A 54,995-nucleotide genomic window follows, 5' to 3' on the forward strand; every position below is an offset into this window, starting at 1 on the left:
CTTTAACACGCGATGTACATTTTACAAGGGTGCGCCATTTCGCCGCAGGTACATTGAGCAGGAGCAGAAGGGGTTTCATCCAAACACCACGCATGTCCAGACTGGTAAGCTCGCCCATCAATTCGATGGATGAATGGCTATGTCGCTACGCGCACTTCGAACACTGCTCGCTATTTCCCAGCACGGCTCTTTCGTCAGAGCAGCGGATGCCGTGCACCTCACCCAGTCAGCAGTCAGCCTTCATGTTCGGGCGTTGGAGGAGGATTTCAACGCACTTCTGTTTGATCGTTCAAGGCGGCTGGCGGTGCTCACGGATGCAGGTCATATCGCAGTAGAGCGCGCACGAGAAATCCTATCCCTATACGACGGCATCTCATCCGAGATTGGTGGCGACAGTGAGCTGCGCGGCAGGCTTAGAATCGGCGCCATTCAGACAGCGCTGGCCGGCGTCCTGCCCCATGCGCTATCAGCACTGCGTACCGATCATCCCCACCTGCGAATCACGGTTGGTTCGGGCATGTCCGCAGAGCTGGCTACGCGCGTTGAAGCGGGCGAGCTTGACGTTGCGATCACAACGGAGCCGGTCAAACCGCACCCATATGGTCTGACGAGCACGGCGCTTTACGAGGAGGGATTCTGGATTATCGCGCCGGTGTCACTTGCTCTTCAAGACCTGCAGTTGCTGCTCAAAAGCCAGCCGTTCATTAGGTTCGACCGCCGCGCCTGGGCAGGTCGAACCATTGAGCGCGAGCTACGCGCTATGAAGCTGCGCGTGCAGACTAGCATGGAGCTAGATAGTCAAGATGCAATAATAAAGATGGTTTCGAATGGACTTGGCATCTCCATTATTCCGCTTGCTCAGCATCAAGTCGAAAGCCTAACGACACTGACCATCGCGCAGTTCGGCACGCCGCAAAAAACCAGGCGCGTCGTGTTGCTGGAGCGTGAAGACCGTCCACTTGGACGGTTGGCTTCAGCACTGGCGAACGCCGTGAAGGCGCATCTGCCAAAAACTGACCTATGAGAAAAACTTGTTGATTTCTGAATTTTAAGTCGTTTTTATTTTAGAGTCGAACTTCTTATCGTGGTGCCTATCTTGATGATTCGCTGAGGGGCACCATGATCATTTCATCTACCGACACCACTTCGTTGCGGTCTCCTATCTTAATCATGGCTGAGCGCGCCGCGCTGATACGCGCTCAGGGCAGGGATGTCATCGACCTGACATTGGGAGAGCCGGATTTCAACGCGCCGCCCCACGTGCTTGAGGCTGCGCACGCCGCGCTTGAAGGTCGCCTTACTTACTCACCTTCGAACGGTATCGAACCGCTTCGTTACGCGATCCGTATGCGCATGAAAGCCATTCGAAACCTGGATTACTCAGACGATCAGGTGGCAGTCGGCTGTGGCGCGAAGCAGATCATTTACAACGCTTTCCAAGCGACATTAAAACAGGGGGATGAGGTCATCGTTCCTGCGCCCTATTGGGCAAGCTATCCCACCATGATCAAAATGTGTGGCGCGCGACCTTTGATGGTGCCTACTACCCTGGAAGCCGGTTATTGCCTCACCGCAGAGGCTTTGGATGCAGCGCTTCGTGTGGCAAGGTCGCCCAAATGGGTCATCTTGAACGCGCCCGGTAATCCTTCAGGATCGCTCTACTCAAGCCAGCAACTGTCAGACATCGCTGAAGTCCTGCGCCGATACCCAGGAGTGATGGTGCTTTCAGATGACATCTATTCAGAAATTCGTTACACGGATGATGTATATCAGACCTTGGCGGCGGTGGCACCTGATTTGACTCACCGTATTTTGATCGTAGATGGCGTGTCCAAAGTCTACGCAATGACCGGCTGGCGGGTAGGATGGGGATGTGGGCCAACGCCATTGATCACGGCCATCAATTCGGTTCAGTCACAGAACTGTACTCAGACCAGCACTCTGAGCCAAGTGGCGGCGGTGGCTGCGTTGACTGGGCCTCAGACACTGGTGAAAGAGCGAAATGCTATTTATCGCCAGCGGCGTGATGCCGCTCTGAATGTCTTCGAGGCCTGCGAAGCGATTGATGTCGCGTGTCCGGAGGGTGCGTTTTACCTGCTACCTCGGATCAGAACGATCAAAGATGATCAGGCTTTCGCACTAACCCTACTCGAAGTAGGCGTAGCTACCGTTCCAGGTAGCGCATTCGGTATGCCGGGGCATCTCAGGCTTTCATTCGCCCTTGATGAGTCAGTTCTGATTGAGGGCTGTGAACGGCTGGTTCAGAAAATCAAGGCAAGCGCATGACGCTCTCTTTGCTGACAGCTTTGTTGCCTATCGCATTATTGATCGTGTTAGGCGCATGGCTCAAACGTAGTCAATTCTTGGCAGATAACTTTTGGGCGCAGGCAGAGCGCTTGGCATATTACGTACTGCTTCCCTCTCTTTTTTTTCACGGGCTGGCTACAGCTAAGCTTGATGGGGTGCCCTTTCAAGGCATGGTCTCTGTGCTCATCGTATCGACTGTTGTGGTATCGCTGATGTTAGTAAGCGCGCGAGCGCTCATCACCACAAACGATGCGGCATTCACCTCCATATTCCAGGGTGGTATACGTTTCAACAATTACGTGGGCGTGTCGATAGCGGCGGGATTATTCGGTGTTCAGGGCATTGCCCTGGCAGCCGTTGCGAACGCGGCGATAGTGCCCACAGTGAATATCCTGTGCGTGTTGGTCTTTGCGAAGTACGGGGCGGGTGGCAGGATGCCATTGAGCAAAGTCCTTAAGCAATTGACTCTGAATCCGCTGTTGCTGTCGTGCTTGGCTGGTGGGTTGATCCAAGTGACAGGTTTGGGACTGCCCATCGGTGTTGAGCCAGTGCTCAAAGCGTTGGGCCAAGCGTCACTCCCTCTAGGTTTACTCTGCGTGGGCGCCGCGCTGGAGTTCGGGAGCATGAGGCAGTGGCTGCGCCCAGTTGGCTATTCGTCACTGGTGAAGTTTTTAGTCATGCCACTGGTCACGCTTGGAGCTTGCCATTTGTTCGGGCTGGAAGGAAAAGCTGCCATCGCAGCACTGCTGTTTCAGGCGCTCCCCACTGCTTCATCGTCCTACATCATGGCGCGGCAGCTAGGTGGAGATGCACCGCTTATGGCCGGAATCATTGCTTGTCAGACCCTGCTGGCGGGAGTGGCCCTTCCCATCGTTATCCTTGCGGTGACCCAGTGGGTTTGAGCCTCATATCCACGTGGTATCGTCCAAAGCACATTCATTCCCATTTGAGTTTCATTGCGAAATCTTTTACAAACGGAGGGCGCAGGTTGCTAGGCCGAATGTGGGAGTATGGACGCCCGAAGGGCCAAGCCAATGGCTTTCCCCTTGGCTTGGTTTACGACAGCCGTCCCCGCGAGGGGTCTGCACAAACACTCAAGTCGTCATCTTTAAGGACGGCATGGCCACAAGACTTGCCTACCTGCAATTACCTGCCTTTCTAAATCCGGCAGCTTCCGCTTCTGACTCTGACCCGAAAGTGATCTGATTCTTCGTTGCTACTTTGTCATAGCTCGGGCACCCACTCGGTAGGTGATACACATGGCTATTCCTGTTGCCAATAATCACTCCTGTCGAAGCGGTACTGATGACCTCAGGGGCGGACGCTGACTTCGCTACCCTCTGCGGTATCGGATTCACGATCCCATCACCAGCCGGTTTGTACCCCGGCGTCCAGGAGCGCTGCCCGGTCACGAATGGATTTTCATGCCCCATGATGGCTGCAATCCGTTTGTTTCGCTCGGCCTCCCAGGGTGTCACTGGAAACTGTTTGTCCCATGCCATAAGCAGCTGTTGTTGCTGACGCGACATACTGAGCTGGTACCGGTCGAACATGTAGAAGGTCGTTCGAGCGACAAGACCTTTCACTTCATCACGGGGCTCTGCAGCACGCTGATCGAAGTCAACCTTGGTCTTGCACTGACCGTATTGAGGTGCCACACCCGAAGCCATTCCGTAGTTAAAATTGCTCCGGTCTCCGTTGACCTCCCCAACTGACGGATACAGGTTGAACAGATCAGCTTCCATCGCCCGGAAGACGGGATCGTCATCCACACAATGCTCCCTTCCACCGCTCTGCCAGCATTGCCGTTGATGACCAAACGTCCAGGCCGGAACAATGTGCTCCCACTCAGTGCGCTCTGCGCGAGCCTCCTGTTTTCTCGTCTTGAGTCCACAGGATTCCGCGTCAATGCGACCTCCCGACTTACCGACCCACGTCCACTTGCAGCCACAGTAAAGCTCGCCCATAGCGCTGTCGGCCTGGTCGAGGTAGACCTTTTGTTTCGCAACGATCTTGGCTTCGGTGAAGGTGGCGGGAGGGGTAGCAAAGGCTTGAATGTTGAACGAAAGGAGGATGGCTAGAACGGTAAATAGGTTTTTCATGGGAACGGCAATGATTGGATGAGCGCACATTGTACTGACGTCCGTCAGGGATGCCGAACGCTTGTTGCTATGGTCATGTACAAGCTCGGTTGTGGCTACGCAGCTGACTAGGACGGGATATTTTAGGAGGCATGGTACGGTAGCTACTCAACCGCAGGGCTGCACCGTTGGCATCAGTTGTGTATCGCCCAATGGCGCGTCCAACATATTCGCCGATTGTACCAATCTGATTGGCAAGAGCTCCTCACACGGTCGTGATTTGGCTGACCATGAGGCGATAGCGCTGGCATTGCTCAAGGAGGTGAACGTCGTCGCCGGTGTTCAAGGCAGAGACGTTTGGTCTAGGTGAGCTAACCTTGTAAGGCTAGACCGCTCCGCAGAACCTAGTAGCCTGTCACCTGACCGCAACGATCGCCTCGACCTCCTTCAATCTTCGTACTACAGCAAAAAAAATTTGACAACGGGTTAAGAAAATAAGACCATTTATGCGAACGATAAGCGTTCTCAAAAAAAGGAATTTTTAATATGAAGCAACTTCTTGGTGTAGCAGCAGCCGTCCTTTTGGCATCTCCCGTCGTACAAGCCTCCGTCTCACACGCTGAGCCAGCTTCTAGGCTGACTACTACAGATGTCAAAACAACTCCCCATCAACTTACCGTGGCTGCCTTCAATTACAGTCAGTGTAACGGCAATCTCGCCAAACTTTTGCCACGCTGCAATAACTAACTATCAAGTAAACTAGGAGGGTAACCTCCTAGCTTTAATTAGGGAAAAATTGACATGGAAGACTTGGTTTACTACAGGGAAGGTTTGCCTGCTGGTATCATAGCCCCTTCAACTATTTTCGCTCGTGATGCTGGCGATACACTCATCAACGGCCCTGCTGGGATTACCTGCGCTACGGTCTCAACCGATGAGGATTTCCACAATGTATTGGCCAAAGCGGGAGCTCTCATTCCAGGTTCAGCGGAAGAAGTCGAGACAGTCGTGCAGATGCTCAAGGAACCTACAACGAGCCGGACTGTAAGTTATATGCTCTGTTCGGCTAAAAGCTGCGACGCCATTATCAAAGATTTGAAGCAGTTGCAGGAGTTGACGGTAATGATCGTGGGTTGTGGTGGTATTGGTAGCTCGATATGCATGCTACTGGCTGGCGCAGGAGTGAGAAATTTTTACTTAGTCGATTCAGACATTATTGAAAAAAGCAATTTGAATAGGCAATTCTTTTGGGTGCTGAAAGATGTTGGAGAGAAGAAAATCCATACTCTCAAAAAGGCACTCGAGGCTCGCTTTGAAAATTTGAATGTCAGATGTTTCGACCAAACTATGGGGATAGCAAGTTTGTGCGAAATTGCTGCTGACGGCGTAAACGCTGTTGCCTTGACTGCAGACAACCCTTCTAGTTTGGCGAGAGATGCGTGGGAAATCGCTGAACACTGCGAAGTCCCAGTAGTTTCAGGCGGATATATGCATCATCTTTGCTCATTATTTCGGTTTATACCGGGCGATTGCGAAGCTGTAAGGGCAGCGTCAGAGTTGATCGGCAAAGAGAGATGGTCATCTCTACCGAGCGCAATAATGCCAAGCTACGGCCCAATGAATCTATCCTTGGCGGCAGAGCTTAGTACAAGTTTAATTTCATCAGTCGCGATTCATACTTTCGGAAACCCTAAAACGCTTGTCAAGCGATGGGACTCGAGAGTCGTGCAATGTGGGTAGTTAAAGGAGAGCAGTCTTGAGCAACGAAGGATGTATTTTTTGCAAGATCGTTGAAGGTGATTCACCTTCTCATGTGATCTGGGAAGACATCAACCACATCGCATTCCTATCTATTTTTCCAAATACGCTTGGCGCAACAGTTGTCATTCCCAAACTACACCGAACAAGTTATATATTCGATCAGAGTGAAGATGTCTTAACTAGCTTGGTGGTTGCTGCAAAAAAAGTTGCGTGCCTTCTCGACTTAGCGCTAGAGGGAGTGGGTAGGACGGCAATGATCTTTGAGGGTTATGGTGTTGATCATTTGCATGCAAAGCTGTTTCCTATGCACGGTACGGGGAGTCATAGCGATTTTAAAAAAATATCGTCTAATGTGAACAAGTTTTTTGATAGTTATGAAGGGTACGTCTCTTCTCATGATTATAAAAGGGCAGATGACGATCAGCTTTCACGATTGGCCGAAGAGATTCGTGCTTGCGCCACTCGGGATTTGCGCAAAAGTTAGTTCTGTATGTGCTAAAATTACGTAACCGCCTACAACCTTGATGCTATCTAGCTGCTGCCTAATAGGCTATTATCAGTGAGGAGAATTGAAATATTCATTAAGTCATTGTCAGCAGTATTTCTTGCATGCCTATTAATAGCCAGCGCAGATGCAACCAGCCGTTGCGGAACAAGATTGGTAAACACTGGCGATACACTTGATTACGTTCTTCAGTCTTGCGGTAAACCGCTTGCTCAAGCCAGCAACGGCCCAGTGATACGCAACAACGGTGTGCCACGTAAGGGCTCGCAAAAAACTGACGTAATCGTCTATGGGCCGAATGGCGGTGCTTATCAATACATGCTATTCATCAACGATGAATTGATCAGAGTAGATGTGCGTCGAGAAGCGCCCAATGGGAACGTTCTCAAGTGGTAGGCCGCAACCGGTTGGACGCCCTCAACTAAATGGTACGTATCAATTAGCCGGTAAAAATGCCGGCTTTGTCTGCCTGTGTCTAGAAACTTTGCCACAGTCGCTCGAACAGCTTTTAGAATCTTTGCGTGCGATTCGCAGCCGACCCAGTGGTACATCCATAACCAGACCTTAAGTACGCCTCACTGTAGATAGCGTAATATTGGGTCGTTGCGCCTATGCTGTAGCAATAGCGACAGGACATTCTGCCCGCTGCCCATGGGCCTCTATTGGGTACACAATCGTGTCGAGCCTGCATCATTGCGGCGGCGTAATCAACGCTATGATCCATACCAGATTATCAGCGAGGAGAGCCTTATGGATACGCTAGAAACACTTGGAAGCACTGAGTTCGCGATGACCCGCGCCTTAATCCGAATAGACTCGATCAGCTCAGCAGGAACGGTTGCTGACGTAATCTTTCGTTTCGCCTCTGCAGTCGGCTACGTCAACGCATGCGCGGACATCAAAGCTATCAACGAGAGCGCTTGGGCAAGGCTGCTTGATCTTGCTGACAAAGCCTACGATGCTCATCCCCTAGCCACTGGCCGGTCTGATGACTTCCAGGTATGAGCACGGACGGCCCCAGGGAATGACGATGAAGCTGTTCTTGGATTGCGAATTCACTCAGCTTAACCAAAGCACAACGCTGATCTCATTGGCACTGGTACCCAACTGATGACGTTCGTTTGATGACAAAGGCCGCTGTTGAAGCGGTAGGCCATGTGTTCCGGGAGGGCTTCAAGTACAGCAAAGCGGAGGTGCTGCTGCTTGGCCTGTGCCAGCAAGGCGAGTACACCGATAACCTGTTTGCCGCTTCGCAGCCGTTGGCAACTGAGCGGGTCATGGGCGTACTTGATGCTCTTAATGGCGGCTGGGGGCGAGGGACGGTGAGGTTGGCCAGCGTGCCGGTGGATCCGGACTGGGGGATGCGTCGGGAGATGATGAGCCATAGCGTTACCACTCGAGTAGATCAGCTTTGGACGGTGTGCTGTCATTGAATTTCAAGGGCGTTCTGCGATCAGTGACCCCCCGGTGCGGCGCCTTTTTCATAGACCTTGATCTGCGAACGACCGGCTCGCTTCGCCCGGTACAAAGCTTCATCAGCGTGGCGTCAAAGGGAATGAACGTCCTTCTCGCGTCTGGATAGAATGCGATGCCGAGGTATGAAGACGTATGGATTATTCGCCCATTTGACTCCAGAACTGGCTCAGTGACTCGCACAGCCTTACAGCAATCGCTATCGCTCGCTCGCGATTCGTATCCACCAGAAACGCCACGAACTCGCCCCCATCGATACGCCTGAATAGATCGTGGCATCTAAGGTGAACAAGCCCTCGTAAGACAGGACACCGTTCTCCCCTTAAGATGAGGGATCGGCAAACGGCAAGCTATCTGATAAGGAAGTCCTGTTGTAGTGGCCTAATGAAACCGGACACCCATTTAGGCGAGAATGCTCGCCACACAGAGGTGTTCGATGAGCAGAAAACGACGTACCTTCACCCTCGAATTCAAGCGCGAAGCTGCCAGCTTGGTGCTTGACCAGGGCTACAGCCACGCTGATGCAGCCCAGTCGCTTGGGTTGGTAGAGTCGGCCTTGCGCCGATGGGTCAACCAGCTCCAGCAGGAACGAGGCGGTGCCACACCGACTAGCAAAGCGCTGACACCCGAGCAGCAGAAAATCCAGGAACTGGAAGCCCGAATCAACCGCCTGGAACGAGAGAAATCGATTTTAAAAAAGGCCACCGCGCTCTTGATGGCCGAGGAACACGAGCGTTCGCGTTAATCGATCAATTGCGGGCTCAAGAGCCGATTGATCTGTTGTGCTCGGTATTTGAAGTAACCCGATCTTGCTACTACGCGTACTGCCGGAAACGTCGGTATCCGAATGCCGAACGGGTGGTTTTGCGCAGCCGTGTGAACGAGCTGTTTACGCAAAGCCGAAGCGCTGCGGGCAGCCGGAGCATCATGCTGATGATGAAAGAGGACGGCATGCAGATCGGGCGATTCAAGGTACGCAAGTTGATGCGCGAGATGAACCTGATCAGCAAACAGCCCGGTTCGCATGCCTATAAAAAGGCGACCGTGGAGCGACCTGATATTCCGAACGTGCTTGATCGAGGATTCACCGTCGCATCCCCAAACAAGGTCTGGTGCGGTGACATCACATACGTCTGGGCTGGAGGCCGATGGCACTATCTGGCGGCTGTCATCGACCTTTGTGCCCGCCGTGTTGTGGGTTGGGCGTGCTCACCCAAGCCCGACGCCGACCTGGTCATCAAGGCACTGGACATGGCTTACGAGCAGCGTGGCAGGCCGCAAAACGTATTGTTTCACAGCGATCAGGGCAGCCAATATGGCAGCCGAAGTTTCCGCCAAAGACTATGGCGATACCGCTTCACACAGAGCATGAGTCGGCGCGGTAACTGCCATGACAATGCGCCCATGGAACGGCTCTTTCGCAGCCTAAAGACTGAATGGATACCGACGGTGGGCTACATGAGCGCTGCATTAGCGCAACAGGATATCGGCCGGTTCCTGATGGAGCGATACAACTGGCGGCGACCGCATCAGTTCAACGAAGGGCTAGCGCCTGCGGTCGCTGAAGAAAAACTCAATTCAGTGTCCGGGATCAGTTGACCACTACATGTGTCCCTACCAAAGCTTGCCGGTAGGTGTGAAGTGGGCCCAAATTTGCTACCAATGACGCTTGGATTCTGGTGATTCTTAATGGGTTGCCTAGGCAAGCACTGGCGCTGTAGTTTAGCGACTCGGGTGAGCAGTGGGGAAATACGATGAAATTGCAGTCTGCACTGAATCTGAAACCTAATTTTTTACTGAGATCTTTGCATCAGCATGCATAAGAATGCTTATAAGAACCGCTGCAGCGATAGGTTAATACTATGAAATCTGATACGCTAGAAAACACAACTATCACATTGGCTATGACCGTAACGTCTCGGCGAATACTATATTTATCATTGATTGCTTGAGTGCGGAGGATCTGCAAACCGCTAGGCGAAGGCATGAAGGGATATGTGACGAGTTGATGTCTTTGCCTCAAATCGGATTCCAAGCCGATACTTCACGAGTCATTCATTTACGTTGCCAGACTCGCGGAGACTGGGATAAAGGACTAAACCAAATTCGAGACGTTTGCAAAAACGGTCTTTCTCCACTCCTGTTCATAGATGGTCATGGGGACAAGCGAAGAGGGCTTCTCATGCCCTCAGGTGAGTCTGTCTCTTGGGAAATCTATCTGCGGGATCTCAAGGCTATAACCTACGCTGCGCGCGGAGAATTGACGGTGATCGCGGCTTTTTGCTACTCACTAGCGGTCAAGCCGATGCTCAAAGGTAAGAAGGAAAAACTCCCTTTCGCGTTCTATTTTGGTTATGCAAACGAGATCAGCGCAGGCATTGTAGAAGAAGAGACCAAAATTCTATATGAGTCCTTGCTCCGTAATGGAGGCGAGACACTTCAAGAAAAGGTTTTGGAGCTTTCCTGCTTTTATGAGTATGAGCATGCCATCGATGCCATTGCGCACGTGATCATGATGGAAACGGCGCCGAGAACGCTAGTCGCCATCGATCCAAGGTTTTCCCGAGCAAAGCTAAGAGCTAAAGTCGGTAGAGACTTAGCTGCCGATGGTGTGAAAATGGCGGGCTACGGGAAAGCGATCAATAAGGCTATACGCAACCCAAAAGCGCTAGCTATGAGATTGATTGAGGATGTGATGCACGATACAGATCGGCGGAGGAATTTCATTCGGAGGCTTCAAAAGGAGATGAGAGGCAGAACTGCCTAATCAATAAATGGCGTGGCAGGCTGAGGGATTCCGAGGTCATCACATCATCGCCTTCGAGACACGATTTTTATACCCAGGCCCGTATGGCTATTCCGGCCGAACCCTGCGGTTACGGCAGGGCACAGCAGGAGGTGCTGCGAACAGCCTACGTCGTCATCACTCGGGCCTTCACCCACTGCTACTGGTGTGTTTTCTGGGACGAAAAGGTACCTGCGTTGGAGAAGGCAAGCCGTTATATCAGTGTGGATCAGGCCTATTCGAATATTGTGACCCCTCGTCTCGCACCACCTTCAGATGGGATGACAACCGCGCCAACTAATTCAACGAGAACAATGACGCGCACTGGCAATCACGTGTTTAAGACGAGCGCCTAGAAGACTGGGCAAATCGTGCTGATGAGGAGAATTGACGTGGCCAACACACCTCAACAACCTCCGACTCGTCGTACCCACCTGCACGAAAGCTGGGAGCTCTCTTCTTCACCTCAGACCTATACTCTAAAACACTCTCATCCAATTGCCCGATTACCATATCTACGATGTAGGGTCAAAGGGTCAAACGGCCAGATGCAAGGTATGCGGTGATCAAAACCTCGTAATCTTGGCTGACAGCCTTCGCGATACGAAGGAGGTCAAAGTCCGAGTAGCGCTTTACGTGCAAGTCGACCGCAACAGTGTTGATCTCGGCCATGGCTACACAACCTCCGCCGCTGAACCCATATCAGAGGTCGCAGCACTGCGCCGGTAGAACTTCTTCACGTCAGTCAGGGAATTAACATCGAGGTCACGCTGATGAGTATTCACGTACACCTGACCGCCCTCGACCTCGAGCACGCAGATCGGCACCTCAACCTGATTGAAGCCCATCGAGAGCGAAGTCAGCTTTTCCATCCTCCAGCCCGAACCTTTGTTCATCCAGCCAGGTGTTACGACTTGGACATCCAGGACAACCAAGCTCTCATCCTGAGCAATGAGTAGCTCTACAAGGCGGGGCTCATCGCTGACCATCTCCTCAAAGGCCACGAATCGCCCTTCATGCCGGCGCTTGAGACTGACGTGATACCAATGCGTCGCGAGAGATCGTGAGACCGCGTGAAAATGAGCCAAACCGTCACCGAACATCCCTACTGGGCCGGCTTGGTCTTGCATGCTAATCCTGAACATCGTCTTTCTCGAGTGATGCAGGCCCGCCTAGCGCGCCTGCGATTAACATAAGCCAAATATTGTCTTTAGCGAGGCCTTCATCTCGCGCCCTTCGCCTACCAGCACGTAAACGGTGTTCCGCGTCTCAAACAGGCAAACACCGTCGAAAGATTTGCACAGAGTTGAGCGCACCCATCCTCCTGGGGGAAATCGGCCTTGTTGGTCATGGATCACGCAATGTGCGTACATGAACATCGGTTGCAGGCCTGTGGCTCGTACCTTCGCGAGCGACTCGGGAGACTCGTCGACGTGAAAAATGAGCCAATCCTCGACGAGGCAATACGGCTTGCGACCGAAGCGATCCTCCACCAACGCTTCGATTTCGGCCGTGGGTAGCTGAGTTCCGAAAGAGGAAATCTCCCCCTCCCGAAGCAGTCCAGGATCTGAAGAATTACCCATAAATTGCAGCTCCTAAAAACAGCGGAGAGAAATGGAGCTTCCACCGGGCGCTAATCAGCCAGCGATTACGGCTAAAAGACCATCGCCATGACTATATACATTTGTTTGGCCTCAATCAAACCCGGCATACCGTCCTCTTTTTGGGAGGGAATTGTCTGATGTCATTGCGCAAGGCTTACGCGGCGACGTTGCAGTGGCTGAGGGTGAGGCGTGGTTTATCGCAGGCTGATTTTCAGGATAAAGCTGATCAAGGTCACATCAGTCGGCTGGAAGCCTCGTCGGTCTCAGCCAGCGTCGATCTCAGTGCAGATCTAGCTCAGGCTCTTGATCTTCGGCCTTTGTCGTTTCTGACGCTTGTGGCTGCGGCGGATGAAGGTAAAACAGCGCGCTCCGCCCTGGAAGAAGTCCTGGCCGAATTGCACCAGCTCGGTGTATTGGACGAGTTTCTGCCACGTGAGCCTCAAACGCTTACCCCTCCTCAAACAGCGGCGGTGGAAGGAAAACTGAGACAGGTACAGGAACTGAAGCGCGCAGGGCTTTCGCAAACTGAAATCAGCGTGCAGCTAGGAATGCCCAGAACCACCGTTCGGCGACTGTGGCATGCTCAAAATTGATTGCTGCGAACTGATCGCATAGCTCCTATGGGGTCACTACTCCGACCATTACATTTGTCATGATCCCAGCACGGTATCAACGCCGCTGATTCTGTGGTGAGCTAATGATTTAGCCACGAGGCAGGCGGTAACTGCCGATTACCAGCCCCGCGTCGCGAGGCGGTGAGTTCCATCGAGTGACCTACATCGCCCGAAGGAACAGGTGGTCTCACAATAGTGAGTACCTGCTAGCGAAACCTCAGACCCCCGCGTTTCGCGGTGTAGTACGGCAGAGAATCTTCTCTCCGCGATTGCGATCCCGCCCCACGCAAAACTGATATTGGCTTCAGGCGCACCTGTCAAAACAGGGCGCGCGAATCAGCAAGACGTTTGACAGCTACCCCCCCCTGCACATTTTTTTCAAAACTTTCAGAAGTTCCTACTCCGCCCGGAGGAGACTGGAAATCTAGACGGACGCATTGATACCCTACCAACTGAATGGTAGCCTATCAGCAGGCGGCCTATACTGACGGTCAAAGCCTTTTACGCCTCGGACGCATTAGTCATGCGGCGGTTCAGCCTGAGAGCGGAGGCCTACGTGCTAAGGAAGACTCCCTATGAAAAAGCAAAAGATCACGTTCCAAAACCCCCAAGGCATCAGTCTATCTGGCCTGCTTGAAGCCCCCGATGCGCCTAGCGCATACGCTTTGTTCGCCCATTGCTTTACGTGCGGAAAGGATATCAAAGCCGCAGCGAGGATTTCGAAAGCTCTGGTCGACAATAACGTGGCAGTGCTTCGCTTCGACTTTACTGGCCTAGGTGGTAGTGATGGTGACTTTTCGAATAGTAACTTTTCATCCAATGTAGCCGACCTAGTCGCGGCGGCTGATTTCTTGCGTACGACGTACCAGGCTCCCTCCATATTGATTGGTCATAGTCTGGGCGGTGCGGCGGTCATCTCTGCGGCTAAGCACATCCTGGAAGCAAAGGGAGTTGTCACCATTGGGGCACCCGCAGAAGCTGCCCATGTAATGAAACAATTCAGGAGAGACGTTGACGCGATTAGGGATATTGGTGAATTCAAAGTTACGCTCGCAGGACGAGAGTTCACGATAAAGAAGCAGTTCCTTGACGACATCGAATCGCAGCAGCAGGATCAAAACATCGCCAACCTGCAGCGCGCATTGCTTATTTTCCACTCACCAGTAGACAACGTTGTATCGATAGAACAAGCGCAGAAGATCTATCTCAAAGCTAAGCATCCAAAAAGTTTCATCTCATTGGACTCAGCAGACCACCTGCTTACCAACAGCAAAGACGCAAGCTATGTAGCGTCATGCATTACAGCGTGGAGTTCGAGATACTTGTAGGACGCATTTTATTACCTTAAATCCTATAGAGGTTAATTCTATGCGGTATTGCTCAATACTGGCTCTGAAAGCAGCTAGAGAAAGAGAGAAAAAACAACCGTTTTGTTGTGACAGTGAGTTCGCGCACCGCCAACAGGGCAGTGATGACAGCAACCTTTGGCCGAATATTTTTCTGTCGATTGTAGTCGTCTCGCTTACTGCAGCGTTAATAGCCGATCTATGGAAGCAGTAGCGCGGTTTTAAAATTAATTTAGTTGACCTTTAAATCAGCCAGCACCACTTGTCATACAGACTGTGAAATGGTGCCAACCCATTCGGAGATTATCTATGTCTTACGACTTTGATCTATATGTAATCGGCGCAGGTTCTGGTGGCGTGCGTGCTGCTCGCTTTTCTGCCGGATTTGGCGCGAGGGTGGCAGTGGCCGAAAGTCGTTACTTAGGCGGTACGTGTGTGAACGTTGGTTGCGTGCCGAAAAAGCTACTGGTTTACGGCGCACATTTCGCCGAAGACTTCGAGCAGTCGCAGGGCTTTGGCTGGACTCCTGGTGACGCGAAATTTGATTGGGCGACACTGATCGCCAACAAAGATCGTGAGATCAATCGTCTGAACAATATCTATCGCGATCTGCTGGTCAGCAGCGGCGTCACCCTCCATGAGGGACACGCGAAAATCGTTGATCCGCATACCGTCGAGGTCAATGGCGAGCGCTTCACGGCTAACAACATCCTGATTACTACCGGTGGCTGGCCAAAGATCCCCGAAATCCCCGGTCACGAGTACGCGATCAGCTCCAATCAAGCATTCTTTCTCAAAGGTCTGCCCAAGCGCGTTCTTGTAGTCGGTGGCGGCTACATTGCCGTTGAGTTTGCCGGGATCTTCCATGGCTTAGGTGCCAGCACCACGCTGATGTATCGCGGTGATCTGTTCCTGCGCGGCTTCGACGGTACGGTACGCAAGCATTTGCAGGAAGAGTTGACCAAGCGTGGGATGGATCTGCAATTCAATTCCGACATTGTGCGTATCGACAAGCAACCTGACGGCAGCCTGAAAGTAACCCTAAAGGATGGTCGGCAGCTTGAGACAGATTGTGTCCTCTTCGCTACGGGTAGACGCCCGATGCTCGACAACCTGGGCTTGGAAAATACGGGTGTAAAACTAGACGAAAGAGGTTTTGTTGAGGTCGATGAGCTATATCAAACTGCTGAGCCGTCAATCCTAGCTTTGGGAGACGTGATAGGGAGAGTCCAGCTTACGCCTGTCGCACTGGCCGAGGGTATGTCAGTGGCACGTCGCTTATTCAAGCCTGAGCAATACCGTCCGGTTGACTACCAGATGATCCCGACGGCAGTCTTCAGCCAGCCTAATATCGGAACTGTCGGGTTGACCGAAGAGGAGGCACGTGAGGCAGGGCACGAGGTAGTAATCTTTGAAACCCGCTTCCGCCCTATGAAACTGTCGTTGACCGAGTGCCAGGAGCGCACGTTGATGAAGCTCGTGGTGGATGCCAAGTCCGATAAGGTTTTGGGCTGTCATATGGTAGGCCCTGATGCCGGAGAGCTTGTGCAGGGGTTAGCGATTGCGCTGAAGTCGGGGGCGACCAAACGCATTTTCAACGAGACCATCGCTGTGCATCCGACATCCGCTGAAGAATTTGTCACCATGCGCACCCCGGTTGGAGGCTGATCGGTTTCAGGCAGTTTTTATGCACTCAGCTCTGTCGCAATGGCAGCAGCTGGGTGTAAACGTTTGCCGCGCCGTCTCGCCGTGGACGACACGCACCTGAGCATGGTTGTCCCCAGCTCCGTACAAAGACTCTCAACCTTGATACGGCAAGCTTTATCCCCCAAGCATTCGGCACATGCATCCATTCGAGCAGGCGCGCTGCTTTTTCCAACCAAATAAGATTCTCATCCTTAGAAAGGCTACCTATAGGTAGGCAGTTTTATTTGGAAGAATCTTCCAACCAATCCTAGAAAATCCCGTACCAAAATTGTCACCAAGATCTTGTCGAGTGACATGATTTTCTAATGATCCGTTGCAAGCCTACCAACTAGATGGTAGCGTATATGCAGATTCAGAAATCACCCACGAACCTGCAGGGCGTTGAACGCCCACGTGAGAGCCCCCATGCAAGATTGGAAGCAAACCCGCAAAGACATCAACACTCGTCTGGTAGAGCTGAACGGCCTTTCCCCTGAAACCATGAAGGGCATGGCTGCTCTCGGTGCTGCCGGCAGCAAGACAAATCACCTGGATGCGAAAACTCGCGAACTGATCTCCCTCGCAGTAGCTGTGACAACCCGGTGCGATGGCTGTATTGCATTCCACGCAGCGGAAGCCAAAAAGCTCGGTGTTACCAGCGAAGAAGTGGCCGAAGCACTGGGCGTAGCCATCAACATGAACGCCGGTGCCGCTCTTGTCTACAGCACCCATGTACTCGACGCTTTCGATAAGTCCTAAGCATTACGCAGACTTTCCTCTTAGACGATTTCGAGAGCAATCATGAATGAGCTGTTCACCCCTTACGATTTGGCCGGTATCCCGCTAAAAAACCGCGTTGTCATGGCGCCCATGACCCGCACCCGAACGTTGAACAACATTCCAAATGAATCGAACGCGCTGTACTACGCGCAACGTGCTTCTGCTGGCTTGCTGATCACCGAAGGCCTGCCCATCTCCGATGAGGCTCGTGGCTATCTGTACACCCCTGGTATCTACGAGGATGTGCATCTGCCGGGTTGGCGGAACGTGACTGACGCGGTGCACGCCAAAGGCGGGAAGATTTTTGCACAGCTCTGGCACGTTGGCCGCATGTCCCACGTGTCTGTACATGGCATGGCGCCCGTGTCTTCGGGCACGGTGTCTGCGGTGGATACCACGGTGTATGCCTGGATCGAGCCCGGCAAATCTGGCCCTGTACAGCCTAGTGCGCCACGCGCCCTAGAAACCGAAGAAGTAAAACGCGTCATCGCGGACTTTGTTAAGTCTGCGCGTATGGCGATGGATGCCGGTTTTGACGGTATCGAAATCATGGCAGCCAACGGCTTCCTGTTCGACCAATTCCTGAGCAGCGCCTTGAACACTCGTACTGATCAGTACGGTGGCTCCATTGCGAACCGTCAGCGCTTCCTCCTGGAAACGATTGACGCGATTGCAGCTGAAATCGGTGGATCGAAAATTGGCGTGCGTTTCTCTCCGTTCGGTCGACTGTACGACTTCGGTGTGTACGAAGGCGAAGAAGAAACCTGGATGAGGATGGCGGCTGCCCTCAACGAACGAGAGCTGGCATTTGTTCACCTGAACTACCAGCCGACCATCATGGCCGCGCAAACACCACCAGGTTTCGGCGCTGCGTTCCGTGAAGCTTACAAAGGCACCTTGATGGCTGCTGGCGGCTTCACCAAAGAGATCGCAGAGTCTGAGCTGGCCAAAGGCGAACTCGACCTGATCGCTTTCGGCACCGCCTACATCGCCAACCCGGATCTGGTAGAGCGCATGCAGAACGATTGGCCGCTGGCCGAGGGTGATCGCGAGACCTACTACGGGGTTAGCGATTCGATTGATAAGGGTTACACCGACTACCCGGAATACTCAGCTGCGAAAGCCTAATACTCCCGTTCAAGACCTTAGGAGAACACCATGCCACTCGTTACTATCAAAGGCATCGAAGGCGTTTTTACCGACGAGCAAAAAGCAGAGGTCATTCGCAAGGTAACCGACGCTATGGTGTCGGTGGAGGGCGAAAACATGCGTGCCCTGACCTGGGTCATTTTCGAAGAGGTTAAGAGCGGAGACTGGGGCATCGCTGGCAACCCCGTGACTGCACAGGATGTTTTGAAGCTGCAAGCAGGTCAATAAGGCTTCATCGCTTAACTACTAGCTCCCTGATTGCTGAGTGCATCTACGCTCAACGGTCAGGGGGCTTTTTCCGTTCTAAAAGAATGCCCAGCTTGTGGGGGATCACGCCGTGATTCTGATCATTTACGCCCATCCTTACCCTGAGAAATCCAACGTAAACGAGCTGATGCTCAGGTTCACAGCAACTAATCCTAATGTTGTAATCCGCTCCCTGTACGACCTTTACCCCGATTTCAATATCGACGTTGAAGCCGAGCAAAAGGCCGTGGAGCAAGCAGACCTGTTGGTTCTCCAACACCCTCTATATTGGTATAGCTACCCGCCACTTTTGAAGCTGTGGATCGATAAGGTCTTCACGCAGGGCTGGGCCTACGGTGCGGGCGCTACTGCTTTGAAAAACAAGAGTCTGCTGTGGGCCGTAACCACGGGCGGAGAGCACGATCATTTTGAAGGCGGCGACCACCCAGGCTTCGCGGTGTTGTCCCAACCCCTTCAGGCGACCGCGAACTACTGCGCGATGAACTGGTTGAGTCCTGTAGCAATTCATGGCGCATACAGAGCAGATCAAACTGCACTACTCAAGCAAATTCGTCGTTACGGCGAGCGCCTGGCCTCATGGAAGGAAGACTGAATGGAAACCCACAGCCTGATTGAAATGCTCATCTACCTAGGCTCGGCTGCTTTGATAGTCCCGATTGCCGTCCGGTTGGGATTGGGGCCTGTTCTGGGCTACCTGATAGCCGGCTGCGTGATCGGCCCCTGGGGCTTGAAGCTCGTGACTGACGTCGAGTCCATCCTGCACTTCGCCGAAATTGGCGTGGTCTTGATGCTGTTCATCATTGGTCTGGAACTCGACCCCAAGCGTCTTTGGGCAATGCGCCGTATGGTCTTCGGGGGCGGCGCGTTACAGATGCTGGCGTGCGGTATTGCCATCGCAATATTTTGCGCAGCCCTAGGCTTGAACTGGACGGCTGCATCGCTGGTCGGCCTGACGCTGAGCCTGTCGTCGACTGCTATCGCCATGCAGGCCATGAGCGAGCGAAACATGAACTCCACCGCTGTGGGTCGTAGCAGCTTTGCGGTGTTGTTATTCCAGGACATCGCAGCGATTCCCTTGGTGGCAATGATTCCACTGCTGGCCGCAGATGGTGGTACGCCCTCAGGGGCAGCGCTGGCCCTGTCTATCGCCAAAATCGTCGGTGCAATTGTCGCAGTGGTTCTCTTGGGTCAGTACGTCTCTCGGCCCGTCCTTCGCTTCGTAGCGCGCTCTGGCCTGAGAGAAATCTTTAGCGCCGTCGCACTGTTCCTGGTGTTCGGGTTTGGCCTCTTGTTGGAAGAGGCGGGCTTATCCATGGCCATGGGCGCTTTCCTAGCCGGCGTCCTGTTGGCCAGCTCGGAGTATCGTCATGCACTGGAGAGCGATATCGAACCTTTCAAAGGGCTGTTGCTGGGTTTGTTCTTCATCGGCGTGGGTATGTCGATTGACTTCGGAACGCTGATCGACGCCCCTCTGAAAGTCATCACCCTGACGTTGGGCTTCATCCTGATCAAGCTACTCGTGATCAAGCTTTTGGGTCGATTCCTGAATGTCCCAAATGACCAGCGTTCATGGCAGGCGGTATTTCTCGGTCAAGGCAGTGAGTTTGCCTTTGTCGTATTTAGTGCCGCCACGGTCGCCGGAATCCTAGTCGACCCTTGGGGTAAAAGCTTGACGCTGGCGGTGGCGCTATCCATGGGTGTAACGCCTTTATTGATCCTCTTGCTCAATCACCTGGAGTCAGCGAACAAACAGGGCAGCAAGGAAGTGGACAGCATTGACCAAAGTAATCCTCGAGTGATCATCGCCGGCTTCGGAAGATTTGGTCAGATCGCGGGACGTCTGCTGATGTCCTGTGGTTTCGAGGTAGTGGTCTTGGATCACGACCCAGACCACATCGAGACACTTCGCAAGTTTGGGGTGAAGGTATTCTACGGGGATGCCACTCGTCTCGATTTACTGCACGCTGCGGGTGCCGCACAGGCCGTGGTGCTTATCAATGCCATCGACGATCAGGGAGATAACCTGGCACTGACCAAGCTGGCCCAAGAGCATTTTCCATCCTTGAAGCTGGTCGTGCGCGCTCGTGATATGGGACACATCATCACGCTGCGTCAGATGGGTATTGAAGACGTAGAGCGAGAGACCTTTGAAAGCGCACTTTCTCTCGGGCGCAGAGCTTTGGAGCAACTAGGGATAGGACGCTACGAGGCCCGTGAGCGTGCGGATCGGTTCCGCCGTCTGAACCTGGAAATGCTGGAGGAGATGGCCGCTCAACCCGATGAGGATACCGACTTCAGATACGACGCTTACAAGCGAGCGAACGCTTTACTAACTGAGATCTTCAATGAGGATCGCGCTCATCCAATTGACGCTGGCCCAGGTAAAAACGAGTCTTCGACATCACCAGGTGCATAGGCGACCAGACTGATGAGCATGGAGGACGCCCGATTAGCTGGCGTCTTCCAGCTCAGCGATGATCGCTTTCTTCAAGGCTGAGACCGATTTAGACCCTGCGAAGACTTTCAACAACCGGCCTTCGTTAAACACGGCCAAGGACGGCACAGAGCGGATGCCGTACATCTGCGCAATCGTCGGAGACACAGCGATATCAATCTTCCCAAAAGATGCTATCGAATGGAGTTTTGCTTCGAGCTCAAGAAAGACCGGCCTCATTTCTTTACAGGGTTTGCACCAAGAGGCGGAGAACATAACGACACTGCTGCCTTTGGCTACGAAGCGAGCAAATTGGGGAGCACTCAACTCAACGATACGGCTCATCTGGGTCTCTCGTTCTGTGTCAGGGAAAAGCGGCACCTTGAGAGTGCCGCCATCCAATGCCAGTCAAATTTCGCAGCCATCGATCCCGCAGACCTGGCCCATTGATGCGCTATCCAGGGATTTCGCCTCAGCTGCCATCTGATTCAACGCCTGAAGGAAGGAGGCGTCTGTCTGTGCGCCTGATACCGAGACCGCATTATTGAAGACGAACAGCGGTACGCCGGAACCCAATTGGGCGGCAAACTGTTCATCCGCTTTCATCTCAGCGCGCAGCTCTGCAGATGACCAAGCCAGTTGGATGGACTCATCCGACACACCTGCGCCTTTAGCAATCGCCGCCAAGCTGGCGCGATCAAAAAGGGACTTACCGTGGCTGGTACTCTGCTCGTACAGCGCTTCCACAAGACGCTTTTTTACCTCCGAGTCTTCAACAGCTTTTACCAGCACATGAGCATCCGCAGTATCGCCAAACATCATGGTGTCAAAGCGGTAATCCAGCCCGTCGGCCTCGCCATATTTACTGACGGTACTCATCATCGATAAAGCGGAGTTTGCGTTACCGAGCTTACGCTTCAAGGCCGGAATCATCGGCTCCGGAGCATGGTTGGCAGCCAGCCGATAGGCCCGAACGTTGACCTGTACCTCGTCCTTCTCTGGGAAGCATTCAAGTGCTTTCTCAAAGCGGCGCTTGGCAATCCAGCACCAAGGACACACATAATCAGACCAGATATCGACAACGTATTTTTTCGAAGGAGTTTTCATGATTTATCCTGCACGAAGAAATGAAGACTGAATTGCCACCATTTCAAGCAAATGGTTAAAACCAGCCAAAGGGTCGGTTGATCGACCGAGTGTCCAATCAATGAGGCTGGCTCCCTCCAACATGCTCAGCAGCATGAAGGCGAAGTTTTCAGCGGTTGTTCCCAGTGACCAGTTGTGCTGCCGGACGGCGTCCTCGAGGGTGCTTTGAAGCCAGGCGAGCTGCGAATTGAAGAAATCCCTGGTAAGCCCTTGGAGCGATAAAGGCAACGCAGCCATTTCCGCTGCCAAGGCGCCGCATAACGGCAGCAGCCCCTCATTCGCGCTGATCACGAAAAGTCGGGAAAAAGCCTGTAAGCGCTGCAGTGGCTCGGAATGCATGCTCTCGATTGAGAGCAACGTCTCATTGAATCGAGCGATGTAGTCGTTGATCAGCTCCGCGCCCAGGCACTCCTTGGTAGGAAAGTGATGGTGAATGCTGGCTTTTTTGATACCGATCTTCGCGGCGAGATCAGCGTAACTAAATGCTGAATAACCCTTGGAACGCATCTGGGTTTCCGCATAACTCATAAGCGCAGCTTTTGTCGTGATAGACATTCAGAACTCCTACAGCCAGCACCCTTTCCACCGAAGCAGTGCATTGGAAAAGCGCCTAGCTGGAAGGCGCTACACGCAGTGCTTGCTACGGTATTAGGCGCGTACCGCCATCACCCCTGCGTCCACATCCCAGATAGCGCCGGTCACCCAGGACGTTTTATCGGAGAGCAAAAAGAGGATGGTGTTGGCGACGTCTTCGGGAACACCCACTCGACCCAACGGGTGGAAATCATTCAGCGACTTCATCGCATCCGGGATTGCATCCTTGTCCATGAAGCCTTCATAGATCGAGGTGTGAACAATGCCAGGTGAAACGGCATTGACCCGGATACCTGAGTGAGCCAATTCAACTGCGAGGTTTCGGGTAACTGCATGCAGACCCGCCTTGGCCATCGAATAAGCAGTCGCAGGAGAGCCTGCCAGGGCGGCTTGGGCACCAATCGAACCAACGTTGACAATGGAACCTTCGCGTTTGGCGGCAAGCATGTTCTTGACCACAGCCTGAGTGATGAAGAATGTGGCGCGGTTCAGATCCAGGTACATGTCGTAGTCAGCCTCATCGTGCTCGATGAAAGGCTTGGGAATGAATATGCCTGCAGAGTTCACCATGAAACCAATGTCGCTATGGTTGGCATTGATCTCGTTGCGTACATGATTCATCCCTTCCTCCGTCATGAGGTTGGCAACGATCACGGATACGTTCCCCAGCGGACTCAGCTCGGCACGCACAGTCTCGGCTTTATCCTGTTTGCTGCCGGTGATAACCACGCTCCCGCCCGACTTCAAGAACTGGCGAGCTGTTTCCAAGCCCATGCCACTCGTGCCGCCGACGACCAACAGTTTTTTGCCTTTAAAAAAATCGTTCATTGCAGACTCCGTTTATCCAGATTTCATTGAGGGTGGCACCGGCAAGCAAACTGCCGGTGCACGCCTGGCTCGGATGTGACAAGGCTTGGGATCAGCCCTCACGCACTTCGAGGGTTGGCACCATGCGAATGGCTCTGGAGAAGTTTGCGTAGTTGACCGATGTCTTGAGCACCAAGTTGTGCAGCTCTTCCACACGCTCACGCGAGGCGTCGGTGTGCAGGCGAATGACAACACTGACTTCGTCGTAGCCTGAATTAACGCTTTCGTCGATGCCCAGGAAGCCGCGCAGGTCGAGGGTGCCGTCAGTCTCGATCTCCAGGCTGTGAATTTTGATGCCCATCATCGCGGCATTGGCGGCATAGCCGACCGACATGCAGGCGTTGAGAGCAGCCATCAGCAGCTCCTGAGGGTTCGGCGCAGTGTTTTCACCCAGCAATTCATTTGGCTCGTCGGCAACGATTTCGAAATCACGCGAGTAGGTTTCACCGGCGAGGCTGTAGCGGCTTACTTTGGCCACGGAGCGGGTCTGGCCTTTCCACGCGGTCTTAACGTTGAAGCTGGCGTGGCGCTTGTTCGCATTCTCAGCAACACCTTGAGCAAACTGTTGCAGGGCAGCTACGTCAATACCGTTCAGGTTGTTAGTCATTTGGTAAATCCTCTAGGTTACGTAAGGTCGCTTGAATGAATCGCTGACCAAACAACCCTACCAACTAGATGGTTTGCTTGCAAGGAGTTTAGCCAAAATTCTTAAGCAGGTAGCTGTAGAGACCAGCATATTGGAGTGCGCATCGAGGCCTCTCCCCGCGAGTAAATCCAGGATAATCAATGGGATAGGGCGATGACTGGTCAAGAATCAGAGAGATAGCGCGGGAGGAAATCAGCGGCTTCCACATCCGCTGAGCGGCTGTTTGAAAGGGAAATAACGATTAGAAAATGCTGACAGGGATGTGCTCTGTTCTTGCCCGAGCCGTGCAGTGCCAAGCCATACGCTGTCTTGGCACTGCACGATTTCAGTGGGTCTGCCCCGCGTGCAAATTTCTACCTACAGTAGCTTGAAAGTCTTTACGCGGTATCAGTGCTGCAGGAATGCCCTTCAACAAGAGAACAGCTCCGCATGCAAGTACAGCTGAGAAAATGCATAGGCCGTAGTTTATGGATCCGGTAGTGATCTTGATCCAACCGATCACAGCTGGACTGGTGAAACCGCCCAGCAAGCCAATGGAATTAATTGCGGCGATTCCACCTGCTGCCGCAGAACCGGACATGTAGGAGGTTGGAATTGTCCAGAAAACGGGCATCGCAGTGAGTATGCACGTAGCTGCTAGCGTGATCGCGCCCAAAGAAACCACCAAGCTTTGGCCGAACCACACAACCATTAAAAGCCCGATGCAACCACCGAACATACACACAGCCAAATGCCAACGGCGCTCCTGTTTCTTGTCAGAGTGTTTGCAAATCAAGATCATTCCAATTACGCCTACGATATAGGGTATTGCAGTCAGCAGGCCTATATTTACTGCGTCGGAAATTCCGTGCTCTCGAATCAGAGACGGCAACCAAAAGCTTATAATGTACAAGCTAGCCGAGATAGAGAAGTAAACAGCGCCGAGAATATAAAGTCGATAATCCTTCAGTGCTGCACCAAAATGATGAGTCTTCCCTTTATCACTTGAGTTCTCTTCCGCCAAGGCGTCAACAACAATGCTCTTCTCGCTGTTACTGAGCCAGCTGGCTTCGTTAGGACTATTCGAGAGCACAAAGAATACAGAGATACCCAATATAAGAGTGGGGATTGCCTCAATCACGAACATCCACTGCCAGCCCCGGTAGCCGAGCACACCATCCATGTGGGCTAGCAGCCAACCCGAAACGGGCCCGCCGATGATTCCTGCAACTGCGATTGCGGACATGAACATCGCAATGATTTTTCCCCTCATTGCAGACGGATACCAGAATGTCAGGTAAAGGACGATTCCTGGGAAGAACCCAGCCTCAAACGCACCTAGAAGAAATCGTGCAATATAGAATTGCATTGGTGTCTGGATAAACGCAAAGCTGCCCGAGATTAGTCCCCAAACAATCATGATGCGCATTAGCGTAAGCCGGGCGCCAATTTTCTCCAGAATCAGATTGCTAGGTATTTCGAACAGAAAATAGCCTAGGAAGAAAATTCCAGCACCCAACCCGTATACAGCGTCTGAAAAATTCAAATCCTGTTTTATATGAATGGCCGCAAATCCGATGTTCACACGATCAAGATAGGCGAAGACGTAACATATAAAAAGAAACGGAATTAGGCGGAGCGTGATTTTTCTGTAGATATCGGGCGCCTGCACGCAGCCATCCGCGTTACATTTCTCTTGGCCGCTCACAGCATTTGATTTATTCATGATGATGCCCACCTGAACCGAAAGGCATCAAAGAAGAGTGCGGTTTTGAGTTCGTAGGCTTGAAGATTCTTGTCGCTGTAAATTGAGAGGTTGTCATTTTTATTCTCCCGTTAGTTTGATTGCGAGGAGTGATCCCCCTCGCTTTAATTAGCTGTTACAAGCCTAGGTATCCTTTAAAAGCTCGAGCAGGGCGGGCTCGCATCATGTCTTCGATTGGATCACATCCCCAACCTGGAGTGTCAGGCACAACCATTGCGCCATTTTTGATCTCCGGTATATAACTAAAAAGATCCTTGTCCCACGCCAAGCGATCAATATCATGCTCCATGATCCTGAGGTTCGGAACCGCAGCCGCGAAGTGCACGTTCATCATTGTTGCTTGATGGCTATAAAAATTATGAGGCGCGACATTTACGTCTAGTGCATCGGCCACATGCGCAATCTTCATGGATTGCCACACTCCATTCCAAACTGCATCAATGATCGCAACGTCAACGGCTTGAGCTTGTAGATACGGTAGGAACTGACGTATGCCGAACAGCGTTTCGCAGGCTGCGACTGGTGCGTGGCTTTGCGAGCGTATGTATGCGAGGGCTTGGGGATTATAACTGTCCAGTTCTATCCAAAAAAAATCATAGTCACGCAGCGCTTTGATGATCTTCACGAACCCTTCAGTTTTGAAGTTGAAGTTTAAGTCGATCAAGAGCTCCGTGTCTGGGCCCGCACCTGCTATCAAGGCATCAAGGTGGGAGCGCACACTCGTGACCAGCTTCTTATCCAGGTTCAGGGAAGGCTCGTACGGGGCCGCGAATCCTGGCATCCACTGCCGAATACCGCGCTCGTCATGGACGAACAAATTTGTCTTAACCGCCGGGACTCCCAGCTCGCGTGCGTCCACGCCAGCCTGCGTAACCCCACTCAGATCGGTGATGACCGGACTGTAAAATTTTGGATGGTTGATGCGCCAGGTAGCGCAATGCGACCAGTACACAGGGATGCTATCTCTGTGCTTTCCGCCCAGAAGCTCGTAGCACGGTACTCCCAGCGCCTTCCCTTTGAGATCAAGAAGCGCATTCTCGAAAGCCCCGAGAGCTTCTGCCGCCAGTCCGTGGGGAGCTGGTCTCAAGGTCGCAGCAAGTGGGCCAATCACCGCTTCGTGACCCAAAACTGACTGCCCTATAAGTCTGGGCGCAATTTTTTCGATCACGCCAGTGAGGCCAGCGGGCCCGAATGCTTCATCGTACTCGGCCCACCCTACAGTCCCATCGTCAGCAACGATCTTGAGGTAATGGTAATTCCGCCAACCTGCGTCACAAGCAATAGTTTCGATCTGTTCAATACGCATTTTTATTGTTCTCCAAGGCCATATCGTCCAACAGTTAATTGTTAACAATCGACGAAATCGATCCTAGGCCCAAAGCTTTGGCTCGTCAACACCCTCTCGATGATCCCCATTCCCAGCGGGGACGGATGCTAGAAAAGCGAATAGTTAACTGTTGACAGCCACCACCTCGGTTGCCACTATCGTGGCATGAACCAGAAAAATGCCCTGTCCATTTCCGGCGAAAATATCGACCGCCGCAGCCTCGACCGTAAAGCAGCAGACTGCATCCGGGATGCCATAATTTCTGGACAGCTTCCCCTTGGGTCTCGTCTTACCGAGATCGGCTTGGCGACACAGGTCGGCCTATCCCGCTCGACGATACGAGCGGCTTTGCACCGGTTAAGCGGAGAAGGATTGGTGGTTCAGCACGCGTATACGGGGTGGGAGGTGTTTTCGCTCTCATCTCACGATGCGCGCGAACTGTACACCCTGCGGAGCTGCCTCGAAGGTCTGGCTGCCAGGCTTGCTGCGGAAACTATCGATGCGGTCGGTAAGACCACCTTGCTGGCAGCACTCAAGACTCTTGAGGTCGCAATTGAAGTCAAAGACTGGCGCGGGATTGCTGAGGCAGATCTGGCGGTGCACAAGCTGATCGTATCGATTGCCGGCCATCGTCGGCTTCTCGAACAGTACGCGCTGATCATTGATACAGTGTTACTCTATATCCTCCACACCAACAGGATGGTCGAGAGTGCAGAGTCGATCTACCCAGAACACAGGGCTTTAGTAGACGCAATTGTGTCTGGTGACAGCATTTTGGCTGAGCGCTTAGCGGCAGACCACGTCACTTCCCACGGACAAAGGCTTGCGAAATCCTTGGAGGCTACCGGGCATTGAGCTTGCCCTGCGTAGCTCTGAAGATCGAAATGTAACTGTGGCTTCTGGCCCTCTAACCGGTTTCATGCTGCGAGCGGAACTCACTGTCACCATAGACCGACCATCAGACTAAAAGCGCCAGCAGATCTCCGTTCAGGATTGCGTAACCAGCAACGCCTTATTGGATTGGCATCGAATCACGTGTAAAAGCTCACGGCCCCCTAGGCGAATCCTCGACTTCCTCTAGCCACCCCATCGTAATTTCAGATCGATCCTCCGCTCCCTCATTCCCTGACATCGAGTCAGGAATACCCGAGTTCATATCCAGTTCCGCCGTGTGGGCTACGTTCATCACGAACCAACCTGCCCAATCCGCCGAAGCATGCTCCACATCACCGCGTGCCCACCAACCCATCGCCGAAGCGCTGCCGAGGATGAACTTAGTCAAAAGGCGCTAAAAGACTACCTAATGGTAGACATTTAAAAAATGTAGATTAGTATGCGAAGGAAGCGATAGGAATCTCAGCCGACACTCACCCACAATCGTGGTCATCCGGAAGCTCGTATGAATACCTACAAGAATGCATCAACCCTTTTGGCCCACGCGTCAATTGACCCGGAGCAGCATCACGGTTTTGTGAATACACCTGTCTACCGAGGCTCCACCGTCGCGTTTCCCACATGTGAATCGATGCGTGAAGGGCGTCAGAAATACGCCTACGGACGCTGGAACAATCCCTCTACCGAGGCTCTCACCCAAGCCATCCAGCTTTTGGAAGGGGCAGAAGGCACTGTTCTATGCCCTTCAGGGCTCTCGGCTTGTACAACTGCCATACTTTCAGTAGTGGGAATGGGTGATCATATTTTGATCGCTGACAACGTGTATGCTCCTATCAGAGCCTTTTGTAAGCAGGTGGGTGAGCGTATGGGGATCGAAGTGTCGTTTTACGACCCCACGATAGGGTCAGGCATCAATGATCTCCTTCGATTCAATACCAGAGCCATCTACCTTGAATCGCCAGGCTCACTGACGTTAGAAATACAGGATATCCCAGCGATAGCCAAAGTTGCTCATGACAATGACATTCTCGTCATTGCAGATAATACATGGGGCACGCCGCTTTACTGCCAATCGTTAGAGCTTGGCGTAGACCTATCAATCATGGCAGCAACCAAATACATCGTTGGCCACTCAGACGCAGTTCTTGGCACCGTGTCCGCATCCAAACGTGCATGGGAGAGTCTTAAGCAATACCATTTCAGCATGGGTTTATTTGCTAGCCCTGACGATGTGACGCTAGCTCTTCGGGGAATGAGGACGCTTGATGTGCGACTGGAGCGACACTATATAAATGCAACAATAGTAGCCAAGTGGCTGGAGAGCCGAGAGGAAGTAACCGGGGTCTATTATCCTGCATTGGAGTCTCATCCCCAACACGAATTGTGGAAGCGAGATTTTAAAGGGGCATCTGGTTTGCTGTCGTTTACGACAACGCCTTCTTCGCAGTTAGCTGCTGACGCTATCCTGGACAGCCTATCGCTGTTTTCAATTGGTTACTCCTGGGGTGGCTTTGAAAGCTTGGCAATGATGGCAGATCCAAAGCCTGTCAGAAGCGCTACACGCTGGGAAATTGATGGTCATTTGATCCGACTCCACATTGGCCTTGAGGATCCATACGACCTTATCGCGGATCTTGAGAATGGCTTTGCGCAATTTAACAAGTTGCGTAGTCAGTAGTAGCTGATATTTCTTGAAAAGTGCATCAGGCACAGTTTCAACCGGACTGCGCTCCAAGACAGGTAATACCGTATTCGTTCAGTTAGGAGCGTTTGGTGCCGCAGCAAACAATTAAGAAGTTTTCTTTCAATGGCACCAGAAAAGTAATTCCCCTTACGATTCTGGCCATGCTAGCCTTTGCAGCCAACTCGCTACTATGCCGACTTGCACTCCGTCACACTGAAATAGATCCTACATCTTTTACACTGATACGGTTATTAAGCGGGGCTGTTATGCTCTGGGTCATTGTAGCAATTAAAGGTGTTCGCGCCCGCCGCTCTGGAACTTGGCTTGGTGCCTTCACATTATTTGTCTACGCTTTCGCTTTTTCATACGCGTACGTACATTTGGAAACTGGAGCAGGCGCACTCCTGCTGTTCGGTGCAGTACAACTCACCATGCTAGGATACGGGTACTACAAAGGCGAAAGGATGCAAGCCGTAGCGATTCTGGGCCTCGTACTCGCCATAGGAGGGCTGGTTGCCTTACTGCTCCCAGGAGCGACATCGCCTGCACCGGCTAGTGCTGCACTAATGGCGCTTTCAGGTGTTGCATGGGCCATCTACTCCTTAATTGGCAGGCAATCGAATGACCCGCTCGCTTCAAGCGCATGGAACTTCCTGAGATCCATCCCCTTCATGCTTTTGGCCTCAACACCTTTCCTAGGTCACCTGTCCATCGATCTTACAGGTGTTCTTTGTGCGATTGGTTCAGGCGCGATTGCTTCGGGACTAGGTTATGCGATTTGGTACGCAGCCTTGCGTACGCTTTCCTCATTCCAGGCCGCCTCCATCCAGCTGAGCGTTCCTGTATTAGCATCGCTGGCGGGAGCTCTAGTTTTAGACGAAAGCCTCACCTCTCGTTTAGTGATCACATCACTTGCCGTACTGGGAGGCATCGGTCTAATACTGAGCGGTAAACGTTCAGCGGAATCACGCCGGTGAAGAGCCTGCCAATAAGGCTCTCAATGCTTAGATTGAGGAGCTAAAAGCCCGGCCAGAATCAAATCAAACCCAGAAGACTTCTGATAATCATCGTTCATGGCCCACGAGACAAAGCTTGCACCCTCAAGAGTGTTCAGCATGAACCTCGACACCTTCGTAACATCCAGATCGGCTTTGAACTCACCCAACGCTTGGCCATGAGCAAGGTTCCCTTGGAGCCAGGTGAGATGGATTTCAAAAAAATCCTTGGTCAATGTCCGTAGACTTTCCGGCAGGGCCAAAAGCTCTGCGGCCAAAGCACCACAGAGGGGAAGCATTCCATTCTCACTGCTATTCGAGAACATCAAGGCAAAGGCTTTAAGTCGGTCGACGACGCAGGTATTTTCGTCATTGATAGCGTCTAGCTGATTTTTGAAACGAAACAGGTAGCTTTCGACGATGGCAACCGCCATGCCTTCCTTGGTAGGAAAGTGGTGGTGAATACTTGCCTTCTTGATACCGATGTCTTCTGCCAGATCGGCATAGCTGAAGGCCGCATAGCCCTTTGTGCGCAACAGGATTTCAGCGCTGGTCAAAAGGTCTGAACGTGTACTCATGATGCGGCATCCGAATTTGTCATCCGGACATCATAAATTAGTCACTCCTCATAAGACAGCTTTCGCAATGAGCAGCACCGCGCTACCTGATGTGTGAAGCGCTCTGAAATGCCAGCCACAACAGGTTAGCGGCTGTGAGCGTTCATTGCTGGCCGAGATCATCAAGCGATGTCGGTCGCCCAAGCTCCGCTTTGAAGAGACTGCTCGCTGCCCCCAGCGTCCTCACATGACTTTTGCGTCTCCAGGCACACGCGTAAAAGCTTGGAGTGCTGGGTAAAAATCGCTGAAGTCTGCGCTCAGCAGCTCATAGTTACCTTCTAGATGTTCGAACAACCCATCAAGGCCCTCTGGTCTGGAGAGGCGCTTCGAGATTACGCCCAGGCCATATCCAATCATTTCAATGTCTCTGTAGGCGCACAGCCAGTCCTCCGAGATCATCAAGGGCTCGACCTGCGCCAGTGACGAAGGAAGGTTAGGCTCTGCCTCCAAGATCCCGTAGATCTGCTGCGCGAAGTCATCCAGCGGGACGTTAGAGTATTGCTCCCAATCGCGCGCGAGGCAGTGGTCAAAAAACATATCGAGAGCGATCCCGGCATAGCGCCTTTTCTCGCTGGGAAATCGTGACAGCGCTCGCTTGACGACCCGGTGGGCGTCAGTGAATGCATCAATCGTGCGATGCAGCTGAATCGCCGCCTCAATTTTAGGAGAAAAGCGCCCTGCGAGTGGGCCTTTAACAAAGTCCCCGTAAAGGCTACCCAGGAGCTCGTCAGACGACTGCCCCCCAAGGTGCAGATGAGCCAAATAATTCATCCAATGCCCCTCCATGCAGGTAGCGGTCGACAGTCAAGATAGCAGACTCGCAAATGTCCTATCTACTAGATGGGTACGTCCCAGGGCTTTATCAACTTTGAACGTATTTTGAAGCTCATCCCCCTAAAGCTCTGCACATCGCCGCTAGCTCAGCTGAATCTGAGCTGCTCACTCACGAAGGTATTGAAATCATGAAAAGCGAACAGGTTGAAGGCGTTATAGAGAAGGTTGCCGGCAAAGCTCAAAGCGCAGTGGGAAAACTACTGGGTGATTCGAAGATTGAAGCCGAAGGTGCGGGACGCCAAGCTGCTGGCCAGCTGACTCAAACCTATGGCGATGCGCTTGATAGCGTGTCCAAATTCGCGAAAGAAAAACCAGTGGCTGCAATCGCGATTGGTGCAGTAGCCCTGCTGGTACTTAACCGGCTCCTGCGCCGCTGATCCAGGTTGATTCAGGCAGAAAGGACTCTCCAATAGAGAGCTGCCTCCTGCGCTCATCCTCCCGCCCGTTGATCCTGCCCATCGGTCGGCAACGGGGGCGGTTGTACCGATCCAAAGCCAATACCCCGTGATCGGCAGGGAAGTTTATCGTGACGTTACAGCTTGATCTATTGGGCGCTCTGCCAACGGGTCTGCGAAATCACTGATCTTCGTGAAGACCGTCATCAGATAATGGCTCAAACGCCGTAGCGTTTGTTTCCTCCCGACGTTATGCAGTACCGACCACCGCGAGGCCCGATGCACACGTTGCCCGATGAACAAGGACAGGACGAGCCGTACGCGGGAATCTTTTGGCGAGAAGGCTGTACTGGCTGAGTCACTGGTTTGGGTTTCGAAACTACGTAGCAGCCCGACCCGCTGCAAAGGCTTTTCAACGAAAGCCATTGGGAAGACTGACTATCAGTGCTGATGCGCGCCCATTCATTCCGGGTCTCGAAGACCTGAACCTTTTCCCCACGCTTCAGCTTCGAGACGACCTTACCGCCTGGTTGATCCCGGACATTGAGATTATCAGCACTTACAAAGTGCTCAGTCGCAGAGGCAAGAGCCGGCGCAGAGGACTGAGCTGGCGAAATTGACGTTAGCGTATTTGGCGTGCTTGGGACGCTCGGTTGTACCGCCGCAGGAGGGGCGTCTTTCTTCCCCATTCCCCACAGAACCGCAAAAAGAATCAGAAGCGGGACAAACCATGATTGGGACTTCTTGCGCATATCCATTGCTCTCATTCAGCACGTTTTAAACGGCTGTCTTCCTGACCAACCAGACGTCATCACCTATTGCGAGCTTAGCCAAGCTTCCACTTTTTGCAGCCTGTTCAGTTCCGAAAACTTAGGCTTGCCGAGATCTAGTACCCCAAGCAGCAGCTGCGTAGCCTCGAGGGAAGGAAACCATTCGTCGACCTCCACGTTGCGGTGCCTTGAATCACTGATCGCCCGTTTCACTACCGTGTCTGCTGCGCGGACAATGTCTCGGTCGAGATAGATGTGGTGAGCGCTCTAACTGGCGATATGACTGTCTGGCGCTATTACGGGACGAAAGGGATTGGGAACCCTCGAAGGTCACAGCTGCAGAATTTCCTACGGGAGCCGGTAGCAGGATTTCTGGCATCGGTCTTATCGCTTGGCACCTGGTGTTATGGGGGCATCGGCACAACGCCTGTCGGCTATATGGCCGCAGGTCGTGATTTCGGAGTATGGCTCACTGGTTAGAAAGTCAGCCCCCCATTTGACCCGGATCTTCATAAACATCTCTTTCACAGTGAGCGATATCTAGACAATGATCTTGGCAACTGGACACATTACGGCATAGCCGGTTTGGCCGTTCGCGACTCAAGCTCTAGCTGTCTGCGCCGATACCTACGTAAACATCATGGTTTTTAAAGCATGCCGAAACGTACCCGTTTGTTAGTGAGCCTCCTTGGCCTGAGCCTGTTGCTTTACCTGTCGCTCAAGGTTGATTGGTCAGCCCCCGGTCGTTACTACCGCGATTATCAGAAACTGAACGCTTTGGCGAGTAGGAAGGATCAAATTGACCTTGCAGTGTCTAGATTGCAGGAACGCTATGGTAAAAATGCCGGCATGACCTACAGCGTTAGTAGCAATTTCAATGGTAGCTTTAGTCAAACTTTGCAGGTGACGCGCAATTGCGGGCCGCTAGACAGTGGAAAGCTTTTGGACGATGCGAAGGAGTTTTTTCGCGAGGTTGGACTCGGCAAAGTCGACCGCATCGAATACCTCTATGGGTGCGACGCTCCGCTTCCATTCGGAATGGTCGTGGATGCTTTCAGTCAGACGTTCAATGCCGCACTTCAGGAGCATCCTTGGTGTCGAAAGGTTGCTACTACATCTAGCATCGACATACCTGGTTCGGTGACTCAAATATGGACAGACCGGGCGGCTGGTGCATCCGCTAGGTTGAGCTTTGACGAAGAGGGCCTCATTACCAAAGGCAGCTGGCTCGACGCATCGCTAGCTTCGGTAGAGAAAAAGTATCAGTACCAGATAATGGTCTGCATGACTCGCAGCGCAATTCGGGTTCTTGAGCCATCGATAAGCAGCGACGAGATGAAGTCATTAATGAGGAAGATCTGGTTCAGTCCCACGAAAAGTGCTACGACGGACGTCGGCCGCTATACCTTCGATAGCCAGACAAACCCTCTGAGCCTTTCGATTACTCGGGTGCGCAAAGATTAAATTTGACCAATAACCGCTCTGCTGAGGCTGACTGCGCGATCAGCTGCAAGCGGAGCGCGCATGCCGAGGGCCGACGGACAGGAGGATGGACGCCCGCAGAGCTAAGACACCAGCGCTACCGTGGACTTGACTCACGACAACCGTTCCCGCACGTCGCCTTAAGATAGCCCCAGACACCTAGATCAAGAACTGCGTGTAAAGTTAGCCCCCCGTCTACTTGCAGTTACCTGCTTTCCGGAACCCCGCAGCCTCTGCTTCTGATTCCGATCCAAACGTCACCTGATTCTTAGGTGACACCTGGGCGTAGCTGGGGCATCCGCTAGGTAGGTGATACACATGACTATTCTTGTTCCCAATGATCACTCCCGGCGGAGTCGTACTGATGACCTGAGGTGCCGGCGTCGATTTCGCAATCCTCTGCGGAACAGGACTCACTAGCCCATCACCTGCCGGCTTGTAGCCGGAAGTCCATGAGCGCTCGCCCGTCACGAATGGATTCGCATGGCCCATGATAGCTGCTATCCGTTTGTTGCGCTCTTGCTCCCAAGGCGTGACTGGATACTGCTTGTCCCACGCCATAAGTAGCTGTTGCTGCTGTCGCGACATGTTGAGTTGATACCGATCAAACATGTAGAAGGTCGTTCGAGCGACAAGACCTTTCACCTCATCACGGGGCTCTGCGGCACGCTGATCGAAGTCAACCTTGGTCTTGCACTGACCGTACTGTGGCGCCACACCTGAAGCCATGCCGTAGTTGAAATTGCTACGGTCTCCATTGACCTCGCCTACAGAAGGATAGAGGTTGAACAGGTCGGCTTCCATCGCTCGAAACACCGGGTCATCATCAACGCAGTGCTTTCGACCACCGTTCTGCCAGCACTGACGCTGGTGTCCAAACGTCCATGCTGGAACGATGTGCTCCCACTCTGTGCGCTCAGCACGTGTCTCCTGTTTTCTAGCCTGGAGGCCGCAAGAGTCCGCATCGATACGGCCACCTGATTTACCAACCCAAGCCCATTTGCAGCCGCAGTAAAGCTCGCCCATCACGCTATCAGCTTGGTCAAGGTAGACCTTCTGCTTCGCGACGATCTTTGCTTCGGTAAAGGTGGCGGGAGGGGTAGCAAAGGCTTGAAGGTTGAACGAAAGGAGGATGGCTAGAACGGTAAATAGGCTTTTCATGGGAACGGCAATGATTGAATGAGCAGCGCATTGTACCGATGCCCGTTAGGGATGCCGAACGCTTGTTTCTGTGGCCATGGACAAGCTTGGTTATGGCTACGCAGTTCATCAGGACAGGAGATTTTAGAAGGCATGAAATGGTAGACACTCAACTGCAGGGCTGCACCGTTGCTGGTGCGACGGAGGTGCCTACAGCACGTCCTCTGTCGCTCAGGCTATCTCTGCGTTGACTGACATACGAGTGAGCTAGCTTCAAGCATATGACCGGGGGCTGGCACATGCGATTACGTGAAGAAGCCTGAATCTGAACCATACAAGTGCTGCGCTTCTGGCAGTCACTTGAACAACCTTTCAAGAACCCCCGCAAGCCCTGTGTCCGTAAATGCGGCTCTGAGCTCGTCTAGCTTCGAAGCTTTCCTATCCTTCGTAGATAAACTGAGGCCATGAAGGGCGTCCGTGACGCGTTGGGGTTCACGAGCTTCATCTCGCAGCTGCTTGGAAGGCATTTCAGCCTTATCACTGCACACAAGTGTGCCATCAACGTAGATCGCGTCATCCCGAACGCAGTAGATGCCCAATGCGCCTTCACGACCTCCGGTGCAGTCTAGGGCCAGCACGTTTCCAAGACGCATGGGTGACGACGTCCAGGTATGACCGACGCAAACGCGCCATACGCCTTTAACTCCCGCGTGAGACTGTTGGGCAACCCGTGACCGTCCCCACAGCGCAGTCTGCTCGACCTTTGGATCTGCTATGCCCTCAACGAATTCTCCCCAGGGCATGCCAGACGGGACGTCTGCATGGACGACGCCAACAACTCCGCTAGGACACTCTATTTCTATGACTATCGGAAGGCTCTCGAGCTTGTTGACGATCATCGCTTTGGACTCGTCAGCAATGGTCGACCACCAACCGGCCCCATGCGCGCAGTAAAGTGCATCTGGATTAGTGCGATAGGCGTTGATCAACATCTGCTCATGGTTGCCTTGGACGGTGAAGAACCATGGCTCACCGAGGAGTTTCAAGCCGTCCAGCACCCCTTGGCCCCGGTCAATGAGATCACCGACAGCGATAACACGGTCGATTGCGCTATCAAAATCCAGAGCCTTCAAGCCTTCGTAGAGCTCGATAGTCTTGAAGTGGATGTCGCCTATGACGAAGTCGCGACCAATGTCGTTTGGGGGAAGTCTCAGGACTCTTTCAGTCATGCCTGCAGTATCCTCAACCATAGGCCACCGACAGGTAGCCACGGAGATATTGTCCGTCTTGAAGCGTTCGGTGCCAACCAAAGACGTAAGATGACCGGAATGGAAGTGCTCTGCTGGTTCGTTTGAAGCGCCTGGAATCGCGCCAGATAGCTACGAGTCAGGCCGTGAGTTTAGATGGCCCTGTCTGTCTGATTTTCCCAAAGGTCAAGCGGGGGGGGAGACAAAACTCTACATGAGAGCTGCGCTGGCGAAGCAGGATACCGGTCGGTATCTGATGCAGCCGTACAACTGGCGGCGACCACACCAGTTTAATCAAGGGTCAGCGCCTGCGGTCGCTGAGGAAAAATGTAACGCAGTGTCCGGGATCAGTTGGCCACTACATACCCTGGGACGCGAGGGTCAGGAACCAACTCGTGATTGAAGCTCATGTCTCGGCAGAACCTGCCGATAGGTTTCCCTATTAGAACCCGAAGCCTCGATTAAGGAACCTGAGCCATGTTCGCCACGAAGCAAGTCATAGTGGTCTACCCAGAAAGCTATGAAGATATCGCCATCACATTACAGCATGAACTGTCCAAAGTGGACGGTGTAGACGCTGCGGCGTGGACTATCAATCACTACAAGCACACGCTACCGACTTTGTCGGGACGCAGCCATGTGATCTTCATCGGGGATGTGGAAGAGAACCGCTATTCCAAAATGTACCTTGCAACCATGCGCAGTGTTGTCAACTTGAAAGGGGCGTGTTTCGCCCGTGACGGCAGTAAGGCTGTGGTTTTCGGCGAGGGCAAACTTGAGCAGAAGGCTGCGTTTGAAGCGCTCAAGGAAAAGCTGGGTTACGGCGCACCCTCCAGCACCCTCGGATTCATCGTTGGAAGTTCGTTCATTGCAACTCTTCCAATCGTGGCCGCTGGCGCGGTCGGCGGCTTGGGTTACCAAGCGATACGGTACTTCAAGGACAAAAGCGAGGCGAAGGCCCTGCGTTATGAGCAGACCAAAATGGCTATCTACAACTTCGTCCTTACTGAACTAGATGCTTGGTTCGGTCTTGAGGAAAAAATCAATTGACCCCCTTTGAGGAGGCATACTTACGTGCGAGCAAGGACTTCGCGGGCGTGGGCGGGGCTTCGCAGTCGGCGATCTTTGTGAGCGATGTCCAGGCGGCAGTCGACGCGGCTGTCGATGCTCTTGCTAAGGAAGCTGCACGCAGGGCAAATGTGACTATTGACTACGTCAAAGGCAACCTTGCGGAGGTTTGGCATGCGGAGACCCTCAACGTATCCGCCGTGGCAAAAGGTCAAGACAATGTGTGGGCTAGTGCGCTGGGTACCAACAGGCCAGGACAGGATGTAGCTTACGGTGATGGGGTGAGCACCTCACATGCAGAGCTAAAATATTACAGAACTGGCGAAGCTACGGCCGATCAACTCGGAAACCCTGCTTACTCGAACAGTCAGAAGATCGCCCCGTCCGATCAATTGGCAGACGTGATAGCAGAGTCAAATCGTCAGGCGATCCGTAACCAGGATATCCGTCCGGAGCTTGCCGCCGGCTACAAGCATACCGCCGACACAGTGAGCGACCACATCGAGGTCGCTAAGGCTTCTTCAAAACCGTTAAGTGAGGTTGACGCAAAAGGAATGGCCTCGGACTTTAAGCGGGACGAGGCTATTGATCCCGATGCATACGGTCTCAATACGGAGAGCTTCGTCGAGTGGTCGGACATCTTCAGAGAGTCCGGCAGCGCAGCGCTGAATGCGGCTGCATTTTCCGCGGCGTTAACGGCGGCCCCTCATGTTTACCGGATTGTCTCGCGCTGCATCGCATCGGGTGAACTCGACTCGGCGCTCATCCGTGAAGGCGCTGACCAAGTGTTGTCGAGCTCTTCGGCAGCTGCCTTACGCGGAGGAATTGCAGCAGTGATAACAGGCTCCTGCAATGCGGGATTGATGGGTAATGCGCTCAAAGGGGTTTCACCATCTGCGGTCGGTATGGCTACCGCGATGGCACTCAACTCCATCGAAAACTCTTGCCGCTACGCCCACGGCACCCTTAGCGGAAGGGAACTGGCATTCAACTCTTCAAGGGACGCCGTAGCGCTGATGATGGGAGCGGGCGGTGCGGCGCTTGGCCAGGTGATCATTCCTGTCCCCGTACTCGGAGCGCTGGTTGGCAACCTCGTCGGGTCAACGTTGGGATCACTCGGAGTAACCTACGCCAACGATAAGGTGCTAGGAATTTGCGTGGAGTCGGGATGGGCTTTCTGGGGGCTGGTCGAGCAGTCGTACGCCGTTCCAGAGGATGTGCTCAAGTTGGCAGGATTCGACATTTTCGCTAAACACAACTTCGCGGTGAAGTCGTTCGGGATGGCAGGTTTCATCGAGCAACCGTTCAAGACGGACGGGGTGGGGTTCACCTTGTTGAGGCGAGGAATCGTAGGATTCAATGCTGTTGGTTATTGTTAAAGAGATCCATGGTAAGGATTGCATGACTGCGCCTCTCGAGAGATGCCCAGACCATGCATCGTCTATCCCTGAGCGCGATGGGTCAGCAGCCGGCACCCTGCCGTGAGTCTTGACCTATTTGCGCCTGTAATGCGTGCTTTTTTGCTAGTGCCGCTGGAATTATAGAGGGCCAGGGGTAATCAAAACCACTTCCTGAGTTACCAATGCGGTGTTGTCTGTAATAAAGCCTAGCGTGCTAAGGCAACCGCCATGCGTATTGGCAACCATGGGATACCATCCGGAGCTTGTACTACACGCGAGAGCGCGGCACTGTGCAGAGGGGTTGCTGAAAAGGACGAACACATCCAGTCGTTGGAAGAAAAACATTTTCAGGCCCGAGGGGCGCGCGAGCACTACCGCGATGCAGCGAAGGAACAGCGTGATCAGGATCAACGCAAGCACGATTCTCAACTGCATGAGATGCAGGTTGAACAGCGCACGCTGCGGGAAACCATCGCGGTCAAACAGGACGAATCGACGCGGCTCAACCGGGATAATGAGTAGCTTCTCGGGGAGGCCAAGCAGCAAGCAAAATGCTTGCACGTCAGGAAGCATCGGCTCAGTCTCTCAACGCTCAGCTGGAGTCGCTACGTCAGGGTGAAGCCAAATCCGCCGGAGTGGCTGAGCATCTAAAGAACAGATCTCAGCCTTGCGAGACGAGGTCAAGGCACTTCAAAAGGCCGCGGTCTTAACCGACCTATATGAACAAAAAACCGTGTCGCTCGTGGCTTCCCTTCGGCAAGAAAATGAGTGATTGCAGCAGGCCGGCGCTGTTGAGCCAAGCCTGGGGGAGCGATGCTACCTCGGGCGCAGAGGATCGGGAGAGTGCCGGGCACGCTAAGCCGTCGAAGCGACGTAGGAGATGAAGCATGGATCAGTTCATCGGAGTTCTGCATAACCGTGATCAAGGCACATCAGCTTGGGATTTTGCTCATGATCGTCTATCCCAAATTCTTTTGGATAGGGTTGACCCGCTCGACGCCCTGGCTGTGATGGTGAAGCGAAATGGCGCCAGCCGCAGCTTGCCATCGCCGTCCGTTTCTTCGGCAACCAGGAGGCATCGGGGGCTTGAGAGGCCATGATTCTGTAACCAATTACACGCTGTGCTGGACAGCTGAAGGCTCACGCGCAGCTCTGACCGGCAACTAAAGTATTAGAGATCGCTATGTCTCTCACCCAAGCGCATCAGGCAGCGATGGTTCAGCAGCGTAACAGGGGGCGATGCCTCCATTACGAAAGTGGGGCACGCTGCGACGCCATCATATCTGCGCACTCCATACAGCGAGGCGGCCAGCTGAACCTGATCGCGGAAGAGGGTCACGTGTATCGACTGTTCGCAGACCTCTCCACGTTAAAAGCTACGCGGGGCGAGCCTCAACTAAAGAAAACGGGGGTCAATAAGGTCTCTACCTTCCGAGGCATGTGCAAGTATCACGACAATAGGTTGTTCGCACTCATCGATGACAGGCCGCTGACTTTTGACCACCAACAGGTTGCCCTGTATGCCTACCGCAGCGTTTGTCGTGAATACTTCGTCAAAGAAAACGCCGCGCACTCTCTGGCAGCTATGATCGATCACCCAGACGTGCCTGAAACTCGCCGCCAATTGCTACTGAATTCCGCTCAAGAGCACGCGTTTGGTTTTCAACATCTTCACAAGCACAAAGTCACTTACGATGCGGCAATCGCTCGTGGAGATTTTGCTGAATTTCGATTCATCATTTTTCGGTCAAGCTCTCCGTGCTCGATACAAGCCGCAGGGCTGCTTTTCCCAGACTATGATTTTCTTGGACACAAGCTCCAGAATCTAGGGCCTGAAGCAGACACGCTCGACTTGCTCACGTTTTTTACGGCCCCGACTGAAGAAGGGTGGGCATATGTTCTCGCCTGGCATGAGACAAGCGACCAAACCTGCCAGCTTGCGCGTCAATCTCTGCAGGAAGGCATCTGCAGAGGCGGCAGACTTGAGGATATGCTGCTGCGGATATCGTTGGCCTGTGAAAACCATGCCATCCGTATCTCCTGGTGGGACGGTTTAAGCCTATCGGCCCAGAGCGCAGCTCTTGCTGCATTGGCCGTGGGGGCTGACCCAGGAGTAGCCACGCCGGTTGATTACCTTGCCTCTGGGTGTGAAGGGCTGGCTGATTGGAAATTTGATTCCGTTCAGGATGGCTCCGACTGTTCACGTACTGGTTAATAGGATTGGCTACACCTTTGCGCCCGTCCTACTGGAACCTTCACACTACGGTTCCGTCTGAATTTGTCCAGTGTGTCAGGCACTCGTCGGAACCCCATCATTCCAAGACCGCGCATAGAGGCAATATGGCATCCTTGTCAACATGCAACGGACGCCTAATGAGCTCCTTAGCCGACTGTTCGAGTATGCAGAGGAAAGCCTCAAGGAGCTTGATCCGTCGCGCTTTCAGCTCACGAGCTCTGTCAATGATGTGTATCAGCCGGGGGCGCTTCTGGATCTTCCAGGGCTGCACTTTGATCTCCAGTTCCCGGGCGACAATGTCTGGCTACAGGTCGAACGACTTGAAGAGTCACGCGCCCCGGCCCCCGTTGACGGAGACTACAGCTCCCTCATTACCGTCAGCAGTAATCCCTCCAAGCCACCCGTGCTGGCTGAACAGGCGCTTCATCAGCGTATTCGCGAACAGCAGGATCAAGACCCACAGGGTGATATCGCCGTCATCGAATCCGAGGTGCGCGCGCAAGCGTTAGCTGCGCTTACGACCTATCTGGCCCAGTGGCACGAATGGGCTGAGCATGAGAAGCCTCGTCGCAGGACGATCAGTCTCTATGGCGACATGTTCGCATTGATGCAGCAGATGGAGACGGGAAAATCTGCTCGAGAACTGGTATGGGGCATAGGCGTCAGCGCCTGGACGCTAACGATCAACGACGTGCAGCAGGGCTTCAATTATCCATTGCTCACCCAGGCACTCGACATCTCGTTGAACGAACAGAGTATGGCGGTCGAAGTTCGCCCGCGAGCCACCGAACCGATGATTGAGTTCGATGCGTTGATAAACGCCAATGTCCCTGGTGCCAGCGAGTGTGAAAGGGCAATCCGCAATCACCTGGGCAGACATGCCGACGCGCCCTTGAACCCCTTCTTGCCCTCGACCTTCGCGGATGTGCTCAAGCTCTCGGCAAGAAGCCTGGACAGCAAAGGCAAATATGCAGAAACGGAAAACGCCCCTTCGCGGCTCCCCGAACCAGGTGAGACTCTGCAGGTAAGCGATGCCTGGGTTGTGTTTGCACGGCCTAAACCCAGCAACTGGCTGATCAACGACCTCCGCAAAATTCGAGAAAAACTCAAGGACTGTCTTGAACTTCCCGCGGGCCCGCTCGCGTTGGTGACCCCGGCCTCGACCATTGCGCTTGATTACCAGCACGTCAACTTCCGCGGGCTATCCAGCAGAAGCATGGATGGATCGACTGCTGAGCCGAAGGAGCTGTATTTTCCGCTCCCTTACAACGATGAGCAGGTCACAATCGTTCAGCGCCTCGAGCACGCACCCGGTGTGACGGTTCAAGGCCCTCCCGGTACTGGCAAGACCCATACGATCGCGAACATCATCTGCCATTACCTCGCGACGGGTAAACGCGTCCTGGTCACCTCTCGTGGCGAGCAAGCCTTGAAGGTACTTCAGTCCAAGATTCCCGCTGAGGTCAGGCCCCTCACGGTCGCACTGCTGACGAGTGACCGAGAGGGTATTCGGCAATTCCAAGGCTCGATCGAGGCGATCCAACATCAGGTCTCGCAAATCAATCCATCCCTGGCTCGGGGAGAGATCGATCGCCTGCACCAGTCCATCGACCTCGCTCATACCGAGCTGGTGAAACTTGATCGCCGCGTCAATGAGATTGCGCTGACTCAGCTCTCCGATATTCAGGTCGGCGATGCGAAATACCGTGCGGAGGAGCTTGCGGAGCTGCTCATGAAGGGCGCAGACCAATACGCTTGGTTTGACGACGTACTGTCATTATCCCCTGAACATTCGCTGCCCTTTGACGATGAAGTCGGTAAGAGCTTGAGACAAGCTCGCCGCCAGCTTGGAAGTGACCTTGTGTACGTAGACGCCAGCTTTCCGGAAGTTGAGCAATTACCGGAAGCAGCCGACGTTGGCAAACTCCACGGCTCACTCTGCAAGCTGAAATCGCTTGAACATGCCTTGGGTCAGGGTGAGCTGAAGCCTCTAAAGTCCGACAGCGAAATCGTTATTGCAGCCGCCAGGGAGCTGGTTCTAGAACTGGGTTTGTGCGAAGAGAAACTGGAGGTCTTGCACGAGGGCGGAGAGTCCGAAATTTCTTGGTCGCTGGAGCTGCGCCTCAAGGCGGCAGGTCGCCGCTACGACAGTGAGCTCTCTGTCTTGGTAGGTATGCTCCCGGTGGCACAAGCTTTGATACAACGCCGTAAGGTGATGCTGGAAAACTTTGTTGAATTCCCAGATGAGGCTTTGGATTGCGAGAAAACGGCCGAAGCTGTCGAAAGGGCTGCCGACACAGGTAAGCCATTTGGGCTCATGAGCTTTGGAGTCTCTCAAGCCAAGGCACACATCAGTCACGTCCGTATCAATGGCTCGGCGCCAAAGTCTTCTGAGCAGTGGAAGACTGTCCTGGACTATCTAAAGCTTCACGCTGACGTGCGATCCTTCTCTGCAAGGTGGAACCCACTGGCTGAAACTCTGGGGATCCCTCGACTTCAATCGGGCATGGCTCATCTCCGGGAACTGGAACTGACCATCATCGCCGTCCAGGCAGCCGTCGATCTCACTGCACACTACGCTGACAAGGTGGAGCCGCTCTGCGAAGCCGTCTTCGCGGATGCCCCGGATAGCATGCATCGCCTGACAATCGCAGAGATACGAGACCTGCGGGATCAGCTCAACCAGAACCTGGCGCGACTGGATCTTAGTCTTGCTGCAGCTTCGCTCGCGATTCTGCAGGCCCAAGTTGCGGGGAATAGCCCTATTGCCGACCGACTTCGATCGTTCGTCCTGGAACGTTTGGGCAGTCCGGATCAGGATTCGCATCGGATCGTATCCCTGTACGTAGACCTGCTGACAGAATTGCAGCGGATTAAAGCACTGGGTGGCCATTTGAATCATGTGCGCGAAGGCGCACACCAAGTGATGAAGGCTGGAGCGCAAAAACTGTCCGATCGCTTGTTGACTGTCCCCGTTGGGAACGGTGCTGAAGACCTGGCCTTTCCAAGCAGTTGGAAAGAGGCGTGGCAACATGCGCGGATTCGCTCCCATCTCGAGAGCATTGAAGCGCGCCATGAACTCGTTGAGCTAAATAGCAAACGAGTGAAACTGGAAACTGGCTTGGCACGTATGTATCGCGAGGTCGTGAGCCGAGCAGCATGGCTATCTACCAAGGCCAATGCTAGTCCGATGGTGCTGCAAGCACTAGCTGGCTACTCGACGGCCATACGCAAGATAGGGCAGGGTACAGGCCCGAACGCGGAGCGTTACCGCCGTGATGCTCAACAGTGCATGCAGGACGCCGCCGGCGCCGTGCCTTGCTGGATCATGAGTCACGCAAAGATTTCTGAATCCATGCCGGCAGAGATCGGCGCCTTCGATCTGGTGATTGTCGATGAGGCGAGCCAGTCAGATCTATGGGCTCTGCCCGCGATCGTCAGAGCCAAAAAGGTGCTGGTAGTCGGGGATGACAAGCAGGTCTCTCCTGATGGCGGTTTCAAATCAGGTAAGCGGATTGGTGAACTTCGTAATCGGTATCTGAACGATCAGCCCTATGGGGCGGATATGACACCGGATAAATCACTTTACGATTTGGCATCGCGGGTCTTCGCTGGCCACATGGTTATGCTGCGTGAGCATTTCCGCTGCGTCCCTCCCATCATTTCTTACTCCAACCAGTTCTACGGTGGCGCAATCCAGCCCCTTCGAATCCCTCGCCCGTCCGAGCGCCTCGATCCACCGCTGGTGGACATCTACGTCAAGGACGGAGTTCGGAACAAGAAGGGCTGCAACAAGCTTGAGGCTGAAGCTATCGCTGAGGAAATCCAGGCACTCATCAAGAACGACAAATACGCTGGTCGCTCGATTGGTGTGGTGACGCTACTAGGGGGCATGGAGCAAGCAAAATTCATCGACTCACTGGTGCGCGAACGCTGCCCTGCAGCAGAGCTCCATGCCCGCGAATTTGCCTGTGGCGACGCCAGCACCTTTCAGGGAAGCGAGCGCGACATCATTTTCATTTCTCTGGTTGCAGACCCGGAGAATTGCCACCCGCTCTCGGGCAATGCTGCTGAGCAACGGTTTAATGTGGCAGCCAGCCGTGCGCGCGACAGGATGTACCTGATTCGGTCTGTTACCCTGGATCACCTCTCCCAAAAGGACGTGCGCCGAACGCTCCTTGAGTACTTCAGTAAACCGTTGACTGAGGAGGAGGTCGATCAGGACGGCCTTATCAAGCTGTGCGAATCAGGGTTTGAGCAGCAAGTATTCACCCGATTGGTGGAGCGTGGATACCGTGTGATCCCGCAGGTGAAGAGCGGGGCATTCAGACTCGACATGGTCGTTGAGGGCGCCAATGATAATCGCCTCGCCATTGAGTGTGACGGTGACGCCTTCCACGGCCCTGATCGATGGGAAGCGGACATGAACCGCCAGCGTATCCTTGAGCGTGCAGGGTGGACGTTTTGGCGGTGCTTCGCCTCATCCTGGAATATGCATAAGGAGGAAATCTTCGCCGAGCTCCTCCAGCGCCTGGCTGAGCTCGGTATCGAACCAACCCACGCCTTGGACAAGCTTCCCGCTGTCGTTGAGCTACGGGAATGGTCACCCGCGGCCAACTCATCTTTGGATGAAGATGACGACAACATCGGTGATCTCGCGTCTCTACCGACTACCGGTGAAAAGCAGCAGGCACTACCTATCTAATGTGTCCCGAACCGCACGCGCGATCGGCTTGTGCGCGTGCACTACAACAGGGTCTTTCCATTGCAAGCAGCTGAAAATGATTTGACGGGGCGTATCGCCTTGGTGTCTGAAAATTAGCGGGAGACTACCAAAATCATGCCCATCGCGGCGCTCGATTGCCTCAAGCTTGTCATCGGTACTAAATGATCGAAATCTCGTGCTTATGCAGCCACCCTGCTTTGACGATACTGGTCAGCGCGCCCTCGGGGTCAGCTGTGTAAAAGACAATTGCGAAACTTTCCTGCGCACGACTGCAAGTCACGCATAGCAGTCTGCGCGTCCGAGTCAGCGCGTTGTCCTCGCCAGCTGCCTCTTTCTGGAGGTCGCCAGGGGAGGGTGGCGCTACACCAGGAGCTTTCTCGTAATGCCATAAAAAGCCTGTTGCTTCCTTGTCGTCAATGATGACCATAACTCTGGGAAACTCGAGACCCTTCACCCCTTGATGCGTACCGTAAGACGATAGCTCACTGCAATACTTGGCATAGGCGGTGAGCTGCGAGAAAGGGGCTCCAATCAGCAATCTATAGGCATGGACTTCAAGCGCCTCCCGATCGCCGGTGTCAGGAAAGTCTTCTTCTGTCGCCCCCATCTCGAATGCAAGACGAAGGCGATCTGAGAGATCTAGAAGATGCGTATGCGCAAGTACCCGTACGACATCGCTTATCAACGGATCTGCATTGGCGAACAGCTCAAGTAAACCTTCGGTACCTCTACCGGCTTGCGCTATCGTCAACGCCTGGTCGGGAGCCGCTGCCAACCGCTCCCGGGCCAACAGTGGTGAGCGAAGCCTTACTGCCTCCATCAGTTTAAAGCTGTCTATCTGCGCCGCATCAAGTATTGGCATCACCCCTTCAATGAACACTCGCAATACCGGAAGTGTGCCATCGAGTAAGCCGGTTCTCAGGTGGTCGACCTGATAAAGAGGAACGAAAACGCCGTCGAATCCCATCCGTCGGCTCGCCATCTTGTGTTCCAGGATCAGCGTTTTCCTGCCCTCCATACCTGAATTCCAGACGCTATCTCCGGTGACATCGGCCATGCGCCTGGCGACCTCACTCTCGATTTGAAAGGTCGACATTGGCTGGCTTCGAACGCAATACATGCGCACTGTCCCCAAAGGCGCATCGTGACGCGGCGACTGCTGATGCGTGTCGACCTGGGCCCTGATTGCGTCGATCAGTTCCACCACCCGTACCGGACATCGCCTGTTCAAGACCTTCGCGGGTTTGGCCCAGTCTTCAGGCACGGCGCAAGCAAGGTTTTGCATACCGTGTCCGTAGATGCTCTGCATAGTGTCGCCTAGCAGGCCTAGGCAACAACGCTCGGATGCCTCAGCCTGAACCACCAAGAAAGCTTCCATCAGTCGAGCCATAGTGTCTTGGCTCTCATCGATGAGCAGAACCGGGTGCTTGTCCACCAAAACATCGAGTAGCGGGCGCTGCTGGATAAAGTCCGCGGCCAAGCCAATCACGTCCGAATGGCTGAGCGCCTGATGGCCACGGTTTTCACCCGTTGGGCTATAGGTAAAATCAAAAACGTGATCAATGTTTTCCAGCCGCTTAAGCTTTCTATCGCGGTCTGCTTTGTTAGCCCGGTAGGTCTTGTTTTCACCCCAGGCTTTTGCCAGTTTGCCCTCCAAATCGGCAATATCATTAGCCAGTTTGACCTTGATCCAGGCTCGAATGTCGTCGTTGAATCCCCTGATCCTCTCCCACGCAAAGGAATGGATAGTGGCCCAAACCAGCGGATCGTGTTCCAGTCGGCGCATCACCTCTTCAGCGGCTGCGTTGGTGTAGGTGATGACAGCGATCTGTCTACCTTCGACCCGCAAGCGCTCCGATGCCCGTTCTTTAAAGTTTCGAACCGCCTCAACAAGCGAGTAGGTTTTGCCCGAACCTGCACCCGCGTAAAGGAAAAAGCTGGTGGGATTATCAAGATCCAAGCATCGCTGGATCACCTGGTCAGCATCTGGCAGCACACTCATACAATCTCCTCACCAGGGGGGGCCGTAACAATCACCAATTCTGACTGTTTCTTGCGCAGCTTCCATTCAAGCCATACCAAGCCTTCACGTATGTAGTTTGGTACTGTCAGCATAGGAAAGTAGTCGCCCCCAGTACCTCCAAAGCAAACTCTGCCTTGTTGCCATCTCGAAGCGCCTCGAAAAAGCTCTCACTGAGTTCCTCAGGGGTCGTGGCCGATCGGAGTGCCCGGGCAAACTGACCGACAAGCCCACGACCGGAGCGTGATGCAAAGTAAGCTGCATTGGTCAGTACCAAGCTGTCTTCGAACGTGTTCGCCAGCACCTCAACCGGTAGAGGCCCCGTCTGAGCAAGAGCGACGAAGATGGGAGTTTGGTAGGCGATTCGAATAGCAAAAAGCTCATCGAGCTCCTGGCATTTCAGCTCCTCGGCCATTTCGAGAAGGTCATCCACTTTTGCAGAAGCGGCCTTCATCCTAAGCCAGTGCTTGAGAGTTGGGTTGTTGGTCGAGAGGTCGGTGCCTCGGCGAACCGGTTTTGCCGCTTTGGCCTTGCCAGCATCCGGGTCAGTGATGACCAATGTGACGATTCCAAGTGCGTTCACGAGAGGCCGAAGTCGGTGAGCGTGACTCCCTCCAATATCCAGGATGCTGATGTAACATTGATCGAGAAACTTGAAGTGAGTGCGCAAAAACTGTGGCAACAGCATTCGCTCAGCAGCGCCCTCAACCAAAATCACTGCGTCGGCAAAGAACAGTTCAGCATGCTGAGCCCGAAGATAACGAGTGACGAATTTTTGAGTGTAGGAACCCTCGCCAAACACTGTCGATAGGTTTGAAACGGTCGAAACGGGTACCTGCACGCCGTCCATGCCCGCCGGCAGACGACGGAAATAGCGAAGGTGATCGTACTCTACCTCATGGGTGATATGACTTGAGTGCGTGCTCACTAGCAGCTGAGTCTTCAGATTGGGATAGCGCTTGATCAGCTCATCTTCACAGAGCACTTGGTAAGCGTGTCGGACGAAAACTTGCTGGACTTGTACATGGAGGTGGGCCTCCGGCTCTTCAATCAGAACAAGGTGAGGTGACGAGTCGATCAAGCAGGCTCGATCAGCCTTCGATTTGCAGCGAGTGGGGCTTGAGGCGCAGATCGCTAGCCTGCAATCTGAACTGACCTCGGCACGTCGGCAACTGGGCGCTCAGCAAGCCGCCATTGAAGTTCAAACAGCCGATCACTCCAGGCCGAACTGACGCGTAACGCGGGGATCAGTCAGCGCTGTACTGACCTTGAAGCTTTGGTCAGTGACAGGGAGAAACAAATCCAATCCCTCGAAGAGAAGCACGTACATGCGCGCGGCACCCTTGAGCATTACCGGGAGTCCGTGAAAGAACAGCGTGACCAAGATCAACGCCGACATGAATCTCAGCTGCATCAGGCACAGGTCGAGCAGCGCAAGCTGCAGGAAACGTTAGTGTTGAAACAGGATGACCTGACGCGTCTGAACCGCGATAACGAGCGGTTGCTGGGAGAGTCACGCCAGCAGGTGAAAACGCTGCATGCCCATGAGGCCCGCATTCAGACTCTGACTGGAGAAATACAGGCACTCAAATTATCTGAATCCAGGGCCATCGTTGTGGCAGAACAGATCCAAGAACAGCTTGCCGTTCTGCGCCAAGAGAGAGAAACGCTTACCCAAGCCGCGACGCTTAACAATGAGCGCGTTATAGAAGCTCGTATGATGCTAGCGACTGCAGAGGCGGAGCTTCAGCTTCATCGTAGGCATCCAAGTGAGCTCACCGCTACTGAGCCCGCCTTGGCAGAAAGCCCTATAGCTGATGCGGTTGAGACGGAAAAAACAAAGGTTACCAAGAACGCGAGACCATCAAGGAAGTAAACTATGAGTAGCCAAGATATGCGCCAAGTTCATCAGTGCCTCTGGTCTCTGCTTGCTGGAGGAGAACTACTTAAGCTGCTGGGCCGTCCGAGACCAACAGCTTCCTTACACGCGCCGCAGTCAACGCAAACTGCCTGAGAGCGACGCAAGCAGGATCCCAACAATCACCCTGTAAATCACCATTCGTTTAGGCGTCCAATGCAGCGTTTGCGCCCGTTGCTGCCACCTATTTCATTCATCCTAAAGCCTGGTTAGGCCATTGGCCATGAGCTTTCAGCAACCGCGCTGTATCCCATCCATCAATGAACATCACGCGGCATGGCGCAGTTAGCATGCGTCTCAGGGCGAAAGCTTCAGCTGTCCCCCTTACGGATGGCTCTATCGAGTGACAGTGCTGAATCACGTAGACGTCGGCTGGGACGTTGAAAAGTCGATAAATTTGGTCTCCGTTCTTGCCTAGATCTCTTGGTGTCATAGGGTGAAATTTTGCAGGGCCTTTTAGCAAAAACGCACCAGTCATTCTCTTCCCGTCGACCAGCAACCCAGAAGTGAAGATGTCTGACTCTTCGCCGCCCCAGTCGTTTTGTGGTGGCTGGCCAAGCAAATCGCAAATCAGATCTTTGACGCGCTTTTCGGGAATAGTCCGCATTAATTCGAATTGGGACTTATTGGGCGTCCATGCACAGTCAACCGCGGAAAACTGCTCAACCTCTTCAGGGCGAAGCGAAATAGCATAAGAAAGCGACGATGCAAAAGGGTCGTCAGAGTCGACAAGATCGCCGATGACGATCGGTATCGCACGGATGCTGCTTCCCGAGACATCCACCACATAGGCAAAAACAAAAATGTTTGATGGGCCTGAAAGCCGGGTGTAGGCCGTGTCATTGACCAGCCCTGACTTGGAGAACTCAAGACTGAATTTGACGTTTTCAAGTGGGAAGGGAAGGATCGTACTCATCTCCAGCGCCGGGGTTTTATTGTTGAATCCGAACCCTTTCCCTCTGAGCCGACCGTTATAAATGAAAGATTGCCCTTGGCGAATTCCTCCATCCATTTGCAGCTCTTGAAGCGTCTTGATTTCTCCACGCGAAATGGCCTTCAGGACGTAGGCGCCCACGTCATTTGACAGGATCGCGGATGACATAGAGACGGGTAGCCCTAGAAGCGATTGCTGAACGTGAAACGGAATGCCCTGATTTTCGATGAGGCTAAGAACTCGATCGCAGCTCAGATAGTACGCCAGAAGTTTTGGTGTCATAGATGACCTCGGGTGTCGATAGTGCTGTGCTGAATAACAGCCAACACTGCCCCCCAAGCACGTATTGGGCTGATACGATGCCCCAGCCCAACCAGTGCAAGGGTGGCGCTGAACGTCAAAGGGAGCGGCGCTGGAGGCGCGTGACCTCTTCCATAAACCGACTGTAGAACCGATCCTTAGGTGCTGAACGAAGCGCTCTCTCAATACACTCACGAGCGGCTATCAAATTTTGAGGTTCAATGTTGATATGCGCATAAGTCTTCTGGAGTTCACAAAGGTGTTTGGGTTTGCCCAGTGCCTCGGCCCGATCAAGGTGCTCGATAGCGCTCTCCACATCACCAAGCCTGCTTTCGATCATGCCCCTGGTAAAATGCACCTCAGCTTGATCAGGTAGCAACAGGGTCGCCTTCCGCGCCTTTTCCAGTGCAGCGTCCAATAGGCGCATCCGCATCAGGGTGTAGGCATAGCGATCAAAGAGCCAGCCGTTCTCAGAGTCTTCGAGCACTGCAGTTTCGTAATAATTGCAAGCATCAGCGTAGTTAGCTTCACTGTAGCTTTTCCACGCCGCTCGAGCTGCCGGCGTTCGGAATGCCTGTATAGCGCGATCAGAAACCTTTGCCTCAGCACTGGCGACAAATTCTTGATAACGGCGCCGAACCCAGCTCACGTCGTCATCAGTGGGCTCACGCTTGCCATCTGTGACCTCATACCGTTCGATGCAGTAATTGTAGAATTCGGGACTCAATGTGATCTGAGTACCGCCAGCAATCCTAGAAAAGCTACCGATTCCGCGGCTTTCTTCGATGGCCTCACTTGCAGCAGCGACAGTCACACCAGTGCGCTGACAACACAGTTGCAGAAGGTACTGGTCATGGTTATCGCCCAGACGACTCATCAACAACAGGACTCGTCGCAGCTCTGGGGAAAGTCGTCCCCATGCATCATCGTAGAGGAATTGCCCCAGATCCTGACGTTGCATCCGCTGAACTCGCTGAAACGCCGGCTCCAGTCCTGTCCCTTGCGTCGATGCAGCCTGCACAAACACCTCCAAGGCGATTGGCTTGTTTATCAACGCCCGTGAATATTTTTTGAGTGTCGCGGGCCCGGCCTGGCCAATCGCCGTACACCCTAAAATAGCGCCGCGCTTGCGCAGAAAATCCGCACCTTCTTCGTCGCTCCAGTTTTCAGTCTGAATGGGTAGGGCTTCGATTTGCTCACGTCGACGCGACGTCAGAATCACACGCCCAACCCTCCTGCTAAGCTCGTTAATCTGAGAGGCAAGTGCCCTGACATCAGCATCGTTGTTGGCCATGGTCTCAGTGTTATCGAGAATGATCAGATGGTTGTCGCGATTGATCTTCATCTCGGATTGCAGCGTGGCGAGCTTTTGAACCACTTCCCTTGGTTCTTTTTCGAACCAAGGCCGCTCTAGCTTCGGAGTGGTGAGCATTCGAGCGACGTCAAGCACGACGTCAGCCACCCCTATTTCCTGCACTGAAATCTGTTCCAAACCGCTGAGCCCCCACCGGGTCTTCTTGGCGGTGTAGAAGGTAATGATTTCTGGCTTCCACTCGATCTTGGTTTTACCTTCAAGCCAGCGGTGCAAAAACTCTACGACCATCGTGGTTTTTCCAACACCTCCGTCTCCCCATACCATGCACTTGCGCGAATCCGGATCATCGGCCCACTCGCACAGCGCATTAATTTCAGTGTCACGCCCGGTAAAAACTGATTCGGAAGCGAGTCGCTCTGGGAGGTATACAAAGGGACGCCACGTATCAGACCATGACGGCTCAGATACTTGATATTCAGGTGTACGAGGCTGGGGAAGACCCAGCAGGACGTTTTCGACCTCATAGACTACTTGGCCGCGAGACAGGAGTGTCGTTTGTACCTGTGCATCCACTTGAAGGCGACCTGCGGAAGTGCGCTTTAAGGTTCGATAGCAAAGTGGATTCCCGTCGACCAAACGCAGAGTCGAGACAGCTTGCAGGCCCTGATCGCCACGCGGTGGGAAATACAGCGTATTGCTACCCTTGACGGAGGTAGGGAGAAAGTTTGAGATACCTCTAATCAGCAAGCGGGCAACGGCGATATCGATGGCAGGCGTCCAGTCCCCTGGAAGTCCATGCCCCTCCGCGCCGTCGTTACGGCTTTGAACAAAGGTATGAAGCACACTTTCCAGATTTGCCCGGGCGGCACCGACGAAGGGACGCAGTTCCTCAGACAGATCAGCTTTTTCCCAGTAAAGGCGCCCGACCGATTTCCAGCCGATGTTTTCGGCTGCCACAACCAACTGAGAGAGCAAATTGACCAATGTTCCGTCTGCAGGATGTCTGAATGAGGCTAGATCTACTGGCGTAAGCAGCGAAAGACGGGTGCTGTCCTCTTTCAAGGCTTGCACTACCCATTCCCCGAGCGTTACGCAAGCATGCTGCATGGCTATGCGAAAAATCCCTAGCACAGCGATTCGTACATGCGCCGGATCCTTCAGCTGCTCAGCATTCTTGATGCGAGCTTCCATTATTTTTTGCACGAAATCACCGAATCATCTGAGGTTGATCTGTCTATAATGCCACTGTGGCATCATAAGAAAAAGTGTTGGTACTGGGCTGATGCTGAGCGAGCACCCGGGGGGGCGGTCGGTCTGGACGTGTAGATATTCAAAATTTGCCGCCACCTGCGGTTTGGTTTAGGCGGGTCAATCGCGGCTTCAGATTGACTAAGACTAAAAGCCGAGCAGCCGCGGTGGCATTGGTGAATGCACATCAAATCTGAACAGCTGCCGCTGGAGTACATTTGTTCTCCACTCATAAAAACTCAGTTGCATAGATAATGTTGGGGAGCCCGGTCTTTCCTGACCCCCAGAGCTAAAATTCAATGAGCTAGATCGCATGGAATTTTATTAGCTGGTCGATACTGGTGGTATAGCTCTTGCTAATCATCTCGCGGTTCGCCTATGCCGCTTTGATCGGCATCCGCCCGGAGTGCAGAGCATTCTTTCCGAACTTCACGTTGATACGATCCAGCACGCTGATCAGCTCATCCGACCTGGCCGTGTGTGAAGGGGTAAACAGGTCTCCTGTAAACTCGCCACGCTTAAGCAGATCCATCAGCAAAATCCTACCTTGCTGTGTCGATATCCATCACGCCAGATGACCTCCAACTGTAGTGGTCTAATGAAACCGGACACCCATTTAGGCGAGAATGCTCGCCACAGAGAGGTGTCTGATGACC

The 54,995-nt window shown here is 53.4% G+C and carries 50 protein-coding genes and 1 pseudogene; 30 read left to right on the top strand and 21 right to left on the bottom strand.

The window, feature by feature from the left end:
- Positions 1-139: 139 nt before the first annotated feature.
- The 3 genes from IFT98_RS20525 to IFT98_RS20535 all read left to right on the top strand — a co-directional run bounded on the left by IFT98_RS20525 (position 140) and on the right by IFT98_RS20535 (position 3,209).
- The gene (locus tag IFT98_RS20525) at positions 140-1,024 is read left to right on the top strand and encodes a LysR substrate-binding domain-containing protein (protein WP_192051378.1); all 885 of its coding nucleotides are present in this window, start codon (positions 140-142) and stop codon (positions 1,022-1,024) included.
- 95 nt (positions 1,025-1,119) lie between these two features.
- Positions 1,120-2,286 (top strand): pyridoxal phosphate-dependent aminotransferase, encoded by a 1,167-nt coding sequence (locus IFT98_RS20530; protein WP_122797569.1) that lies wholly within the window; start codon positions 1,120-1,122, stop codon positions 2,284-2,286.
- Positions 2,283-3,209: an AEC family transporter gene (locus IFT98_RS20535; RefSeq protein ID WP_192051315.1), complete on the top strand. Its 927-nt coding sequence runs from the start codon at positions 2,283-2,285 to the stop codon at positions 3,207-3,209. The genes IFT98_RS20530 and IFT98_RS20535 overlap by 4 nt, the downstream gene beginning before the upstream one ends.
- 234 nt (positions 3,210-3,443) lie before the next feature.
- On the opposite strand, the gene IFT98_RS20540 is transcribed toward IFT98_RS20535, so the two are convergent.
- Positions 3,444-4,409 (bottom strand): endonuclease, encoded by a 966-nt coding sequence (locus IFT98_RS20540; protein WP_192051317.1) that lies wholly within the window; start codon positions 4,407-4,409, stop codon positions 3,444-3,446.
- 780 nt (positions 4,410-5,189) lie between these two features.
- Between IFT98_RS20540 and IFT98_RS20545 the strand changes: the two genes are divergently transcribed.
- The 7 genes and pseudogenes from IFT98_RS20545 (at position 5,190) to IFT98_RS20575 (ending at position 10,894) form a co-directional block, all read left to right on the top strand.
- Positions 5,190-6,128 carry a ThiF family adenylyltransferase gene (locus tag IFT98_RS20545; protein WP_192051319.1) on the top strand — a complete coding sequence of 313 codons (939 nt, stop codon included), beginning with the start codon at positions 5,190-5,192 and terminating at the stop codon, positions 6,126-6,128.
- A gap of 16 nt (positions 6,129-6,144) precedes the next feature.
- On the top strand, positions 6,145-6,633 hold the full coding sequence (locus IFT98_RS20550; RefSeq protein ID WP_192051321.1) for an HIT family protein: 489 nt from the start codon (positions 6,145-6,147) through the stop codon (positions 6,631-6,633).
- A 75-nt stretch (positions 6,634-6,708) separates the two neighbouring features.
- A complete protein-coding gene (locus IFT98_RS20555; RefSeq protein WP_342214195.1) occupies positions 6,709-7,050 on the top strand; it encodes a DUF2845 domain-containing protein in 342 nt (113 codons plus the stop codon).
- A 354-nt stretch (positions 7,051-7,404) separates the two neighbouring features.
- Positions 7,405-7,659, top strand: coding sequence for a hypothetical protein (locus IFT98_RS20560; RefSeq protein WP_192051323.1), 255 nt, complete (start codon positions 7,405-7,407; stop codon positions 7,657-7,659).
- 95 nt (positions 7,660-7,754) lie between these two features.
- A pseudogene (locus IFT98_RS20565) lies at positions 7,755-8,087 on the top strand (DUF4113 domain-containing protein); the annotation flags it as partial.
- A 476-nt stretch (positions 8,088-8,563) separates the two neighbouring features.
- Positions 8,564-9,726 (top strand): IS3 family transposase gene (locus IFT98_RS20570; RefSeq protein WP_192051325.1). Its coding sequence is split into 2 segments (ribosomal slippage): positions 8,564-8,819 and positions 8,819-9,726, totalling 1,164 coding nucleotides; the frame shifts between segments, so codons are not numbered across the junction.
- Positions 9,727-10,135: 409 nt separating this feature from the next.
- Entirely contained in the window at positions 10,136-10,894 is a 759-nt protein-coding gene (locus IFT98_RS20575; protein WP_192051327.1) for a hypothetical protein, read from the top strand.
- Positions 10,895-11,440: 546 nt separating this feature from the next.
- Here IFT98_RS20575 and IFT98_RS20580 read toward each other — a convergent pair.
- From IFT98_RS20580 to IFT98_RS21125, 3 genes are read right to left on the bottom strand one after another with little or no spacing between them, the layout of a single operon-like run.
- The gene (locus tag IFT98_RS20580) at positions 11,441-11,584 is read right to left on the bottom strand and encodes a hypothetical protein (protein ID WP_192051385.1); all 144 of its coding nucleotides are present in this window, start codon (positions 11,582-11,584) and stop codon (positions 11,441-11,443) included.
- 2 nt (positions 11,585-11,586) lie between these two features.
- Positions 11,587-12,057 carry a hypothetical protein gene (locus IFT98_RS20585; RefSeq protein ID WP_192051328.1) on the bottom strand — a complete coding sequence of 157 codons (471 nt, stop codon included), beginning with the start codon at positions 12,055-12,057 and terminating at the stop codon, positions 11,587-11,589.
- A 42-nt stretch (positions 12,058-12,099) separates the two neighbouring features.
- Complete coding sequence (locus IFT98_RS21125; protein ID WP_342214196.1) at positions 12,100-12,495, bottom strand: DUF6957 family protein; 396 nt, start codon at positions 12,493-12,495, stop codon at positions 12,100-12,102.
- Positions 12,496-12,653: 158 nt separating this feature from the next.
- On the opposite strand from IFT98_RS21125, the gene IFT98_RS20590 reads away from it, so the two are divergent.
- The 8 genes from IFT98_RS20590 to kefC all read left to right on the top strand — a co-directional run bounded on the left by IFT98_RS20590 (position 12,654) and on the right by kefC (position 20,774).
- The gene (locus IFT98_RS20590) at positions 12,654-13,109 is read left to right on the top strand and encodes a helix-turn-helix domain-containing protein (RefSeq protein ID WP_192051330.1); all 456 of its coding nucleotides are present in this window, start codon (positions 12,654-12,656) and stop codon (positions 13,107-13,109) included.
- Between the two features lie 596 nt (positions 13,110-13,705).
- Positions 13,706-14,458 carry an alpha/beta hydrolase family protein gene (locus IFT98_RS20595; RefSeq protein WP_192051332.1) on the top strand — a complete coding sequence of 251 codons (753 nt, stop codon included), beginning with the start codon at positions 13,706-13,708 and terminating at the stop codon, positions 14,456-14,458.
- A gap of 327 nt (positions 14,459-14,785) precedes the next feature.
- Positions 14,786-16,144: a glutathione-disulfide reductase gene (gene gorA / locus IFT98_RS20600; protein WP_192051333.1), complete on the top strand. Its 1,359-nt coding sequence runs from the start codon at positions 14,786-14,788 to the stop codon at positions 16,142-16,144.
- 444 nt (positions 16,145-16,588) lie between these two features.
- Positions 16,589-16,921, top strand: a complete 333-nt coding sequence (locus IFT98_RS20605) for a carboxymuconolactone decarboxylase family protein (RefSeq protein WP_007252395.1) — start codon at positions 16,589-16,591, stop codon at positions 16,919-16,921.
- Positions 16,922-16,963: 42 nt separating this feature from the next.
- On the top strand, positions 16,964-18,070 hold the full coding sequence (locus IFT98_RS20610) for an alkene reductase (RefSeq protein WP_192051335.1): 1,107 nt from the start codon (positions 16,964-16,966) through the stop codon (positions 18,068-18,070).
- 30 nt (positions 18,071-18,100) lie between these two features.
- Positions 18,101-18,319: a tautomerase family protein gene (locus tag IFT98_RS20615; RefSeq protein ID WP_122797573.1), complete on the top strand. Its 219-nt coding sequence runs from the start codon at positions 18,101-18,103 to the stop codon at positions 18,317-18,319.
- A gap of 109 nt (positions 18,320-18,428) precedes the next feature.
- Positions 18,429-18,950, top strand: coding sequence for a glutathione-regulated potassium-efflux system oxidoreductase KefF (gene kefF, locus IFT98_RS20620; protein ID WP_192051337.1), 522 nt, complete (start codon positions 18,429-18,431; stop codon positions 18,948-18,950).
- Positions 18,951-20,774, top strand: coding sequence for a glutathione-regulated potassium-efflux system protein KefC (gene kefC / locus IFT98_RS20625; protein WP_192051339.1), 1,824 nt, complete (start codon positions 18,951-18,953; stop codon positions 20,772-20,774).
- Between the two features lie 33 nt (positions 20,775-20,807).
- Here the strand turns inward: kefC and IFT98_RS20630 are convergent, their stop codons facing one another.
- The 7 genes from IFT98_RS20630 to IFT98_RS20660 all read right to left on the bottom strand — a co-directional run bounded on the left by IFT98_RS20630 (position 20,808) and on the right by IFT98_RS20660 (position 27,095).
- On the bottom strand, positions 20,808-21,137 hold the full coding sequence (locus IFT98_RS20630) for a thioredoxin family protein (RefSeq protein WP_192051340.1): 330 nt from the start codon (positions 21,135-21,137) through the stop codon (positions 20,808-20,810).
- A 63-nt stretch (positions 21,138-21,200) separates the two neighbouring features.
- Positions 21,201-21,899, bottom strand: coding sequence for a DsbA family oxidoreductase (locus tag IFT98_RS20635; RefSeq protein WP_122797575.1), 699 nt, complete (start codon positions 21,897-21,899; stop codon positions 21,201-21,203).
- A 3-nt stretch (positions 21,900-21,902) separates the two neighbouring features.
- The gene (locus IFT98_RS20640; protein ID WP_122797576.1) at positions 21,903-22,493 is read right to left on the bottom strand and encodes a TetR/AcrR family transcriptional regulator; all 591 of its coding nucleotides are present in this window, start codon (positions 22,491-22,493) and stop codon (positions 21,903-21,905) included.
- Positions 22,494-22,586: 93 nt separating this feature from the next.
- Positions 22,587-23,360 (bottom strand): SDR family NAD(P)-dependent oxidoreductase, encoded by a 774-nt coding sequence (locus tag IFT98_RS20645; protein ID WP_192051342.1) that lies wholly within the window; start codon positions 23,358-23,360, stop codon positions 22,587-22,589.
- A gap of 91 nt (positions 23,361-23,451) precedes the next feature.
- Positions 23,452-24,006 (bottom strand): OsmC family protein, encoded by a 555-nt coding sequence (locus IFT98_RS20650; RefSeq protein ID WP_192051344.1) that lies wholly within the window; start codon positions 24,004-24,006, stop codon positions 23,452-23,454.
- A 364-nt stretch (positions 24,007-24,370) separates the two neighbouring features.
- On the bottom strand, positions 24,371-25,750 hold the full coding sequence (locus tag IFT98_RS20655; RefSeq protein ID WP_122797578.1) for an MFS transporter: 1,380 nt from the start codon (positions 25,748-25,750) through the stop codon (positions 24,371-24,373).
- A 154-nt stretch (positions 25,751-25,904) separates the two neighbouring features.
- Positions 25,905-27,095 carry a mandelate racemase/muconate lactonizing enzyme family protein gene (locus IFT98_RS20660; RefSeq protein WP_192051345.1) on the bottom strand — a complete coding sequence of 397 codons (1,191 nt, stop codon included), beginning with the start codon at positions 27,093-27,095 and terminating at the stop codon, positions 25,905-25,907.
- A 186-nt stretch (positions 27,096-27,281) separates the two neighbouring features.
- On the opposite strand from IFT98_RS20660, the gene IFT98_RS20665 reads away from it, so the two are divergent.
- The 3 genes from IFT98_RS20665 to IFT98_RS20675 all read left to right on the top strand — a co-directional run bounded on the left by IFT98_RS20665 (position 27,282) and on the right by IFT98_RS20675 (position 30,671).
- A complete protein-coding gene (locus IFT98_RS20665; RefSeq protein WP_192051347.1) occupies positions 27,282-27,971 on the top strand; it encodes a GntR family transcriptional regulator in 690 nt (229 codons plus the stop codon).
- 544 nt (positions 27,972-28,515) lie between these two features.
- A complete protein-coding gene (gene metC, locus IFT98_RS20670; protein ID WP_192051349.1) occupies positions 28,516-29,688 on the top strand; it encodes a cystathionine beta-lyase in 1,173 nt (390 codons plus the stop codon).
- A 95-nt stretch (positions 29,689-29,783) separates the two neighbouring features.
- Positions 29,784-30,671 carry an EamA family transporter gene (locus tag IFT98_RS20675; protein WP_192051351.1) on the top strand — a complete coding sequence of 296 codons (888 nt, stop codon included), beginning with the start codon at positions 29,784-29,786 and terminating at the stop codon, positions 30,669-30,671.
- A gap of 20 nt (positions 30,672-30,691) precedes the next feature.
- Here IFT98_RS20675 and IFT98_RS20680 read toward each other — a convergent pair whose 3' ends face one another.
- On the bottom strand, positions 30,692-31,267 hold the full coding sequence (locus IFT98_RS20680) for a TetR/AcrR family transcriptional regulator (RefSeq protein ID WP_192051353.1): 576 nt from the start codon (positions 31,265-31,267) through the stop codon (positions 30,692-30,694).
- 222 nt (positions 31,268-31,489) lie between these two features.
- On the bottom strand, positions 31,490-32,077 hold the full coding sequence (locus IFT98_RS20685) for an acyl carrier protein phosphodiesterase (protein WP_192051355.1): 588 nt from the start codon (positions 32,075-32,077) through the stop codon (positions 31,490-31,492).
- A 191-nt stretch (positions 32,078-32,268) separates the two neighbouring features.
- Here IFT98_RS20685 and IFT98_RS20690 point away from each other — a divergent pair, with 191 nt between their 5' ends.
- On the top strand, positions 32,269-32,517 hold the full coding sequence (locus IFT98_RS20690; protein WP_192051357.1) for a CsbD family protein: 249 nt from the start codon (positions 32,269-32,271) through the stop codon (positions 32,515-32,517).
- A 236-nt stretch (positions 32,518-32,753) separates the two neighbouring features.
- Here IFT98_RS20690 and IFT98_RS20695 read toward each other — a convergent pair whose 3' ends face one another.
- Positions 32,754-33,302 carry an SH3 domain-containing protein gene (locus IFT98_RS20695; RefSeq protein WP_342214197.1) on the bottom strand — a complete coding sequence of 183 codons (549 nt, stop codon included), beginning with the start codon at positions 33,300-33,302 and terminating at the stop codon, positions 32,754-32,756.
- A 657-nt stretch (positions 33,303-33,959) separates the two neighbouring features.
- Between IFT98_RS20695 and IFT98_RS20700 the strand changes: the two genes are divergently transcribed.
- On the top strand, positions 33,960-34,769 hold the full coding sequence (locus IFT98_RS20700) for a hypothetical protein (RefSeq protein WP_192051359.1): 810 nt from the start codon (positions 33,960-33,962) through the stop codon (positions 34,767-34,769).
- A 213-nt stretch (positions 34,770-34,982) separates the two neighbouring features.
- Here the strand turns inward: IFT98_RS20700 and IFT98_RS20705 are convergent, their stop codons facing one another.
- A complete protein-coding gene (locus IFT98_RS20705; protein ID WP_192051360.1) occupies positions 34,983-35,948 on the bottom strand; it encodes an endonuclease in 966 nt (321 codons plus the stop codon).
- A gap of 335 nt (positions 35,949-36,283) precedes the next feature.
- Positions 36,284-37,177 (bottom strand): metallophosphoesterase, encoded by an 894-nt coding sequence (locus IFT98_RS20710; RefSeq protein WP_342214198.1) that lies wholly within the window; start codon positions 37,175-37,177, stop codon positions 36,284-36,286.
- Positions 37,178-37,651: 474 nt separating this feature from the next.
- Between IFT98_RS20710 and IFT98_RS20715 the strand changes: the two genes are divergently transcribed.
- From IFT98_RS20715 to IFT98_RS20740, 6 genes are all read left to right on the top strand, one after another.
- Complete coding sequence (locus IFT98_RS20715) at positions 37,652-38,224, top strand: hypothetical protein (RefSeq protein WP_192051364.1); 573 nt, start codon at positions 37,652-37,654, stop codon at positions 38,222-38,224.
- Complete coding sequence (locus IFT98_RS20720) at positions 38,221-39,621, top strand: hypothetical protein (RefSeq protein WP_192051366.1); 1,401 nt, start codon at positions 38,221-38,223, stop codon at positions 39,619-39,621. Before IFT98_RS20715 ends, IFT98_RS20720 begins: the two co-directional genes overlap by 4 nt.
- A gap of 249 nt (positions 39,622-39,870) precedes the next feature.
- On the top strand, positions 39,871-40,164 hold the full coding sequence (locus tag IFT98_RS20725) for a hypothetical protein (protein ID WP_192051367.1): 294 nt from the start codon (positions 39,871-39,873) through the stop codon (positions 40,162-40,164).
- A 365-nt stretch (positions 40,165-40,529) separates the two neighbouring features.
- Positions 40,530-40,742, top strand: coding sequence for a hypothetical protein (locus tag IFT98_RS20730; RefSeq protein ID WP_192051369.1), 213 nt, complete (start codon positions 40,530-40,532; stop codon positions 40,740-40,742).
- A 239-nt stretch (positions 40,743-40,981) separates the two neighbouring features.
- On the top strand, positions 40,982-41,857 hold the full coding sequence (locus IFT98_RS20735; RefSeq protein ID WP_192051371.1) for a hypothetical protein: 876 nt from the start codon (positions 40,982-40,984) through the stop codon (positions 41,855-41,857).
- A 142-nt stretch (positions 41,858-41,999) separates the two neighbouring features.
- Entirely contained in the window at positions 42,000-46,583 is a 4,584-nt protein-coding gene (locus IFT98_RS20740) for an AAA domain-containing protein (RefSeq protein ID WP_192051373.1), read from the top strand.
- 178 nt (positions 46,584-46,761) lie between these two features.
- Here the strand turns inward: IFT98_RS20740 and IFT98_RS20745 are convergent, their stop codons facing one another.
- Positions 46,762-48,606 (bottom strand): UvrD-helicase domain-containing protein, encoded by a 1,845-nt coding sequence (locus tag IFT98_RS20745; protein ID WP_192051374.1) that lies wholly within the window; start codon positions 48,604-48,606, stop codon positions 46,762-46,764.
- A 106-nt stretch (positions 48,607-48,712) separates the two neighbouring features.
- Positions 48,713-49,705 (bottom strand): ATP-dependent nuclease, encoded by a 993-nt coding sequence (locus IFT98_RS20750; protein ID WP_342214200.1) that lies wholly within the window; start codon positions 49,703-49,705, stop codon positions 48,713-48,715.
- A 282-nt stretch (positions 49,706-49,987) separates the two neighbouring features.
- Between IFT98_RS20750 and IFT98_RS21035 the strand changes: the two genes are divergently transcribed.
- Positions 49,988-50,500 carry a hypothetical protein gene (locus IFT98_RS21035; RefSeq protein WP_244651031.1) on the top strand — a complete coding sequence of 171 codons (513 nt, stop codon included), beginning with the start codon at positions 49,988-49,990 and terminating at the stop codon, positions 50,498-50,500.
- A 235-nt stretch (positions 50,501-50,735) separates the two neighbouring features.
- Here the strand turns inward: IFT98_RS21035 and IFT98_RS20760 are convergent, their stop codons facing one another.
- From IFT98_RS20760 to IFT98_RS21040, 3 genes are all read right to left on the bottom strand, one after another.
- Positions 50,736-51,758 carry a methyltransferase gene (locus tag IFT98_RS20760; RefSeq protein WP_244651032.1) on the bottom strand — a complete coding sequence of 341 codons (1,023 nt, stop codon included), beginning with the start codon at positions 51,756-51,758 and terminating at the stop codon, positions 50,736-50,738.
- 115 nt (positions 51,759-51,873) lie between these two features.
- Positions 51,874-54,282 (bottom strand): hypothetical protein, encoded by a 2,409-nt coding sequence (locus IFT98_RS20765; protein ID WP_192051376.1) that lies wholly within the window; start codon positions 54,280-54,282, stop codon positions 51,874-51,876.
- A 433-nt stretch (positions 54,283-54,715) separates the two neighbouring features.
- Entirely contained in the window at positions 54,716-54,871 is a 156-nt protein-coding gene (locus IFT98_RS21040) for a hypothetical protein (protein ID WP_244651033.1), read from the bottom strand.
- Positions 54,872-54,995 lie beyond the last annotated feature (124 nt).

It is taken from the genome of Pseudomonas sp. CFBP 8770 (assembly GCF_014841705.1).
Taxonomy (GTDB): Bacteria; Pseudomonadota; Gammaproteobacteria; order Pseudomonadales; family Pseudomonadaceae; genus Aquipseudomonas.

Excerpts from the sequence above, each read along its gene's own strand:
- IFT98_RS20705 (WP_192051360.1), bottom strand. The coding sequence starts at position 35,948 with ATGAAAAGCCTATTTACCGTTCTAGCCATCCTCCTTTCGTTCAACCTT.
- metC (WP_192051349.1), top strand. The coding sequence starts at position 28,516 with ATGAATACCTACAAGAATGCATCAACCCTTTTGGCCCACGCGTCAATT.
- IFT98_RS20615 (WP_122797573.1), top strand. The coding sequence starts at position 18,101 with ATGCCACTCGTTACTATCAAAGGCATCGAAGGCGTTTTTACCGACGAG.
- IFT98_RS20700 (WP_192051359.1), top strand. The coding sequence starts at position 33,960 with ATGCCGAAACGTACCCGTTTGTTAGTGAGCCTCCTTGGCCTGAGCCTG.
- IFT98_RS20760 (WP_244651032.1), bottom strand. The coding sequence starts at position 51,758 with ATGACACCAAAACTTCTGGCGTACTATCTGAGCTGCGATCGAGTTCTT.
- IFT98_RS20690 (WP_192051357.1), top strand. The coding sequence starts at position 32,269 with ATGAAAAGCGAACAGGTTGAAGGCGTTATAGAGAAGGTTGCCGGCAAA.
- IFT98_RS20645 (WP_192051342.1), bottom strand. The coding sequence starts at position 23,360 with ATGAACGATTTTTTTAAAGGCAAAAAACTGTTGGTCGTCGGCGGCACG.
- IFT98_RS20630 (WP_192051340.1), bottom strand. The coding sequence starts at position 21,137 with ATGAGCCGTATCGTTGAGTTGAGTGCTCCCCAATTTGCTCGCTTCGTA.
- kefC (WP_192051339.1), top strand. The coding sequence starts at position 18,951 with ATGGAAACCCACAGCCTGATTGAAATGCTCATCTACCTAGGCTCGGCT.
- IFT98_RS20535 (WP_192051315.1), top strand. The coding sequence starts at position 2,283 with ATGACGCTCTCTTTGCTGACAGCTTTGTTGCCTATCGCATTATTGATC.
- IFT98_RS20680 (WP_192051353.1), bottom strand. The coding sequence starts at position 31,267 with ATGAGTACACGTTCAGACCTTTTGACCAGCGCTGAAATCCTGTTGCGC.
- IFT98_RS21125 (WP_342214196.1), bottom strand. The coding sequence starts at position 12,495 with ATGGGTAATTCTTCAGATCCTGGACTGCTTCGGGAGGGGGAGATTTCC.
- IFT98_RS20660 (WP_192051345.1), bottom strand. The coding sequence starts at position 27,095 with ATGCGTATTGAACAGATCGAAACTATTGCTTGTGACGCAGGTTGGCGG.
- IFT98_RS20605 (WP_007252395.1), top strand. The coding sequence starts at position 16,589 with ATGCAAGATTGGAAGCAAACCCGCAAAGACATCAACACTCGTCTGGTA.
- IFT98_RS20740 (WP_192051373.1), top strand. The coding sequence starts at position 42,000 with ATGCAACGGACGCCTAATGAGCTCCTTAGCCGACTGTTCGAGTATGCA.
- IFT98_RS20745 (WP_192051374.1), bottom strand. The coding sequence starts at position 48,606 with ATGAGTGTGCTGCCAGATGCTGACCAGGTGATCCAGCGATGCTTGGAT.
- IFT98_RS20635 (WP_122797575.1), bottom strand. The coding sequence starts at position 21,899 with ATGAAAACTCCTTCGAAAAAATACGTTGTCGATATCTGGTCTGATTAT.
- IFT98_RS20610 (WP_192051335.1), top strand. The coding sequence starts at position 16,964 with ATGAATGAGCTGTTCACCCCTTACGATTTGGCCGGTATCCCGCTAAAA.
- IFT98_RS20715 (WP_192051364.1), top strand. The coding sequence starts at position 37,652 with ATGTTCGCCACGAAGCAAGTCATAGTGGTCTACCCAGAAAGCTATGAA.
- IFT98_RS20640 (WP_122797576.1), bottom strand. The coding sequence starts at position 22,493 with ATGTCTATCACGACAAAAGCTGCGCTTATGAGTTATGCGGAAACCCAG.
- IFT98_RS20695 (WP_342214197.1), bottom strand. The coding sequence starts at position 33,302 with ATGAGAGCAATGGATATGCGCAAGAAGTCCCAATCATGGTTTGTCCCG.
- gorA (WP_192051333.1), top strand. The coding sequence starts at position 14,786 with ATGTCTTACGACTTTGATCTATATGTAATCGGCGCAGGTTCTGGTGGC.
- IFT98_RS20530 (WP_122797569.1), top strand. The coding sequence starts at position 1,120 with ATGATCATTTCATCTACCGACACCACTTCGTTGCGGTCTCCTATCTTA.
- IFT98_RS20655 (WP_122797578.1), bottom strand. The coding sequence starts at position 25,750 with ATGAATAAATCAAATGCTGTGAGCGGCCAAGAGAAATGTAACGCGGAT.
- IFT98_RS20540 (WP_192051317.1), bottom strand. The coding sequence starts at position 4,409 with ATGAAAAACCTATTTACCGTTCTAGCCATCCTCCTTTCGTTCAACATT.
- IFT98_RS20575 (WP_192051327.1), top strand. The coding sequence starts at position 10,136 with ATGTCTTTGCCTCAAATCGGATTCCAAGCCGATACTTCACGAGTCATT.
- IFT98_RS20580 (WP_192051385.1), bottom strand. The coding sequence starts at position 11,584 with ATGGCCGAGATCAACACTGTTGCGGTCGACTTGCACGTAAAGCGCTAC.
- IFT98_RS20590 (WP_192051330.1), top strand. The coding sequence starts at position 12,654 with ATGTCATTGCGCAAGGCTTACGCGGCGACGTTGCAGTGGCTGAGGGTG.
- IFT98_RS20595 (WP_192051332.1), top strand. The coding sequence starts at position 13,706 with ATGAAAAAGCAAAAGATCACGTTCCAAAACCCCCAAGGCATCAGTCTA.
- IFT98_RS20685 (WP_192051355.1), bottom strand. The coding sequence starts at position 32,077 with ATGAATTATTTGGCTCATCTGCACCTTGGGGGGCAGTCGTCTGACGAG.
- IFT98_RS20585 (WP_192051328.1), bottom strand. The coding sequence starts at position 12,057 with ATGTTCAGGATTAGCATGCAAGACCAAGCCGGCCCAGTAGGGATGTTC.
- IFT98_RS20650 (WP_192051344.1), bottom strand. The coding sequence starts at position 24,006 with ATGACTAACAACCTGAACGGTATTGACGTAGCTGCCCTGCAACAGTTT.
- IFT98_RS20730 (WP_192051369.1), top strand. The coding sequence starts at position 40,530 with ATGGATCAGTTCATCGGAGTTCTGCATAACCGTGATCAAGGCACATCA.
- IFT98_RS20765 (WP_192051376.1), bottom strand. The coding sequence starts at position 54,282 with ATGGAAGCTCGCATCAAGAATGCTGAGCAGCTGAAGGATCCGGCGCAT.
- IFT98_RS20525 (WP_192051378.1), top strand. The coding sequence starts at position 140 with ATGTCGCTACGCGCACTTCGAACACTGCTCGCTATTTCCCAGCACGGC.
- IFT98_RS20725 (WP_192051367.1), top strand. The coding sequence starts at position 39,871 with ATGCGTATTGGCAACCATGGGATACCATCCGGAGCTTGTACTACACGC.
- IFT98_RS21040 (WP_244651033.1), bottom strand. The coding sequence starts at position 54,871 with ATGGATCTGCTTAAGCGTGGCGAGTTTACAGGAGACCTGTTTACCCCT.
- IFT98_RS20665 (WP_192051347.1), top strand. The coding sequence starts at position 27,282 with ATGAACCAGAAAAATGCCCTGTCCATTTCCGGCGAAAATATCGACCGC.
- IFT98_RS20710 (WP_342214198.1), bottom strand. The coding sequence starts at position 37,177 with ATGGTTGAGGATACTGCAGGCATGACTGAAAGAGTCCTGAGACTTCCC.
- IFT98_RS20545 (WP_192051319.1), top strand. The coding sequence starts at position 5,190 with ATGGAAGACTTGGTTTACTACAGGGAAGGTTTGCCTGCTGGTATCATA.
- IFT98_RS20560 (WP_192051323.1), top strand. The coding sequence starts at position 7,405 with ATGGATACGCTAGAAACACTTGGAAGCACTGAGTTCGCGATGACCCGC.